The sequence below is a fragment of the Pseudomonas coronafaciens pv. oryzae str. 1_6 genome (genome assembly GCF_000156995.2).
In the GTDB taxonomy this organism is placed as follows: Bacteria; Pseudomonadota; Gammaproteobacteria; order Pseudomonadales; family Pseudomonadaceae; genus Aquipseudomonas; species Aquipseudomonas tremae.
Genome location: NZ_CP046035.1, coordinates 2,648,914 through 2,706,584, shown reverse-complemented (window position 1 = coordinate 2,706,584; position 57,671 = coordinate 2,648,914). Strand labels below are relative to the sequence as shown.

Here is a 57,671-nt window from a genome sequence, read left to right as displayed (position 1 = left end):
TATGCCTGCACCATTTGAGCGACAAGACCGCCTGCTCGTCAGGTATCTGGGCATAGCGAAAGAAATATACCCGTCTCATCATTTTGGACGAGTCTTCGGTTCAAGACTGAATAACTACACGGCACTTGCCCTGACCGGCCTGGCTGGCGCACTCATTGCCAGCAGCGCTTTCGCCTGAGCCAAAGGTAGCGGCTTTCCAAACAGGTAGCCTTGGGCAAAGTCGCATTTATTGATGGCCAGCCAGTCCGCCAACTGCTCGTGCTCTACTCCCTCGGCGGTAATTTTCATGCGCAAGCTCTTACCCAAGGCAAGGATGGCTTTGACCATTTCATTCTGGTTATCCAGAGACGTATCAAAGAAAGACCTGTCGATCTTGATTTTGTCGATGGCCAGCTTGGTCAAGTGATAAAGCCCTGAATAACCCGTCCCGAAATCGTCCAGTGCAACGCTCACTCCCATTGCGCGTAAACGTTCCAGGTTCAAGCGGGCGCTGTTCATGTTGGCCACCAGAGCGTTTTCCGTCACTTCCACTTCCAGACGACTCAACGGAAATCTGCCTTCGCTGGCCAGTTGCTCAAGCCATTCGGGAAAGTCGAGGTTTTCGATCATCAGCGAAGTGACATTGATTGACAGTGTGAAGTCGCTAGGCCAGTCAAGCGTATGATCGAAGGCCTGCACTAACAGACTCTCGGTAAGTTGCTTGATCAGCCCCAGCTGTTCCGCCACGGGTATGAAGTCCATTGGCATGATGATGCCCCGCTCGGGGTGCAGCCATCGTGCCAGCAGCTCGAACCCCGCAAGGCGTTGTTCGGGAAGACTGACGATAGGCTGATAAAACGGCTGAATATGTTTCTCTTCAATCGCATGCCTCAGTTCCTGCGCGAATAGCTCCTGCAGGCGTTGTTCGCGCTCAAAACTGACCTCGTAGAAGTGAAACGAGGCTCGGCCGCCGCTCTTGCCTCGATACATCGCGCTGTCGGCACGCTGCAGCAGGATGTCTGCATCTGAACCGTCCAGTGGCGAAACGGCAACGCCCAAAGAAGCACTGAGGGCCACACGTGACACACTTGTCCTGGACGCTGCAATTTTTGACAGAACGCTTTCAGCGAGTGTCGCCAGTTCCACCTGGCTGAAATTACCGCTTACCGCCAGACCGAACTCGTCCCCTCCCAGCCGCGCCACGGAAGCCTGTAACCCTGCAGTTGCCTCGCGCAGACTTTCTGCAACGGCACAAATAGCGGCGTCTCCCACGGCATGCCCGTGGGTATCGTTTATTAACTTGAATTTATCCAGATCGATCAGGAAGACGGCGGTCTGCATAGATGTTTCCTGTAAGCGCGCGACCAGTTGCTCATGAAACACCCGACGATTAAGCAGACCGGATAACGGGTCGTGACGGGCCAGCGAATCGCTGAGTGTCTGCGAGGCCAGCAAGTCGTTGTAGCTGCCCTGCAATCGTTGCATCAGACGTTTCAGCAGTATGAACGGAACGACCATCGACAACAGCGCAAACCCGGTCGACGTCAATACAAAGCGCCAACGTTCGGCGTTTTCGAAGTCTGAATCGTAAGGCAGGTTCATGGTGTACATGGCCAGGGCTTCAAGTTTGAACTCCCACACCACTGCCAACAGGAATAGAGAAAACAAGTAAAGCCACAACACGGTGTACAGGTATTTACGAACCGTTCGCGGATCGCGGGTAAATGACATAAGGGCTACGCTCGAGGGACTGCGGGTGCTACGGCTATAAACAAGTTATCGCTAGTCAAGCGTCAGGTTTGAAGACAAACGGTCCCACGCCGAGCGCTGACCAGGCATGGCCCCAGGGAGTACGATTAACGTGGCCCCCGGAGCCGATCAGTCAGCGTGCAATTAATTCGAGCGCTGACTGACAAAACGACTGACTGCCCGTACTACAGTATTGGCGCCCTGCTGGATCTCCTGAATGACACGGTCGGCGTCGTTGGCCAATACCAGTGCTTCGGAAGCCTGCTCAGTGCTGCGCACGATCACGCTGACCGCTTCTGAAGCCAGGCTTTGGTTGGTCTTAACCACATTTACAATTTCTTCCGCCGCCTTTGTGGTGCGCGAGGCCAACTGCCGCACTTCGTCAGCGACGACTGCGAACCCCCTACCCTGTTCGCCTGCGCGGGCGGCCTCGATGGCGGCGTTCAATGCGAGCAAGTTGGTTTGCTCGGCGATCCCGCTGATGGTTTTTATGATCGTCCCGATCACCTGACTTTGAGAGTCAAGTGCCTCGATGCCCCGCGTGGCCTCTCCCATCGAAATCGTCAGCTGGCCGAGCATTTGAAGCGTGTCGTTGATTACTTTTCGACCTTGCTGTGCGCTTGTGTCAGTGTCGATAGATGTCTGATAGGCCATCTCCGACGCTTCGGCGACGGCTTTCTCACGTTCAACCTGTTCAGTAATAACTGTCGCAAACTTGGCGATCTTATAGAGTTTGCCGTTTGCGTCGGTGATAGGGTTATAAGATGCTTCAAGCCATACATCGCGGCCAGACTTGTCGACCCGGCGAAAACGGTTGACGATGAATTCACCGCGCCGCAGTCTTTCCCAGAACTGGGTATAAGCATCAGAACTGGACTCTTCAGGCAGACAAAAAATCTTGTGATGCTTGCCTTTTATCTGATTAAGCTCGTAGCCCATCGCTTTCAGAAAGTTGTTATTGGCGCCAATGACAATTCCATCAAGGGTGAAGTCGATCACGGCGGTAGAGCGCTGCAAGGCATTGACGAGGGCCTCGTTTTCACGCGATGCCTCGATCGTCCGCGTGAGAACACTCGAGTACAACGTGATCTGTTCGATGCCGCCTGTTTCATTTTTGAAGGGTACGACCACTGTCCTCAGCCAGACCCTGGTACCTGTCTTGCTGATCAGCCTCAAGGTGCCACTGAAGTGCTTGCCTTCCCGAATCGCAGTCAAGGCGCGCTTCTGATGAACATCACCGCTTAGCTCTGGCGGGCTCAGTTCAGAAAGGTTGCGCCCGGCAATCTCGCTTTGTGAGTAGCTCATTTCCGTTTCAAACAGACCGTTGACGTTCTGCACCTTGCCCGAGGCATCCAGAACGACGGCAACAGTCTCCAGATTGAGGATTTGCCCGGCTTGTTCAAGCATGGCGAGGCGGCGCTCCAATGCCTTGTTGGTGTTTTTCAAATGCGTGTTGAACATTGCGACTATCCGGGACAGTTTGGGTTGTAATCTTGATCGGTCATGAAACCGAAACCTTTAGCGCGCTTAATAAACTAATATCGAAAAAGACAGATAGAACTTCCAAGGCTTAGTTTGGGATCCAAATTGTCTTTTATTCGTATGGCAAAGTTTTCTTTATGACGAACCGTGTATCTGCTGATGAATCAAGTTACCGGTCAGTGGTCGACCCTTTTTGCCAGTCTGAACAATAGCTGAAGAGAAGATTGACATCGTTTGCATATTGCTGAACGGTAAGATAGAGGCTTTTACGCATGCCAGAACCTCACATCCGTCCCCTTGCACTTTGCATCTTCCACCGTCGCGGAAAAATATTGGTCAACCAATTCTACGACGCCGTCGAAAAGCGAACCCTTTTCCGTCCGATTGGCGGTGGCATCGAGTTTGGTGAACGAAGCATCGATGCCATCGTCCGAGAAGTGCATGAAGAGTTGGGTCTTTCGATCAGCAACGTTCGATTGATTGGCACGTTGGAAAGCATTTTTACCTACGCGGGCATGCGAGGACATGAGATCGTCCAGGTCTATGATGCAAGGTTTGAAGATGCAGCAGTTTACGAGAAGCCCTGGCTGGAGGGCCTTGAAAGCGATGGTTCACCTTTCAAGGCGACATGGCATCCGGTTTCCAGCTTCACCGCTACATCTGCGCTGGTGCCTGAAGGCCTGTCCGAACTGCTCAGAAAATCTTGCCTGCTGGAATGAGTGTCCAGACGAAAGGCAGCGTTTCCTGGCTGGCCCCTAGCGCATATATTGGCGCTGGATAGGTGCTCTGTACGGAAGTCTGCGCACTGTTTGACGTTGGTGCTGATATTTTGGATGTGACCTAGGCGTTCCTTTAATGATCTTCTTGAGAAAAGATAGCCATTCCTGATGCAGGTGCTGACGCTTAATACTTTTGATCAGTTTGCCCTGAAGATAATCCAACGCAGCGAAGAGCATGACCGCGCTGCGCGTATGGAGCCATTGGATTTGGTCTGGATATGGCCCATGCTCATACGTAATCCCGGCTACGTCCGCTCCAGAGCTTGAACCTGGCTTTTCTCATCGCAACACAGCATTGAAGCCTTGTCAGGTGGTTCCAGGTAAGGCCTGATCTGCTTTGATATCTTTGTGAACGGTGTGTCCAGCACTCGAAGCGAGTTCAATATGGGTGGATGAAATAGCGGGCATTGAAGTATTATATGCACCGCAGACACTGCTGCGAAAATAAAGGACTATGCATATGTTTTGGTTCATCGTAATTGTTGTAGTTGTTTTAGGCATACTCGTTGCTTGGGCTAGCGAGAAAGCAAAAACTGAAGCGCTTCAAAAGTATCAAAAATCTTTGGACAATCTCAAAGCCGACCCCAGAAATGCAGGTTTGCGTCAGCAAACCTTAGCGCTTGGCCGTGCTTATTCAAACCTGATGCGCGATAAGAAAGGGCAGACTGTTTTTGACGAGGTAGCGCTCATGAACGACATCAGCGCTGCTTGCGCTGGGGCCTCAGAGTCGCCGATTATTAAGCCAGCTGTGAGCACGCCTCCTGACAACGTCGAAGCACGCCTGGAAAAGCTTCTCTCGCTTAAAAAGCGTAATTTAATTGATGAGGTTGAATACATTTCACGCCGTAAAGAAATTCTTGAGTCTATCTGAATCATTATTTTTTAGGATGAGGCAACGTACGGGATTCTGCGGCGATAGGTCCCATCGCTATCGCGAATTCAACCGCCGCAAAAACTCTTCCCGCCGTTCTCTGTCAGCGCCCTCCTTCGCCAACAACTCAGGCAACAACTCAGTCGCCTGTTGTGGGCTCAGGATAAACACCCCGTCGTCATCGCCAATCGCGATATCGCCCGGGTTCACAATCACTTCACCTATATTGATCGGCCCATTGAGTTCGCCGTTTTCCCCGAGGCTTCGAGTCGTGACGGCGCTGACGCTTCGGCTGAACACCGGCAGGCGATGTTCGCGCAGGGCGGCGACGTCAGTGACTGCACCGGACACCACCACGCCGGCCACACCTTTGATAAGGCCGGCCAAGGTGCGCAGTTCGCCCCAGCAGGCGCAATGCTCGTCGCCGACGCATTCGATCACCAGCACGTCGCCGGGAAGGCTGTTGAGCAGTGCGTCGCGAAGGATGCTGCCGTCGGGCAGTTGGACTTTTACGGTAACCACGTTGCCGACCAGTCGAGCACCGTCGAACAAGGGGCTGATCCCGCGTAGATAACCGCTGTCGGTAAGATGGCCGATGGTGGAGGCAGAGATGCCCTGAAATTGGGCTATGACCGCGTCACTGAGCTGTTGCTGACGGTGTGAAATCTGTTTGTTCATCGACATTTCTTTGGCCTCAACAACGGGCAGGTAGAGCAATATTCGACCGGGTTGCTGGCGTCGTAATAGAAGCAGCAGGTGCGCCGGAAACGGACAACCTTGCCTTCGGGTTCGAGCAATGTAGGGGGGCGTCTGAAGTGTTTCAGCGGGTTATAAGTCAGCCCGAACATTGCAGGGTCGGCCTGATTCAGCAGCCAGTCGAAATCGGCTTCGTAACGCTGGCGAATAATCGGGTCTTCAACCTTTTCCATGCGTTTGTCGTACAGCGAATAGACGCGTACGGCGGTGTTCTCCCAGAGAATGCGTCGAGAAATACCGCTGACCCGGTTGAAGGTTTCCCACAGCGGCTGGAGCATGTCGCGAAACAGCGTACTGGCGATCATTTCACGCCACGCTTCGCGCGTACCCGGTTGATAGCCAACAGGCGCAACGTCGAGCAGCGGCATCGAAGAGGTCCACAGGCCGTCATCGTGCGCGTATTCGATCAGGCTATTGTCCAGAGACAGGATCAAGCCTTTGTCGTAGATCGACATGGCGTACAGGCAGGCACCCGTGCTCAGGAAAGAAAAGCGCTTGGCCAGTAATGATGCTGTGATCGCCAGCGTCGGCGAGCCGATGATGGGGCCCAGTGTGGTCAGCAACTGCTCACAGGCCTCTTCGTCCAGCAATGCCCTTGCGGGCAGTGAGCGAGGGTCGCGTTCATCCGCCTGTTTTAGCCGCAGCCCGCCGGACAACAGCGCCCATTCTGCTTCGCTGAAGGCGTGTGCCAGAATCATTGCGGCAGTTCCCGGCCAAACGGAATGCACAACGGCGTACCGAAGAATGGGTCGGCGATGATCCGGCAGTTGAGGCCAAATACCTGCTTGACCAGCGCTTCGCTCAGGATATCGGCTGGGCGTCCTTGAGCAAATGCTGTGCGTTCGTGAACGGCTACCATGTGATCGGCATAGCGGCAGGCCAGGTTCAGATCATGCAGGACCATAACGATGGTCTTGCCTTCCTGGCGATTCAGGTCGCGCAACAGGTCCAGCACTTCGATCTGATGAGCCAGGTCCAGAAAGGTTGTCGGCTCGTCCAGCAGCACGATGTCGGTGTCCTGCGCCAGGGTCATGGCGATCCACGCACGTTGACGCTGGCCACCGGACAAAGCATCTACCGGCCGCTCGGCCAGGTCCTGCATTCCGGTCTGCGCCAAGGCCCGTTCTACCATCGCTTCATCCTGTTCGGACCATTGCTGCATCCAGTTTTGATACGGGTAACGCCCCAGCGCAACCAACTGACGTACGCTGATGCCCTCAGGGGCACTGGGCATCTGCGGCAGAATCGCCAGTTCGCGGGCAACCGTGGCAGTGGATTTCTGATGGATATCCGCGCCATTGAGCACAACGGTGCCCTGCTGTGGCTTGAGCAACCGCGCCAGCGACTTGAGCAAGGTACTTTTCCCGCAGCCATTGCTGCCGATCAGCACGGTGACCTTGTTCTCGGGCAATTGCAGATTGAGGCTGTCGATGATCACCTGGCGCTGGTAACTCAGGGTCAGGTCGTGGGTTGCGATTGACGCCATCCGTAATTCCTTAGTGCCGCTGGTTGATCAATAGGTAGAGAAAAAACGGTGTGCCCAGCACCGCGACAAAAATTCCTGCAGGCAGGTCCAGCGGCAGGAACAGAGTGCGTCCGGCCAGATCGGCGAGCATCACCAGATTGGCACCGATCAGGGCGGCCATCAGTGCCTGACCGGTAAACCCCGGTGGCATCAGACGTTTGGCAATGTGCGGCGCAATCAGCCCGACAAAGGCAATTGCCCCGCCCCAAGCGACCGCGAGACCCGCCAGCGCCACGCTTACCAGTAACAAGCCGGCACGCAGCCATTGCACGCGCACGCCAATGCCTTGGGCAAGGTCGTCATCCAGTTGCTGCATGCGCACCTGACGAGCAAGCAGCACCAGCAGCGGCAGGGTCAGCAACAGCCAGCCGGCCAGGGCACGCGGCTCCGGCCAACTGGCACCATACACGCTCCCGGTCAGCCAGACGTAGGCCGACAAGGTGGTGGTCAGCGAACTGAACACCAGAATGAAGGTGGTCACAGCCGCCAACAGCGCCGATACCCCGACCCCGATAAGCACCATGCGCAAGGGCGAAGCGCCCTGATTCCAGGCCAGCAGGTAGATGACCAGCGCCGCAAGGCCTGCGCCGGAAACAGCTGCAAGCGGCAGAAATTGCGCACCCAGGGCAGCCGAGAAAAATGACAGATACAACACCGCCGCCGCGCTGGCACCGCTGGTGATGCCCAGCAAGTCCGGTGAGGCCAGCGGGTTGCGAATAATGCTTTGCAGGATCAGCCCGGACACCGCAAGTGCGGCCCCTACCAGCGCGGCGAGCGCCAGACGCGGCATGCGCAGTTGCTCGACGATGAACACCAGGCTTGCGTCGGCATGGCCGGAAAACACACCCAGCAGAGTGGTTGGCGACAGATTGATCTTGCCCACGGCCAGCGACCCCATCGCCACCAGTAGCGTCAGCGCCACGGCAATGGTCAGGCGCCTGATTACGATCAGGTTGAACTGCCGGGAGAAGCCGCGATAACGCAGCGTCAGGTGCTTATCCATAACGTGCGCCTCGACGAACCAGTGCAATGAAAAATGGCGCGCCGAACAATGCGGTCATGACGCCCACCGGGACTTCCTGAGGCAATATAACGACCCGTGCCAGCGTATCGGCAAGCAGCAACAGCGTGGCACCCAGCAGTGCGCAGCCGGGCAGCAGCCAGCGATGATCGATGGACAGCGTCTTGCGTACCATGTGCGGCACCAGCAGCCCGATGAAACCGATGCTGCCTGCCAAGGCAACGGCACTACCGGCCAGAACGATGATCACCAGGCTCATCAGCAGGCGAATCAAACCGGTGCGCTGGCCCAGTGCGGTGGCGATGGCTTCGCCGGTGTTGAGCACATTGACCTGCCCGGCGAGTATCCATGCCCCGGCCAAAGCAAGCACGACGCAACCCAGCAGCGGTGCAGCGGTGGCCAGATCCCGTTCCGACAACGAGCCGGCCAGCCAGAACAGCACAGTGTCCAGACCGTCCTGATTGACTACCAACAGTGCCTGACTGAAAGCGGTGAACAGCGCGGTGATCGCAGCACCCGCCAGCACGATACGTAACGGGTTGAGACTGCCCTGCCCCCGGTTGCCGATCACCCAGACAAGGGTCCCTGCCACTGCCGCCCCTGTAAACGCGCACCACAGCCATTGGCTCATCGAGGTCAGAGCAAACAGTGACGAACAGGCGATGATCGAGAACGTGGCCCCTGCATTGATGCCGAACAGCCCCGGTGAGGCCAAAGGGTTACGCGTCAGCGCCTGCATCAGCGCACCGGCAACCGCCAGGCTGGAGCCCACAGCAACAGCCATAAAGGTGCGCGTCAGTCGAGTGTCTAGCAAGACGTGCTGAACAGGGCTCAACACGTCTGGATGCCACAGGCTTGCAACGATCGCTGATGGCGAAATCCATATCGCCCCGGTCGCCAGACTTAACCCCATACACGCGACCAGCATCCACAGTCCCAGGCCCAGCTTCATCACTGCCGTCATGAGGCGCTTTCCGCCATTGCCACTCGAGTTATTTCATCGAGCATGTGGTTGGCGCCGAGAATGCCTCCTGACAGGCTCCAGGCAACCGCATCAACGCGCCATACCTGTTTATCCTGCGCGGCGCGTAATTGCTGCCAGAACGGGTGCTGGACCAATTTGTCGTAATTTTGCTGCGCGGCCTTGCTGTCCGCACGCTGGAAGATAAAGAACAGGTCGGCATCGACCACAGGCAGGCTCTCTTTGCTGCTGAGTTTAAGGGAGACGCCGCTGGCCTGGCGGGCAGCGGGTGTCCAGTCAAAGCCCAGCTCGGTGAGCACCGAGCCGGCAAAACTGGCAGGCAGATAACTGCGGATATGGTCCTCGCGAATATCGAGCACCGACACAGTGATCGGCCAGCGACTGGCGAATTTTGCCTGTAGCTGGCCGCGTAACGTGGTTATACGTCGTTGCCATTCACCGAGCAGTTGCATGGCCTGCTGCTGGCGATTCATCGCCGCGCCCATCATTGCCAGCGTGCGCTTGAATTCGAACACTTCTTCCAGCATCAGGACCGGGCAGATCTGCTCCAGCAGCGGTGCGATGCGCTGATGGCGAAAGCGTGAAGCGACAATCAGGTCGGGCTTGAGCAGCACGATGTCTTCCAGGCTCGGCTGGGTTTCCAGGCCCACGTGCGGCACCGCTGCCAGCGCCGGGCGCAAGTAGCGGTACATCGGTTTTTCGCTCCAGGAGTCGACCACACCGCACGGCGTCACTCCCAGTGCCACGGCGCTGTCGGAGGCTCCCTGAAACAGAGTGACAATTCGCAAAGGCTCTGTGCGCAACGACGCTGCCCGGACAATGCCGGGCAGCGCCAGTAACCCCAGCGACAGGCGCAACACCGCGCGCCGCGAGGGGTGCAGGGTTCGGTCAGGTGTCACGGCGCAACCTGTGGAAGGGGTTGACCACCTGGCCTTTGCCGAACGGCATGCTGCCCGGTCCGCCAGCGCGCTCGATCATCGGTGTGAGCAGCAGTTTTTGTGGCCAGTTCGGTGCTTCGAACAGTTGATGCCTGATCATGGCACGTGCCTCGTCGTCGAATTCGATGGTGGTGATGAGATTATCCAGAACATCGCGCAGTACAGTCCACAACGCAGTTACCGGCAGCTCGTAAACCTGGGCAAGTGTATCCATGATTGCCCGCACGTTGACCTGAATACCCAAGGTCTGCAGCCAGAACAACAGGTCTTCGGGGCGGTCATGATAAAGGGTATTGGCATGACCTTTCTTGATTCGATATTCCGGGTCGTGCATGCCATTGCGCTCCAGCCATGGCACGAAGATACGCAATGAGTCGTGGTCACGCAGCAACAGCCCTTGTGCCTGACCTGCTTTCCAGACCATCACCGCATTCTGGCCATGCACCTCGCCGAGCATACCAAGACGGAACATGCGCAGGTTGATGTCGAAGAAGCTGTGGCTCAGCTCACGAAACAGGGTCAGCACCGACGCCTGATTGCGCGGCAGGTCGCGGTAATCCATCCATTCATCGAAGAAGTGCCGATTACTGCCGGGCAATGGCGTGCCCAGCGCGGCCATTGGCAGCAGGCGACAGTCCGGATCATCCAGCAAGGCCGGCGGGTAGCCGCGGACCATCGCCGACAGGTGCCGTGGCGCCTCGTCAAAAAGTGTGGCCTGCGGCGGCATGAACGCCCACCATTTACGTTCGTCGCACAGGTGCAGCGAGCGGCTTAGCGTTACGTCCTTGTCTACCACCTCGCGCAGCAGTTTCTCGCTCAACTCGCCATTGATCATCTTGACCGCAGGCAGGTACCGGGACGCTCCCAGGGAATAAATCGCCATCGGCAGCTTGAGGTAGTCGGCGCTGTCGAAGCACGGCGTCATCGAGCGCAGCGATGAGGAGGCATACACCGTTGCCGCGCTGAACGTCAGGCGCTGACACTCGCCTCTGGCGAATACTTCGCCCAATTGTGTCTCCAGAACATGCTCGAACTGCCAGGGATGGACCGGCAGCGCTACGTGACTGTGCGCGATACCACGTTGTTGCAGCTCCTGGTCGAGATCGGCCTGCAGGTTTTTCGGCAGCAGATAACGCGCCGGGAACGATGTGTTCACATCCCCTACTCCGCCCCCGCATTGCAGCAGGGCCTTGTCGACGGCAACCCAGTTCAGCGCGACCGGCTTGGCGAACTCTGCCTGATACTGTTGGTATTCCTGCTCGTTCAGGCCCTGTTTGGCCTTGGCCAGCGGGTGATAAGGTCGATCACGCAGCGACGCCCACTGTTCCATGGTGCGGAAAAACGTCGCACCGTCCTGGGCCATCAGGTTTTCGTGATCTACCTCATGATTCAGTGACAACGCGGTCTGCCAGACGCTGATGCGCAGAACATCTAGAAACAGCGCGATACCTTTTTCGTTTTCCTGACGCTCGCTGTCCTGCAGCTGGGTAGCCTTGCCGGCAAACACCCACTTGAGGAAGTCCTCTGGAGACAACTGCGTCCAGCGCTCATCCTGGCGGCCCAGTACCGGAGTACCGGGCACTTTTTCCCATTGTTGAGTGATGCCGGGGCGCAACGCGATACTGATGAAGCGTTGCTCCGACGCATCGCAGCACCATTCCCAGACCTGTTGAGCCGGGCTTTGCTCTGCCAGTTGCGGCGGAGCCTCTGGGTGACGCGATTGCCAGTGAGCGGTGTCCTGCAGGCTCAATGGCTCGCGGCCAAAGAAGTCTTCAGCCAGCAGGCAATCGACCAGATCCTGCATGACCATGTCAGCGGCGAGTGAAGTGACATTCATCGGGTTATTTTCCTTCTGCTGAAATTTGGGTCAGGCGGGCATGCAGCGCACGAAAAGCGATGCCGCGCTCATCCCCGAGAACAAAAGCCTTGACCCCGCGGGCTAGCCAGCGGGCGGCATCGCCGGGTTGCCGGGGAATGGTGCAATAGGCAACGCCTGCTGCCTGGGCGGCCTGCCAGGTATCGGACAAGGCTTGTTGCACATCGGGCTGATCGATCTGCCAGGGCATGCCCAGTGACTGCGACAGATCGGCCGCACCTTCGAGAATCATGTCCAGCCCCGGCACAGCGGCGATCTCGGCAGCGCGGCGCACGCCTTCAGCGCTTTCGATCATCGCCACAACCATGATTTGCTGGTTGGCGGCTTCGACGTACTGCGCCAGGCTGTGTTTGCCGAACGAGCCGGGACGCCCGGCATTCAGGCTACGGCGGCCCAGCGGGTGGTACTTGCAGGCTGTGATGGCGTCCGCCAGTTGCTCCGGGCTCTCGATCATCGGCAAAACAATGCCCTGCGCGCCGCCATCGAGCAGGCGCAGCAGGGTTTTGGGATTGAGATCGGCGACCCGTACCAGCGGCGTAAGGCCGTAGCTTTCTGCCACACGGATCATGTTTTCCACGGTTTCCGGGTTGATCAGCACGTGCTCCATGTCGATGATCACGAAGTCGAAACCGGCCTCGGCGATCAGTTCGATGGCTGCCGGCGCTGGAATCGAACTGATCAGTCCGTACACGGGTTGGCCGTTGCCGAGTTTGCTCTTGAGCGTATTGGTCCTCAGCATCATTGTGGCCTGTGCGCATGCAGCGGGTTGGGCACCGAGCGGAAACGCCGCTCGCCATCGCCCAGCAGGCGGCGCTTGGTCAGCTCTTCCACTTCATAGGTGGGCGCAAACACGTCGAACAGCGCAAAACGCTCACGGTGTTGCGGGTGCGCCTGCTGGTACTCGATGATCGCATCAGCGGTCATCTGCCAGAACACGGACTCGTCCAGCTGATATTGCTGGCGCAGGAAAATCGCCATTTCTGCCAGGCAGATGAAGAAGAAACAGTCGCAGGAAAAATCACGCACTGCATTCACGTCATCGGTGATGATGAACGAGTTGCGATTGAGCTTCGCGTGGCTTTCAGGCAACGGAACCAGTTCGGGACACAGTTCAGGGCGCCCCAGATGAGCCGGCGAATAACGTACGCCGTCATGGAAGTCCTTGAGGGCGATACGCTGCGGCCAGCCCTGCTTGACGATCAGCACGATGTTCTGGCCGTGGGACTCCATGCCGATGCCTTCGGCGTAAAGCATGTGAATGATCGGTGGCACGGTAACTTGCAACAGTTGACGGGTCCATTCCTTGAGGCCGTACTGGCTGATCCAGGCATCAATGAAAGGTGCCTGCTCGCCGACGCCATAGCGGTTTTCCACATGGCTCAGGCCATTGAACGGTACCGCCTGTTCATCGTCCTTGAGGTACTGGTGCAGGCTTTCGCGCCATATCGCGCCCAGCGTGCCGTAAGTCTGCGCCGAACGTGATTCCGGCAGGTGGCGATAGTCGTAACTGACACCCGCTACTTCGCCAAGAATCACGAAGTCCAGCGCTTTTGCAGTGTTGTCAGTGGCGATCAAGTGGTGCAGCCAGTCAGTGATGATCGGTCCGTTCAGCACTGTGTGCCGCGCCAGGATCCGTGTGCTGGAGGTGTTGGTCATGCTCATCGCCAGCTTGACGTAGGGCCGCTTTGGCTGGCTGGCGTTGGCCAGCGTGCGGATCGATTGCTGCGCTTTGTAGAGGTCGGCCGAAGTGCCCAGATAAATCAGCTCGCCGCTGGCCAGTTCCGGGAAGAAGGTCGACACCGTCGTGTTGTCCCACTGCCACGGGTGGACCGGCATCAACTGATAGTCATCGATCGATTTGCCTCGCGCAGCCAGTTCATTGGCAAACTCCTGCCATTGCTTCGCCCCCAGCTCGTCGCGAATAAACGCCTGCAAATCCATACGTCGCGAATGGCCAACCGAAGCGCTCGACTTGGCAACCGCCAACCATACCACGGCGAAAGGTGTGGCAAATTCAGGCCCGTAATTGCGGTTGTCGGCCAGGGAAAATCCGATTCGCGACTTGTAGCACGGGTGGTAGCTGTGGGCGTCCATGAAATGCTGTTCCAGCCCATCCACATCCAGCTCGTGGGCGGGTCTGTCGGGGTGATAACCCTGATTGCGCGCTTGCAAGTCCTTGAGCTGGGTCTGTTCTATTTCCTGAATGAAGCGCGCCAGATGCGGGCTGCCCTTGAACGGCGCGAGCAACTCGCTTAGGGCCAGGTGCAGGTCCGGTGTCGAGCGCTGGCCTGCACTGTCGAAGCGCTCAAGACTGGCGTGATCCAGACGGATCAGTTCGAAGCTGGTGCTGAGCAGGCCTTTGCAGCGGTATTCCACGCCATCACCAAGCGGGACGACGAAGCGATGTTGATGCTCGCCCAGCGGCTCGCAACGGTAAGGCAGCGCTGCTTCGTACAGCAGGGTTTGCAGCAGTTGCCCGATAACCCGGCGCTGTACTTTTTCGTAACGCGCGGTGTCGATATCGGCCAGCCAGGCGCCGGTGGCCTTCGTAGTCGGTGCGGTGTGACGTTGCAGCGGTAATGGGGTCGCCATGTTCATACCTCGAACGGAAAATTATCGGGGTTCAAGCGCGTCGGGCCTGGCCTCGATGCGCTCGTCGTTAAGGGGGAAACGCCAGGCACAGGGCAGTGCCAGCAGGATCAGTACGCCGGTGACAATGAACACTTCACTGATGGCCGACGGCGTGGCGCTCGGCCCTGCCGAATTGAGGCGAAATTCCAGCCAGAGAGAGGCAATGACAATTGCCAGCGATGCAACAAGGCGGCGGGAGATGTTGTTCATCGCGGCGCCCTGAGTGACCATCGGTTCTGGCAATGCATTCAGCCCCGCAGTCGTCACCGGCATGTAGGAAAGCCCGAGGCCTGCGCCACGCACCATCATCAGCATGAACACTATGCCAATCGATGCATCGGCATTGAGCATGCCCAGCGCCAGAGTCGCCAAACCGGTGAGCAGCAGACCGATCGCGACCACCGCGCGCGGGCCGTGCCGGTCCAGCGCCTTGCCGCCCCACTGCCCGAACAGGCTGGCGAACGCAGCGGTGCACAGCAGAGCCAGGCCGGTCCAGATCGGGTTGTAACCGAGTACGCTCTGGACCAGCAGTGGCAGCAGCACCAGACACTCGAACATGCCCACCGATTGCACCACAGCAACGATCACGCTCAACCGGTAGCCGCGCAGGTTGAACAGACGCAGATTGAGCAGCGGCGCTTCACGACGCAGTTCCAAGCGGACAAAAGCAATCAGGCAGCCCACGGCGACCAGCGCCATGCCCTGATTGAGTGGGTCAAGCAGCGCTTCGGCGTGGTGCATGCGGCTGATGGCGATCATCAACAGGCCAATACCCGACGCAATCAGCAGGTAACCGATCAAATCAAACGGCTTGCGTTCGGCTGGCTCCGAGTCAGGCAGCACGCCGACGCCCATCAGCAATGCAAGCAGGCCGATGGGCACATTCATCAGGAACAGCGAGCGCCAGCTAAACCATTCCAGCAACAGGCTGCCGCACAGCGGACCGAGCGCAGGCGCAAGCATCACCGCTGCGCTCCACAGCCCGGTCACTCTGCCCCGTTCGTGCTTTTCGTAGACCGAGAAAATGATCGCCAGCGACAAGGGAATCAGCAGCCCGCTGGCTACACCCTGCACCACCCGAGCAGTGATCACCAACGCGATGGAGCTCGCCAGCGCACCCAGCAAAGAGCCACCAACGAACAGCGCCACACCCCAGAGGTAAAGGCGTTTGCGCCCGATGCGCTGACTGAGAAAGCTGGTCAGCGGCATGGTCATGCCCATACTGGTCATGAACCCGGCGACGATCCAGGTGGCCAGCAACGGGCCGATCTGAAACGCCTCCATAAAGGTTGGCAGCGCCGGGTTGAGCGAGCTGTTGCTAAGGCTGACCGTCAGGGTACCGAACAGTACGTTGATCACCACCCAGCTGCGGGGGACGTTCAGACTCATTTGCTGACCCGTTGGCCGTTACGCACGAAGTGCTGTAGCGGTCGTGGATGGCAGAGAAAGTCGGCGTGCGAGATGTTGTAGCCATAGGCACCCGCCATCGGCAGGACCAGCAGGTCGCCGATATTCACGTTCTTGAGGGGCTGGCGTCTGCTGAGCACATCCTTTGGCGTACACAACTGGCCGACGACGGTGTACGCCTGTTCGGACGGCGCCGCTGTCGGTGGTACGCTCGGTAAATGAATGACTGGATGATCGTGGCCTTGCGCGACCGGCAGACGAAACTGGTGAGTACCGCCCCGGCATACCAGAAAATGCTCGCCGTGGCTGGTTTTGCTGTCCAGCACCTCAATAACGTAGTAGCCGCAGTAGGCGCTGATGAAGCGTCCCGGCTCGAAACGCAGGATCGGCGCGTCGCTGTGCTCGGCCAGACGTTTTTCCAGGTAGCGACACAGGCGCTGCCAGTCGAACTGCTGACTGTTCAGGTAATCGACGCCAATGCCGCCACCGACGTTGAAATGGGTCAACTGATCAGGGTAGCGGGCCAGAGCCTTCCAGGCCTGCCAGCGCTGCAGGTAGAAGTCCAGCAACTGCTCGTGGCGTTCGACCGACATCTGATGTGACATTGCGTGTACATGAAAGCCTTTGAGCGTCAGGTGCGAGGCACTGTCCACAAGGCTTACGGCCTGGGTCAGGTCCGCCTCGTCGATACCGAACGGGGTTGCTGTACCGGCCATCGCCAGCTTGCTCGATTGCTCTGCCGGCAGGTGTGGATTGATGCGGATGAACACCGGCTGCACGCGACCTGTCTCTTCAGCCAGATGTTGCAGACGCTGGATTTCGTTGAGGCTTTCAAGGTGAACGGCTTCAACCTTGTTGAGCAGCGCCGAACGCAGGTCCGAATCGAGTTTGCCAGGGCCGGAAAACACGTAGGGCTTGCGCGTCGGGCAAGCCATGACCCGCTCGATCTCGCCTCCTGAGGAAATCTCGAAACCGCTGACCAGCGGCGCCAGGGTTTCCAGCATCAACGCTTCGCTGTTGGCTTTGATCGCGTAATACAACTCCACGCCAGCGGGTAACGCCGCCATGACCTCGCGGACATGCTGCTGCAGCGCGTCCAGATCGTAAATGAACGTGGCCAATGGGTCGCTTTCGAGCCCTCGGACTTCGTGAATGGCGGCCAGCACGGTTTCCGGCAATTTATGCATAGCGAGCCTCCTTGTCCTTGCCCCACGGTGACGCAAGGCGCACGTAATTGGCCTCGCGATCAGCCTTGGCGGCCAGACGGACCTTGAGGTTGGTCTTGCAGGCAATCGACTGCCCCGCGATCAGTGCGTCCAGCTCTGGCGCAGGCAGCACCAACTCGTCACGGATGCTTTGTAACTGCTGTTCGACTTTGTGCCACATCAGCGGCGCCAGATGTGGTCGCTCCCAGCTCAGGGCCAGTACGGCTTCCGACAGGTTGTTGATCAGCAGGCAATACGTGATGCGGTTCCAGCCTTGTTCGCGGGTATAGAGCAACGACTGGCGAATGCGTGGGTGCAGGCCGACCTGAATCGCCTTGATGCCCAGTTCGTCGGTCAGCTTGACGCCTTCGAAGTCACGCAACAGCAACTGCTGCGGCTGGCCGTTATCGTGAATCAGTACTGCGTTCTGCAGATGCGGCTCCATTACCACGCCATGATTGAAGAACAACGCCATGACCGGGCGCAGCAACAGCGCCTGATAGGCGTCGAACCAGTTCAGCAGATGCTCGTCCTCAAGTTCGCCGCCGTTGAACGTCTGGAGAAAGTCATGCACCAGCGGGCGTGAGCGCAAATCGCGCGCAAACAGCGTGCCTGCCATGACGCTGCAATCAGCTCCGGAGCGACGGCAGAAATTCTCCCGCAGGATCGCGCCGGTCTGCTCTCGAAACCAGTGGCCGTCAGTCTCGCTAACCCCTTTTGGCGCCCAGCTCATCGAACCGGGTTCGGCGACGGTAGACAGTCCGCCCAGCGTATCCGGGCAGGTCTGCTGCAGGCGCTGAAACAAATCGTCGATGATCAGCGTGCTTTCCAGCTCGTACCAAGCGTTCTTCCTGACACAGTTGGTAATGCGCACATTCAGCGACCCCTTGATGAAGTAGTCGTGGCCCTCGATGTACCAGGTGCGCATGGATGCGGTCGGGCTGGCCAGTAAGCCGCTGGCGCCGAGATCCGAGATATCTCCCAGTTCGAGCAAACGCTGCACGCGACGGTCCTGCATGAACAGCTGCGCCTGCACCGGATGCATGCAGATCAACGCATGGCCGGGCCGGGCCCGTGACTGATCGGCAAAGCCTGCCATGACCTGCGCTTCACTCAGGCCATTGGCGGTGATCCGCAGCCCCTCCAGCGGGACTTCAAACAGGTGCAGCGCGGTCTGCGCCTGGAATTCCGGCGCGTAGGTTTCCTGTGCCAGGTGTGCAGGCCAGAGCCTGGCCTTGGGCGCCGGATGGTTAGGGTGGCCGAACCACAAGCCCTGCTCGCTGGCCAGGTAGCCGCTCAATGGCGCCGGGTGCTGCCCCGTCATGTTGTGCGCCACGATGGCAGCGGTCAGGTGCTGGCTTTGCAGGACCTGGTCCAGCAGCTCATCATTGCTGGCCCGGGTCATGTGCTCGCACGCGCTGAGCAATTGCTGGACGAATTCGGCAAAAGCCAGGCAGCGCCAGGTGGTGTTGCCGTTCCGGGCGTAGACGTCGGAAAGGTAGCGATGACTGCCCAGACGGTCGCGGCGGTCAACCAGCACGAAGAACTGCTGTTGGTTGGGCAGGCTGATGGTGAGCGGAATGCCTTTCCATTGGCCGCCGTCGACGAAACTGCCTGGGGCAATACCCTGCATGCCCTCGGGCCACGTGTAATGAAGGCAGTTCTCGGGCAGTGCAAACTCCTTGATCAGGCAGTTGAGTAATGCACGAGTGGTTGCCAGCTCGCTCACCATGTTTGATAAAACGGTGCGATCGGTATTAGTCATGTCTGCTCCACAGTTGCTTTGCGCTGACTGTTTAAGTGACCTTGTAACTGGGTTGACGCCGCAACAAGTGACGGGGTGTCGATAATCGGACACTCGGACAACTTGTCGATAGAGACTGGCAGGTCGGCATGGCGACCATTGCGAGTCAATGAAGTAAGCACGATGAGTTTCCGCGGCCTAAAGTTGTCTTTATTTGCGCAATTGAGACAGTGCAGCCTTCAGGGCTTCTTCAAAGCGCTGGATCACCAGTTGGCATTGCTCTTCGGTAATAATCAGCGGCGGCAATAACCGGATTACATTGCCATTCCGACCTCCGCGTTCAAGCAGCAACCCCTGTTTGAAACAGTGCTGCTGGATGACCACCGCCAATTCCGGGTCCATCGGGAAACTGCCGAGACGATCGGCCGGTTTCCGCTCGTCGACAATTTCGATGCCCAACATCAGCCCGCGTCCCCGCACCTGCCCCATGGCCGGGTAGCGTTGCTGCAAAATACCCAGTTGCTCCTTGAGCCATTGACCGCGCTTTGCGGCCTGAGCCGGCAGGTTTTGCCGTTGCAGCACCTCAAGTGTCGCAAGGCCGGTGGCCATCGCCATCTGATTGCCACGGAAGGTGCCTGCATGATTGCCCGGTGCCCAGGCATCGAACTCGCGTTTGAAACCGAGCACTGCCAGCGGCAAACCGCCACCGACCGCCTTGGACATGACGATGACGTCGGGTTCGATTCCCGCGTGCTCGAAGGCAAACATCTTGCCGGTGCGACCAAAGCCTGCCTGCACTTCATCGAGAATCAGCAGAATGCCGTGCTTGCGGGTCACCTCGCGAATCTGTTGCAGCCACGCGGCTGGGGCTGGATTGACACCGCCCTCGCCCTGCACGGCCTCAAGAATCACGGCTGCAGGCAGCGACACGCCGCTCTCGACGTCTTCGATGAATTGCGTGAAGTAATAACTCAGTGCCTCCGCACCTGCCTCCCCGCCAATGCCCAGCGGGCAACGGTATTCATGCGGGTACGGCAGGAACTGCACGCCAGGCATCAGGTTGGCGACCGCATTTTTCGGCGCTGTGTTACCCGTCAGCGCCAAGGCACCGTGGGTCATGCCGTGGTATGCGCCGGAAAAGCTGATGATGTTGTGCCGCCCGGTGGCGGTTTTGGCCAGTTTGATGGCCGCTTCGACAGCATCGGCACCGGACGGTCCACAGAATTGCAGGCAGTAATCGCGACCTTGCCCCGGCAACAGGCCCAGCAGGGTTTCACTGAAGGCGTCCTTGACTGCTGTGGTCAGGTCCAGTGTGTGCATCGGCATGCCCGAGGTCAGGAAGCTGTCGAGACTGGCCATTATCGCTTCATGGTTGTGACCCAGCGCCAGTGTTCCCGCGCCAGCCAGGCAGTCGAGATAGGTGGTACCTTCTACATCGGTGACCCATACGCCATGTGCCTTGGCGATCGCCAGCGGCAACTTTCGCGGGTAACTTCTTACATTGGATTCAAACTTGCTTTGCCTGTCCAGATAATTGGCATTGGTTTTCTGCGACGAAGTAGAGTGCAATAAGCCATCATTCAACATCTGTTAACCCTCGCTAAATTCTGGATGCAAATTATTATCATTTCCGAAAAAGTGCAACCCGTTGTTTCGAAAAAAGATGAAATTTAAATGAACATGGCAACGTCTTTTTAACAAATACCCGGGCACGCAAATACACCGATATTCATGTCGGTATAATTCAAAATGCCAGCATCAAAACAGCTGTTTTTTATAAGGCATTTATCTATTAAAAGAAGCCAATGGAATAACAGCAACGCTGTAAGGTTTTATTAATTGATCCTGTCACCCGGCCAGTCTAGTGTTTGTCCGGTACGGCCCTTCCCTGGGCCATTTGCTGAAATCAGAAGCCGATGGTCGCCGAGAGCAAGTAGGTTCTCGGCGTCGACAGCGTGAGGCCCGGCTCGCTGTCATCCGACGCTCCGGCCGAACTCCAGTAGTATTTGTTCATTACGTTCTCGACGTTGGCCCGCAGCGTGATGTCCTTCTGATCGACTTTGAAGGCATACCGTGCGCCTACGTCGAAACGTTCGGAAGAATCGATGCTTTTGCTGTTGGCCTGGTCCAGGTATTGCGAACTGGTGTAGATACCCCGTCCGGTCAGGGTTAGGCCCTGAACGCTCGGCACGTCCCATTCCGCACCCAGATTCACGTTGTACTCCGGGGTGGCCGGCGCACGGTTGCCATCAAACGTGCCGTTGACGGTGTTGGTCAGCTCGCTGTCGATGTACATCACGCCGCCCAGCAGGCGGAAGCCCTTGAGTGGTTCGCCGAACATGGTTAGCTCGACACCGTCGTTGCGGCGCTTGCCATTCGGGCCAAAGACCCTGGAAGCAGTGTTGGTTTCGTACGCTGGCTGCTTGATACGGAACACCGCAGCGGTGAAGGCGAACGACCCCAGGTCATACTTGGCCCCGACTTCGACCTGACGGCTGACGAATGGCGGGAATATCTGGTCTTCATTAATAGAGGTCGAAGGAGCGATCTTGCCCTGGCTCAGGCCTTCCATGTAGTTGGCGTACACCGACAGGTCGTCGGTGACCTTGTACAGAATGCCGCCGGATGGCGAGACCTTTTCCTCGTCGTAAGCAGTGTCACCTTTCACGCCGTTGGTCCAGTCGTCGACCTTGACGCGCTGCCAGCGCGCTCCGAGGGTCAGCAAGAGTCGGTCCTCAAAAAAGCCCAGCGTATCGGTCAATGCCACACCGCTGAACCGGTTTTCGGTATAGACCTTATCGTCCAGGCGTGTCGGATTGGCGGGCGTCGGGGTGTCGACCGGGTCATACAGATTGCTGGGTGAGGCTGCATAACGGGCGCCACCATTTTCGAAGTCCATATAGAAATAGCTGGCCGCCAGGTTCACTTCGTGACTTACCGGCCCGGTATTGAACCAGTTGCGCACTCCGGCGTTAGCCGTGCGTACGTTTTCGTCACGGGTGAAGTCGCGCGGCTGGACGCTGAAATCGCCCGCATCATTGGTAACCGATACTGCATGGCGAAGAAACTCGTGGTTACTTTTTCGAGCCCCTACGCCGCCATACAGCATGACCGAATCGCTGACATCATATTCGGCATTGATCGCGCCAAAAGTATCCCTGGTACGTGCCTTGCTCCATGACTGCGCGTAGTTGTCGCGTACGTCATTAGCATTGGGCACCTTGGCGTTGGCGCCGACCTGCACACGCTCCTGCGGGGCATCGGTATCGCGCTCGGTGTGACCGATGTCCGTTGACAGTCGCAACCGCTCGCCACGGAAGTCCAGACCCAGCACAGCCATGTCGCGATCGACGCTCTGGTGATCCCATTCCGTATCGCCAGACTGCTTCACGCCATTGAAACGAATCCCGAACTTGTCGTCTTCACCGAAGCGCCGGGCCACGTCCACAGCTGCACCCGCCTGCCCTTTGGAAGCATAACTGGTGGTAATTTCGGTAATGGGCTTGTCCGTCGCGCGCTTGGGAACCACGTTGATACCGCCACCAACACTGCCACGCGGAGAGATGCCATTGATCATCTGGCTAGGCCCCTTGAGGATGTCTACCCGGTCAGCCATTTCCATGTCGATGGTGTAGGTCGGCAGGATGCCGTACAGCCCGTTGTAGGAAACGTCACTGTTGAACAGGCTGAAGCCGCGAATGGTGAACTGTTCGTAACGCCCGCCTGCCGGGTTGGTGGAACGCACCGACGGGTCGCTGGCGATGAGGTCGCCCAGGGTACGGGCCTGCTGGTTTTTCACCGCCTCCCTGGTGTAGGTGGTCATGCTGAACGGCGTTTCCATGAAGTCCCTGGAACCGAGCATCCCTTGCGAGCCTTTGCGCGCAACCTGGCCGCCGGCATAGTCCTGACCGTCCGTGGAGCCGGTGTCGCCCACAATCGAAGTGGGTGCGAGCTGCAGGCCAGCCCCCTGCGGCGCCGGAATCAGTGTGTATGCCTGCTCGCCGACCGGCACCAGTTGCAGGCCGGAACCTTGCAGCAGGCGCGCAAAACCTTCTTCAACGGCGAAGTCGCCGCTCAAACCGGCACTGTTGCGGCCGTTTACCAGTGCAGGGTCTACCGACAGATTGACCCCGGCCTGACCGGCGAAACGGGTCAGCGCGGCACTCAGGCTACCTGCAGGGACTTCATAGGCGCGCTTGCCGGACGACTCCGCCCAACTTGCCGAAATGAACAATGGGCTGGAACTCAATGTCAGCAACAGGCTGAAATGCAACAGCGGACGCAAACGGTAGGGAGAAACTGCGGACATGGAAGGAAGCTCTCATATTTGTTCACTTACCTGAAATGACAGGCGAGACGAAAAAAAGGGACAGGCTTCACGCATTATTTTTTATAGGAATGTTTTTTCGAGGCACCAGCGTGACCCAATAGCGGGTCCGCATCTGGACGTCCACCGGCAAGCTGGCGGCCAGCAGTGAAAGTACCCGGTCAGTGTCGTCAACCCTGAAACTGCCGGTCACTCGCAAGGTCTCAAGCGCCGGTTCCCAGCGCAGCAAGCCGGGCCGATAACGACCAAGCTCACGCAGGAAGTCGCCCAACGACTGATTTTGAGCGCTCAGTACACCGTCGCGCCAGCCAGGCAACATGGCATCGAAAGCACTGACAGGCCCTGCTCCGTTTTGCTGCAGGTTCAGCTGTTGCCGGGCGCGCAAAGTCAGTGAAGGCCCCTGTGCGGGATGTATCTGTACAGCACCGCTGACAACTGACACCTGGCAGTCGTTCTCGTTGAGCCGTATGCAGACTTCGCTCTGACTGACAACGATACGCCCGTAAGGCCCCTCGACAGTCAATGCTGCCCTGCCCGGCACCGTGAGTGACATTTCTCCACGCACTAGCTTGATTTGCCGGCCAGTCAGATCGACATTTACTGCGCTGTCAGTGTTCAGCTGCAACATACTGCCGTCAGCCAGCGATATGCGTTTGTGCTCACCAATCGAGGTTTGCAGGTCGGCGCGCCATACATCCAGCGGCAACTGTCGCCCCAGCAACCAGACCGCCGGAACCAGCGTGACGGCGCCCAGCGCTCTTTTCAGGGCTGCTCGCCGCGCCTTGTCAGGCCGATCGAGCGTCGCCATGGCCACATGGCTGGGCAGCCCCGAAAAACGTTGCCTGAGCTGTTGCGCCTTTTGCCAGGCGCGTTCGTTGCTGGTCGAGCTGTCGCGCCAGTGCTGCAACATGGCGTGATCTGCTTCGTTGGCACCGCCGGACTCCAGCAGGGCCAGCCATTGGGCTGCCCGGCGTACGACCTCGCGTTCTTCGTTCGAAGGCGCGGAGCGAATCACCAGTCCACCAGCAGACAGTGCTCGTAGGCTTGCGCCATGTAGCGTTTGACAGTGCGTTCGGACACCTGCAGGCGCTCGGCAATTTCGCGGTACCCCAGGCCTTCGAGCTGACTCCAGAGAAATGCACGACGTACCACGGCCGGCAGGCCATCGAGCAGCTCGTCCAGCGCCTGAAGGGTTTCGAGCAGCAGCCAGCGCTGCTCGGGAGACGGCACGCTTTCTTCAGGCAATTGCGCCAGAGCCTCCAGGTACGCCTGCTCAAGACTGCGTCGGGTGTAGAAGTTGCTTAGCAGGCGTTTGCCCACGGTCAGCAAATAAGCGCGCGGCTCCTGCATGTCGGCGATCTGCTGCGAGCTGGACAGCACGCGCAGGAACGTATCCTGACTCAGGTCCGCAGCATCCCAGGCATTGCCCATGCGTTTACGCAGCCAGCTTTCGAGCCAGCCATGATGGTCGCGGTACAGAGAATGCAGGGTTTGCGGAGACAGGGTCGCTGTGTCAATCATGACAAGAGCCTTGAGCGGTGAGTGCGCCAAATGAGACTGATTCTAATTAGTGTTATATCCCGAGTCCATGCTCTTTTTTGCAGAATGCCCATTGCCGTTGCGGAAAACAGGCGTCATTGGACCGCAAGGCGTTGATTCGCGGCGTGTAAGAGCGATCTTTTGAGCCAAAGAAAGATATGCCGCAGGCCCCTGCCGAGCTGATACTGGACACCTATCGGGTAGCCAGAATACGTTTCCAGTTATTACAATAATCAGTTACAGGAGCACCGGCATGAACCAGCCTGCGCAGCTCACAACCCCTACAGCGTCTTCCGTTCCGGCGCTGGCCGAGCTGCTTGATGCTACGCTGAAGGCCTGTGCAAGGTGTTGCTCGGCGGCATTGAACTCGGTCAGCAGATGCCTGTGCTCTTCGGCGTCAAGAATCGACAGGTTGTTCAGCGTCAGTGGCCAGTTCTGCTCGAGCGTGTGTACAAGGTGTTCCAGGGTGGTTTGCATCCAGCACGCCACACTTCGAATACAGCGATGATCCGGCCTTTTACAGGCGACTGGCCCGCCTGGTGTCCTCCACCGGCTGTGCGACCTTCGCCGGTCAGATGCTCAAGAGCCTTCCGACATGCTGCTGCCGCTGCTCGGGCAACATGCGCAGAGCCTTGCGCAGCAGGCAAGCCTGCAATACACCGGGAGCGAGACCGAGGCAGGTTCTCTGGATCCGGTTTTCAGCATCAAGCTGGCGCAGGAAGCCGTGACACTTTCGGCACGGGAACAGGAGGTGTGCATAGGGTTGCTGACAGGCGGCACAGTGTCCCAGATGGCTCAGCGACTGAAGGTCAAGAACAGCTCGGTGGAGACCTACCTAAAGCGCGCCACCGCCAAACTGGGTGTCAGCGGCAGGCACGGCCTTGCCCGGTGGATAGCTGAACGTTTAAAGGTACGCCAAGGGTTCAGGGAGGCCCGCAAAGGCCTCTCTCACCGAGCTGATTAAGTTTTCAGTCCAAGCGAAACGCAATCACGCTGTCGCCCAGTGTCGTGCCCAGCGAACCGTGCCCGCCAGCGGCGATAATCACATATTGCTTGCCGTCGCTCCCTCGGTAGGCCGACGGCGTGGCTTGACCGCCGGCCGGCAATTCGTGCTCCCACAGCAATTCGCCGGTATTGACGTCGTAGGCACGAATGAAGTCATCCGCAGTTGCCCCGTGAAATATCACCCCTCCTGCCGTGAGCAATGGTCCGCCATGCGCAACCATGCCCATCTGAAAGCCGATGGGGAAACGCTCCTGCATAAAAGTAGTCTTGAGGTTTTTGGTGGTGCCCACCCGGCGTATCCACTCGGTCTTGGCAGTGCTCAGGTCCACACCGGCCATGCGTCCCCACGGTGGCGCGTTACAGGGGATGCCAAGCCCGGACGCAAGCCGGGAAATACGAACGGCGTAGTCTCCCTCGAAATTTTCGTTCCAGTACGGCTTGCCTTCTTGAGTGAACAGACGTTTTTCTCCCGCATCCCCGGGGCGCTTGATCAGGTTATAGACGTACGCCAGATGTACCGGCGCGGCCACCAGCAGCTGGCGGTCAGGGTCGACGGCAACCGCTCCCCAGTTGAACACCCCAATGTTGCCGGGGTATATCAATGAGCCCGACTCGGTGGCTGGCGTCCACGGATTGCCGTCATAGCGAAGCTTGTTATAGGTGATCCGGCAGGCCATCTGGTCAAAAGGCGTCACCCCCCACATGGACTTCTCGGTCAGTGCGGGTGGAATGAAATTGAGTCGGGAAACCGGCTGGGTCGCTGCGAAGCGCTCGCCCGCCACGCCCCCGCCAGTGCCGACCCGCACCTCATCGACAGGCACAATCGGTATACCTGTCAGTCGATTGAGCACGAAGATATTGCCGACTTTGGTGGGCAACACCACTGCCGGTTGCCTGCTGTCTTCGGGACCCAGCTCCAGGAGCGAAGGCTGCGATGGGTTATCGCGGTCCCAGAGGTCATTGTGCGAGGTCTGGAATTTCCAGCGAAATGCGCCTGTGTGCAGGTCCAGCGCAACCAGCGCGTCCCGGTATTTCTCGGTATTGCTGCCCAGGTCCCTGCGGGTGCCGGTCTCATCCGGCGAAGCATTGCCAAACGGCACGTACACCAGGCCATTCTTGACATCGGCACTCAGGGTCGCCCAAGCGACCGGCGTGTCCTGGGGATATTGGCGATCAGTTGCCAACGGTCGGGTGTCGCCCGGATTCTGCGGGTCGAAGTTCCAGACTAATTGGCCCGTCAACACGTTAAAGGCGCGAATCACTCCGGACGGATTGCCGGAATCGTAACCGTTGTCCATGACCGAGCTGCCAATCACAATCAGGTCGCCTGCAATCAATGGCGCGGAGGTCTGCATCAGTGCGTGCGGGCGAAGGGTGCCCATGCTGACGCCGAGATCGATGACTCCATCGGCGCCGAAATCGCTGCAACGTTGGCCGGTGTCCGCATCAAGAGCCACCAGCTTCGCGTCGGCGGTGGCCGTGATAATGCGCTTTCCGCACTGCGTCGGCTGATTCGAGCGGCTAGCGGAATAATAGCTGACGCCGCGGCAGGTCTGGTGTTGCTGCAGGTAAGAGCGGGTCTTCTCTGGCACATACTTCCATGCCAACGCTCCGGTCTGCGGGTTCAGCGCATGCACCTCGTTATGCGCGGTACACACGTATACCCGGTCATTGACCTTCAGCGGGGTGGCCTCAAAGGTGTACTCGCCCGCATCCTTGTCCGCATCGCGCAGGTCGCCGGTGTGATACTCCCAGGCAACAGACAGCTTGCCGACTGTCTGAGGGGTTATCTGATCAAGACCAGAGAATCGTTGTCCGGCATTGGTGCCGCCATAAGCCACCCAATCATCCCCTGCCGTTTCAGTACTGCGTGCCACTGCTGTCGTATTGATCTGGCCCTTGAACGGGTACGGATCATAGGCCATCAGTACTACAACGATTATGAACATCACGCCCAGCGTACCGCCCAGAAACGGATGAAAACGACGGTTATCGAGGGCTGTTTGGGCTTTATAGAGAGGGCGGACCACCCAAGGCATTGCCAGCCACAACCCGATCAATGCAAACAGGTCGCCGCGGGGAATCCACTGCCATTTGTCGAAGCCAACTTCGTAGACGATCCAGACCAGAACCCCCCACATGAGCGACGCATACAGGGTGAGCGCCGATTTTCTTTTGCAGAACAGCAGAACAGCTGTCGCCAGCAGCCCCAGAGCAATGATCGAGTAGGCCGGGGAGCCTCCAACGGCCACTAGCTGGGCGCCCATGTAGAGAAGAATCAAGCTCAGTATCGCCAGTGCGACACCTGTCACTTTCAGAATCATTGCCGTCGCCCTGTCTTGTTATGAAGTCCCTATTTGCAGTGCTTGCGACAGCCCGTAATTGTGAATGGTTCATCACCCTTTGCGCGTTGCGTCATCCAGCGCAAGGATGGTATGCGCATTGGTGACCGTCGTGGCCAGTGTGTTGATCACTCCCGAGCGCAGTGCCCCTAGCGTGGCGGCAGCCTTGGTATTTTCACTGGCAATGGCCACCACATCCGGAATGCGTAACAGCTCCTGAACGGTCAGCCCTATCACCCTGCCCTGTATAGCGTTGACCGCAGGCTGCCCGTGAATATCAATAAAGTCATAACCCATCATGTCTCCCACGGTGCCGGATAACCTGGCCTGGGCGATTTCCTGCGGCGAGAACCAGCCCATGCGCACCATGTTGCTGTTTTCGCTCATGTCACCGATACCGATCAGGGCCATATCGGCCCGGCGCGCACGATCGAGGGTCGAGCGCACCGTGTCGTTGCTGATCAGCACGCTGCGCAACTCCGGGTTGGCGACCAGCGCCGGGGCGTAAAGGCTTTCACTTTCGCCGCCGAAACGCAGCGCCAGGCGACGGCAGATGTGGTCCGGGTTCATGTATTCGCCTGCTTTGAGCGAACCGCCAATGGCGCAGACAAATGTGCAATTGCGCGTCACCGGCAAAAACACGTTGTCTGCCACTGCGCCCACGTTGCGGCCCATTCCTACCGCGACAATCATGCCGTCGCTCAGGGTTTTGTTGAGGTAATTGGCCACCAGGCTGGCCACCGCCGAGCGCTGGGTATCCGGATCGCTGTGATCAACCGCGATCAGCGCACGATCAAGCTCGAAGCGCTCCACCAGCGCCTGTTCAAGTTCGTTATTCATGGCCGGATGCTGCAGCACCCGCACCTCGACAATCCCTTCATCGCGTGCACGCTTGAGCAGACGGCTGACTTTCGCGCGTGACAGGTCGAAACGTTTGGCGATGGCTTCCTGAGTGACGTTCTCAAGGTAGTAAAGCATTGCGACTTCGGTCATCAGATCGATATCGCTGGCCATGCGCTGGGTACTGTCACTCATGTGGAGAGGCTTCCGTTTCGGCATCAAAGGCGCATTCTCCCTACTCCCGCCCTGTCTCGTCCACTACTGATGGCCGTCACGCTCGATGGCATTGATGCGCTCGACCTTGGCTCCGGAGCGTGCAGCCTCGAACTCCGATTCCAGAAATGATTTGACGATGCTTTTCGCCAGCTCCGCACCTATCACCCGCGCACCGACCGAGAGAATTTGCGCATCGTTGCTTTTGCGCGCGCGCTCGGCCGAATAGGTGTCATGGGCCTGAGCGGCACGAATGCCGAACACCTTGTTGGCGGATATGGCCATGCCTATTCCGGTACCGCAAACCAGTACACCGAGCCTTTGCTGGCCTGCATTGATGGCCGTTGCGACTGCCAGGGCGATGTCCGGATAAAGCACCGCCGCGGTTGAGTGGGTGCCGAAATCGGTTACCGGGTAACCCAGTGACTCGATATGGCGTTTCAACAGTTCTTTGAGTTCGTAACCCGCTTCGTCACATCCGATAGCCACCGGGAAAGGTGTGTTCATGGCGTCTGGCTCCGCTGCCGTGGTCGCTCAAGCTCGACCAAATGTTCATTCGGTGAAATTCCGATCAGTTATTTCTCGAGCATTACGGTCAGTCTGTCAAGCGAGATTTGCGTGAATACAGGGCTATAGTCGCAAAGACAAGTCAATCGCGCACTTTTCACACGCTATGAAACTTTTAAGTGAAAGAGATTGACTGATCAGAATTTCATTTGATACACATATGCTCACTGAGCAACACGTCAGTACATCTAATAAGAAATTCACAGCACGAGGACACGCCGATGGCCAAGCCATTACTGCTCCAGGCTGAACAGGTCACCAAGGCCTATGCCGGCATACCTGCCCTGCGTGACGGCCGTCTTTCGCTGCGCGCTGGCAGCGTGCATGCCCTGTGCGGCGGGAATGGCGCGGGCAAATCGACCTTCCTCAGCATCCTCATGGGCATCACTCAGCGCGACTCAGGCACCATCCTGCTCAACGGCGAACCGGTGCAGTTCAATCGCCCCGGCGAGGCTCTCGCTGCAGGCATCGCGATGATCACCCAAGAGCTTGAACCCATCCCCTTCATGACCGTCGCGGAAAACATCTGGCTGGGCCGCGAACCGCGCAGGGCGGGTTGTATCGTCGATAGCAAGGCGCTTAATCGACGCACCCGCGAGCTGCTGGAAGAACTCGAATTCGACGTCGACGCCACCAGCCCCATGTACCGCCTGAGTGTGGCGCAGATACAGCTGGTGGAAATCGCCAAGGCATTCAGCCATGACTGTCAGGTGATGATCATGGACGAGCCCACCTCGGCCATCGGCGAGCGCGAGGCGCAAACCCTGTTCAAGGCTATCCGCCGAATGACCGCACGGGGCGCGGGGATTATCTATGTATCCCACCGCCTCAGCGAACTGGCGCAAATCGCCGATGATTACAGCATCTTTCGCGACGGGGCCTTTGTCGAAAGCGGGCGCATGGCCGATATCGATCGCGCACACCTGGTGCGCGGCATTGTCGGCCAAGAGCTGCAGCGTATCGATCACAAGGCAGGGCGGGACTGCGCCGCCGAATGCTGCCTGGACGTAGACAGCCTGAGCCGGAACGGCGAATTCCAGGACATCAGCCTGCAACTGCGTCACGGCGAGATTCTGGGCATCTACGGCCTGATGGGCTCCGGACGCAGCGAATTCCTCAATTGCATCTACGGCCTGACCACGCCTGACGCAGGTCGCGTGACCCTGCAGGGCAAACCCATGCCGATCGGCCTGCCCAAAGCGACTATTCGGGCCGGCATGTCTCTGGTTACCGAGGACCGCAAAGACAGTGGCCTGGTACTCAGCGGCAGCATCCTCTCGAATATCGCGCTGTCGGCTTACCGGCAGCTGTCGAGCTGGTCGCTGATCAATGCGCGCAAGGAACAACAGCTGGCAGAAGACATGGTCAAGCGCCTGCAGATCAAGACAACCTCGCTGGACCTGCCCGTCTCATCCATGAGCGGAGGCAACCAGCAGAAAGTGGTGCTAGCCAAATGCCTCTCCACGCAGCCGGTATGCCTGCTCTGTGACGAACCGACCCGAGGCATCGACGAAGGCGCCAAACAAGAGATCTATCACCTGCTGGACCAGTTCGTGCGCGCGGGCGGGGCCGCCATTGTGGTGTCTTCAGAGGCCCCGGAGCTGTTGCGCCTGAGTGACCGTATCGCCGTATTCAAAGGTGGCAGGCTGGTGACCATCAGCAGCGATGCCGATCTTTCCCAGGAAGCCCTGCTGAGTCTCGCCTCATGAATAGCAAAACCATCATTGCGCCCGCCACTGCCGAACCGCGCAGCCTGCTGCGTCTGTCCCTGGACCGTTTCGGACTGCCACTGGTGTTCATCCTGCTCTGCCTGGTGATGACCTTTGCCAGCGAGTACTTCATGACCTGGCGAAACTGGATGGACATCCTGCGCCAGACGTCGATCAACGGCATTCTCGCGGTCGGCATGACCTACGTGATCCTGACCAAGGGCATTGACCTGTCGGTGGGCTCGATTCTGGCCTTCGCCGGGTTGTGCAGCGCACTGGTGGCCACCCAGGGCTATGGCCTGCTGGCGGCGGTCAGCGCCGGGATGTTCGCTGGTGCGATGCTGGGAGTGGTCAACGGCTTTATGGTCGCCAACCTCTCGATACCGCCATTCGTTGCCACGCTGGGCATGCTCAGCATCGCGCGCGGCATGACGTTCATTCTCAACGACGGCAGCCCGGTCACCGACCTGCCTGAAGAGTATTTGGCGCTGGGCATCGGCAAGCTTGGCCCGATCGGTGTGCCGATCATCATCTTCGCTGTGGTTGCGCTGATCTTCTGGATGGTGCTGCGCTACACCACCTACGGTCGCTATGTGTATGCCGTCGGCGGCAACGAAAAGAGCGCGCGCACCTCCGGGATCGGCGTGCGCAAGGTGATGTTTTCAGTCTACGTGGTGTCCGGGCTGCTGGCGGGGCTGGCAGGTGTGGTGTTGTCGGCACGGACCACGTCCGCCCTGCCCCAGGCCGGCATGTCCTACGAACTGGACGCCATTGCAGCGGTGGTCATCGGCGGCACCAGCTTGTCCGGGGGCACTGGCAGCATCGTCGGCACGCTGTTCGGCGCCCTGCTGATCGGCGTCATCAACAACGGCCTCAACCTGTTGGGTGTGTCTTCCTATTACCAACAGGTCGCCAAGGGCCTGATCATCGTGTTCGCAGTACTGATCGACGTGTGGCGCAAGAAAAAACGCTAGCTGCTTTTCCTCTGAATGACCGACTGACTAAAACAATAACGAGGTGCTCATCATGAAATTCGGTAAATCCCTCGCCGCTGTCGCGGCGCTCTCCCTGCTTGCCAGCAGTATCACCCTGGCCGCCGATGGCAAGACCTACAAGATCGGTGCGGCGGTTTATGGCCTCAAGGGGCAGTTCATGCAGAACTGGGTCCGCGAGCTCAAGCAGCATCCGGCGGTCAAGGACGGCACCGTGCAGATCACCGTATTCGATGGCAACTACGATGCGCTGACCCAGAACAACCAGATCGAAACCATGATCACTCAGCATTACGACGCGATCATTTTCGTACCCATCGACACCAAGGCAGGAATCGGCACCGTGGCCCGGGCGATGGAGAGCGACATCCCGGTCATCGCCTCGAATACACGTGTCGCCAGCGCCAAGGTGCCTTACGTCGGCAACGACGATGTCGAGGGCGGGCGGCTTCAGGCGCAGGCAATGGTCGACAAGCTCAAGGGCAAAGGCAACGTGGTGATCATCCAGGGGCCGATTGGGCAGTCGGCACAGATCGACCGCGAAAAGGGCGAGATGGAGGTACTCAAGCAACACCCTGACATCAAGATCATCGAGATGAAAACCGCAAACTGGTCGCGCGCCGAAGCCTTGGCACTGACTGAAGACTGGCTCAACGCTCACCCGAACGGCGGCATCTCGGGGATTATTTCGCAGAACGACGACATGGCGCTCGGCGCCCTGCAGGCGGTCAAGTCCCGCAACCTGAAGCCTGAAGACGTGCCCATCACCTCCATCGACGGCATGCCTGATGCGATTCAGGCGGCTAAAAAGAACGAAATCACCACATTCCTGCAGGACGCCCAAGCCCAGTCCCAGGGCGCGCTTGACGTCGCCCTTCGTGCATTGGCCGGCAAGGACTACAGGCCGAAGTCGGTGATCTGGGATCGCTACGCCAAGGACGTGAAATGGGGTGACGGAACCGACAAGAACTACATCCTGCCCTGGGTGCCGGTCACCGATGCCAACGCCGATGCGCTATACAAACAGGTCAGTGGTGGCAAGTAACTCAAGCGTCCTGGCGCAGATCTGTGACGCAGAGCGTCACGAAAGGCATTCCCACGCGCCAGCGTGAGAGCGCAGTTCTGGATGCTCTGCGTCCGATCTTGAGTGTGCGGTAAAGCATGGATTTGTGACGCAGAGCGTCCCGAATCATCAATCAACCAGCGCTAAAGGAGTAATTTTCATGTCCGAGTTCTGGAACAAGGCGTTCGATCTCAAGGGGCGCTGTGCTGTCATCACCGGCGGAGCCGCCGGCATCGGTCTGGCCTGCGCGCGCCTGTTGGTCGAGCATGGCGCTCGTGTGGCGCTGCTGGACCGTGACCCTGCGGTGGCTGAAGTGGCTGCCAACCTCGGCAGCGGCCACATCGGTATCGCAGTCGATCTGCGCCAGCTCGATCAGGTCAACAGCACTATCGACACTGTATTCGAGCATTTCAAACGTCTCGATTATCTGGTCAACAGCGCTGGCGTCGCGCTGCTCGACAAGGCTGTCGATGTTACCGAAGACGCCTGGGACACCACCCTCGACATCAACCTCAAGGCCAGCTTCTTCGTTGCTCAGGCGTGCGCCCGACACATGCTGGTCCAAGGCAACGGACGTATTGTCAACCTCGCCTCCCAGGCCGCCGTTATTGGTCTTGACCGACATGTCGCTTACTGCGCAAGCAAGGCTGCGGTGGTCGGCATGACCAAGGTGCTGGCGATGGAGTGGGCACCGCACATCAACGTCAACGCGATCTCCCCCACCATCGTCGAAACCGCGCTGGGCAAGAAAGCCTGGGCCGGTGAAGTCGGCGAGCGCGCCAAAACACAGATCCCGGCGGGACGCTTCGCTCAACCAGAAGAAATAGCCGGGCTGGCACTGTACCTGCTCAGCGACGCGGCCAGCATGATCACCGGTGAAAACGTAGTGATCGACGGCGGCTACAGCATCCAGTAACTCACTTTTCTGTTGCGAGGTTTCTCGTCATGTCCACTGTTACCGAACGCACTGCCGAACAGCTTTCCCCCGTCATACCGACCACCATGCAGGCGGTGGTCTGCTATGGACCGGAAGATTACCGACTGGAAACCGTCGACGTGCCGACGCCTGGCCCTGATGAAATCCTCACCAAGGTCGAGCTATGCGGGATTTGCATGGGCGACATCAAGACCTATCGCGGTGCGCCATCGTTCTGGGGCGATGCCGAGCAGCCGCGCTACGTCAAACCACCGATGATTCCGGGCCATGAGTTCGTCTGCCGAGTGGTTGCACTCGGACCGGGAGCGGAAAAGCGTGGTGTGCAGGTCGGTGACCGGGTTATTTCCGAACAGATTGTGCCGTGCTGGGGCTGCCGCTTCTGCAACCACGGTCAGTACTGGATGTGTCAGAAGCACGACCTCTACGGCTTCCAGAACAACGTACAGGGCGCAATGGCGCAGTACATGATTTTCACCAAAGAGGGCATCGTCCACAAAGTCCCGGACTCTATTGCCCCGGACGAAGCCATTCTGATCGAACCCCTCGCCTGCTCCCTGCACGCAGCCGAACGGGCCGACGTCGATTTCGATGACATCGTGGTCGTAGCCGGGGCTGGTACGCTGGGGCTCGGGATCATCGGGGCGGTTCGCATGCGCAATCCGAAAAAACTCATCGTGCTCGACATGAAACCGGAACGCGCCGCCCTGGCGTTACGCATGGGTGCTGACGAAGTGTGGAACCCGGCCGAAGTCGACGTGCTGGCGAAAATCCGCGAAATCACCGACGGCTACGGCTGCGATATCTATATAGAAGCCACGGGGCACCACAAGGCCGTCAATCAGGGCCTGGCGATGCTGCGCAAACTGGGACGTTTCGTCGAGTTCAGTGTGTTCAACGACGAAGCCACGGTGGACTGGTCGATCATCGGCGACCGAAAGGAGCTGGACGTGCTGGGCTCGCATCTGGGGCCTTACATGTACCCGCGGGCCATCGATTTTATCGGCAACCGCAAGATCGACATGCGCGACGTGGTCACGCACAAGTTCGCCCTGGCGGACTTCAAGGAAGCCTTTGCTGTCATGGAGCGCGGCGACAAGTCATTAAAAGTGGTACTGGAGCCCTGATCCGCATGCGTCTCATAAAAACAACACAGGAAAACGCGTTATGAATCGAGTGATCAATGATCCGGACCAAGTGGTCGAGGACATGCTGCGCGGTATTCTGGTGGCACATCCTGAACTGTCCCAATGCGACAACAACCCGCGTGTCATCGGTAAAGCCGTGCCCTCCCCGCAGGGCCACGTCGGTATTGTGACCGGAGGCGGTTCTGGCCACGAACCGGCTTTTCTGGGCTACGTCGGCCCCGGTCTGGTTGATGCCGTCGCGGTCGGCGAGATTTTCTCCTCACCCACCGCAAAAAGCTTCTTCGACGCTTTTCGGGCTGCAGATCACGGCGCGGGTATAGCCTGCCTGTATGGCAACTATGCTGGCGACAACATGAACGTCAAGCTGGCGATGAAAATGGCCGCCAGCAAAGACCTGCAAGTTCGTACCGTGGTTGCCAACGACGACGTGGCGTCGGCGCCGAAAGCCGAGATTGCCAAGCGCCGCGGCGTGGCCGGGGAAATCTTCATGTGGAAGGTCGGCGGAGCTGCCGCCGCAAAAGGCTACGACCTGAGTGGTGTTATCCGCGTCGCCCAGAAGGCCGTCGACCAGTGTCGTTCAATCGGCATCGGCCTGACGCCCTGCACCATCGCAGCTGTCGGCAAGCCGAACTTCCAGATTCCGGACGGCAAGATGGAACTGGGCATCGGGCACCACGGCGAGCCGGGCATAGAAGTCATTTCCATCGAGTCGGCCGCTGCGATGGCCGAGCGCATGCTGGCGCCCATCCTCGCCGACCGCGACTTCAGCGCCGATGAGGCTGTTGTGGTGCTGGTCTCCGGGCTGGGCGCAACGCCGGTCATGGAGCTGTACATCTTTTATGCCGAAGTGGAAAGCCAGTTGAAAGCCAAGGGCCTGAAGATTCATCGCTGCTACGTCGGCAACTACTTCACCTCGCTGGAGATGATGGGCGTGACCCTCACCCTGCTGGGCCTGGACGATGAACTGAAAACCCTGATCGATCATCCCTGCCGCTCCATCGGCATGACCCAGGCGGAGTAGACCATGAGCCAGCATTTCTCCACACACGAAGGTACGGCGATTGTTGCAGACCTGGTGAGCGTGATCGTCGCCAACCGCGAATACCTGAGCGAAGTCGACGGTGCTATCGGCGATGGTGATCACGGGATCAACATGGCCAAAGGCTTTGCCCATTGCGGCCGAACCCTCGAAGGACGTCAACTGACCTTCGCCGAAGCGCTGGACGAACTGACCCTCAGCCTGATGGAAGGCATCGGCGGCTCGATGGGGCCGCTGTATGGCAGCCTGTTTATCGGCATGGCCGATCAGGTGCGCAACTGCGAGCAAATCGATGCAGCCACCTTTGCCCGACTGCTGCGCGGCGGGCTCACTTCATTGCAGGACATTACCGAAGCCGGAGTCGGCGACAAATGCCTGATGGACAGCTTGATTCCGGCAGTAGAAGCCTTCGAACAGGCTCACGCCTCGCACGCCTCATTCAACGAAGCCCTGGACGACATGAAACGCGCTGCAACGCAGGGGCGCGACTCGACAAAGGACCTGGTGGCAAAAATCGGGCGAGCGAGCCGGCTCGGCGAACGTTCTGTCGGTGTGCTGGATGCCGGGGCGGTGTCTTGCTGCCTGATACTGACGCAACTGGCAGACTCCGTGCAGCCAAGGCTGAAAGACAGTTGAAATACTTGGCCTTCAAAGCTCGAATCGAATCCGTCACTCGCGCCGCTGCGCTTCCGGCAACGCCTCGCCGCGTCTGACTGCGGCGAGCAGTTGCTCGACGCCAACGGGAATGGCATCGGCGGGCACGTTGCAGGCTTTGAAGTTAGCCACATTGTCGAGACCTTCTCGATGCGACCGAATGATATTCACATCCTGCTGAATCACGATGTGCGTATACAGGTGGATAACCGGACGCAGCATTCGCAGCACCCACCTTGGCAGCGGAAAACGATAGGCGATGTACGTGTATACACGCGATTGGCGTTCACTGATCGGGGTGATCTGGCTAACGATCAAGAAGCCTGAACGCGCCCCCCACAGGTAGTCACAAAAAGTCACATTGGGGGCTACAAAACGATCCGTGTGTACCAGCGGCTCGGCATCCGTATTGGTCAGCCACTGCATCATCCCGATCTTATCGCCTTCGTCGTGATAGGCCACTTCGATACTCTGCGCCTTGCAGGCAAGCGCCGCCTCCATTGCACGGCCGCTGCTTGAGCTGTCCTCTTCACGTTCATTCATGAGCTGACTTCATGACACTGTTCATCAGTCAGGCGAAGGCAAAAGGCCCTTCGAAATTGCCGATCGGCACCCAGTGGGTAATCAGTCCCGTATCACTTTTCCAGTGATGCAGCAACAGTGCAGGCGGCTCTATGTATGAGGCGTCGCAAGCGTCCGGGTGAAGTTGCAAGGCGATGGCCGTGGTCGTGCTGGGCGCGGTACACATCAGCGTTCCGCCAAAACGAAGCTGCATGAAGCGGTGAATATGCCCGCAGACAATTCGCTCGACCGCAGGGTATCGCGCCACGATCTCGGCCAGCCTTTCGCCGCGCTCACAGCGGTAGGCATCAATGCAGGTGATACCGCTTGAGAACGGTGGCTGATGCATCATGATCAATGGCGGTTTGTCGGACTCCAGCGAAACACGCTGGCGGAGGTTGCCTTGAGTTGCAGGCTCATCCGGCAACCATCACCCGATTTCTACCCTGCTGTTTACCGCTGTAAAGCGAAGTGTCTGCACGATTGAGCGCGACCTCGAAGGTTTCTCCCATCGCTATTGCGGCTACCGCCAGAGTGGCGGTTACTGCAATAGCACGATCTTCTACATGACCGGCTTCTTCGCAGATGCGCTGCCAGATACGCTCCGCCACCCTTAGCGCATCAGCGGGCGAGGTGTCGGGCATGAGCACCAGAAATTCCTCGCCTCCCCAGCGGGCGGCCATATCGCTGTTGCGCACGCTCGAACTGATGATGTCCGCAACCCGCCGCAAAACCACGTCGCCGGTCTCGTGACCGTGATGATCATTGATCTGTTTGAAGTGATCAATGTCCAGCAGGATCAACGAAGCCGAAAGCCCTCTGCGTCTTGCCTCAAGCTCGCGCACGCGGTGCAGCACTCTCCTGCGGGTAAACAGGTTGGTAAGGCTGTCACGATTGGCGATATGAAACAGGCTCAGTTGCATGGAAGAGGTGAAACGCACTGACAATGCGGTGGCATAAATCGACAGTATGGTCGCGACCAGCACATTGACGATACCGAACGCATCGAGCATGTTCGGCGTCAGGCCAGTCCCCTGCCCCATGTAGCGGCGAAAGGTAAAGCACCCCACCAGCGACAGCAGGATCGCCAGGCTATAGGCAATGCGCCTGACGGCGGCCAGTTGAAAGGTGAAGGCAATCACCGGGATCACGCAAAACATATAGAAGCTGAAATTGCTTTCCCATCCCAGCTCCCACGTCGCGAGCAGCGCATGACCAATTATCTCCAGGCACATCAATTGCCCGGCCTGACGATAGCGCTGCCTTTTGATCAGGTAAAGGCAATTGACGTAGATCAGTGTGCTGACGATGTTCGCCACCCACAGAACCTTCATGCCCAGCCCCAGAAACACCACGAGCAGAACGCAGTGAATGCCCAGGGCGAAGTATAAGATCGGCGTGATGTGTTTCCAGAACTGGATCGCTGTGTCCTTGAACAGCTGGGTGCGGTCTTCCGCCGGGAGGGTCATCATCACGTTATCTCGAAATGCAGGTGGAATATGACCATGAGCGTAAGGTTGAGATCATGATGTATTGTCGGCCTGAACCGCCGCCGCATGATACAGCGGCTCGATAATATGTTGGGCTGCACAGTAGAAACGCCTCGGGCAGAAACGCCTCGGCATGCCTAAAGTGAGTCGAATGGACACCAATCAGCGCAAGTAGTGCAGTCGAATGACTGGCTTTTCCGGTTTGTGGGCAAATTTGCAGTGGCGATTCCGGTTTTCCGGAAATACTATCGGGGCTGGGGATTGTGTTGATCGTGCAATGCTCCTCAGCCCGTGAGCGCGCGGGTCGTCCGGAATGATTCAGAAGGATACGTACCGATGGAACGTCTCACTGCGAAAGATTTTGCACCTGAACTGCTCGAGCTTTACGACTATTACGCGCACGGCAAGATCAACAGGCGCGAGTTTCTTGACCGGGCGGCGCTGTTCTCGCTGGGCGGTCTGACCGCAGGCGCGTTGCTTGCCTCACTCAGCCCTGACTATGCGCTGGCCACACAGATCGAATTTACCGACCCGGACATCATTGCCGAATATGTCTCCTACCCTTCCCCCAAGGGTCATGGACAAGTTCGGGGCTACTTGGTGCGTCCTGCAAAAGCTACCGGCAAAGTACCTGGCGTGGTGGTGGCGCATGAGAATCGCGGTTTGAACCCCTATATAGAAGACGTCGCACGTCGCGTGGCCAAAGCCGGGTTCATCGCCCTGGCACCGGACGGTCTTTCATCGGTTGGTGGCTACCCGGGCAACGATGACAAGGGCCGAGAATTGCAGCAGAAAGTCGATCCCGAAAAGCTCATGAACGACTTTTTTGCCGCCATAGAATGGCTGATGACGCACGACGCGACCACCGGCAAAGTCGGCATCACCGGGTTTTGTTACGGCGGTGGCGTCACCAATGCAGCAGCGGTCGCTTACCCGGAGCTTGGGGCTGCGGTCTCGTTCTACGGACGCCAGCCAAACGCTGAAGACGTGGTGAAGATCAAGGCACCGGTCATGATTCACTATGGCGAGCTGGACACCCGCATCAACGAAGGCTGGCCGCCGTACGAGAAGGCATTGAAGGCGGCAGGCACGACCTACGAAGCGTACATCTATCCAGGCGCCAACCACGGCTTCCACAATGACTCCACCCCCCGCTATGACGAGGCAGCCGCCAAGTTGGCATGGGAGCGGACACTGAGTTGGTTCAACAAGTACCTGGTGTGAGGGCTCATCCTGAACAGGCGGCGCAGCACTGATATGTAACGCAGAGCGTCACGCAAGGCATTCCCACGCTGGAGCGTGCGGAACGATAACCTCAGGTGCGACGCTCTGCGTCAGGGTTACAGTGCCCTCATCCGCTCCAGCATCACTTGCAACGGATGCTGCACCACTTTGCCATCCTGACGTTTGACCTGGCTGCGGCATGAATAGCCGTCGGCGACCAGTCGGCCGTCACCGCCGTGACGCGCCACCAATGGCTGCCAGGACTGGCGGTAGATAGTCTCGCTGGTCCTGGCGTTTCTGGTTTCATGCCCATAGGTGCCCGACATACCACAGCAGCCGCTGGCCAAAACCTCCAGCTTCAGGCCGGCGCGGGCAAAGACTTTCTGCCAGAGGCCGACGCTGCCTGGTTCATTGGTTTTTTCGGTGCAGTGCGGCAGGAAGTAATAAGTCTCGTCCGAGATAGCATCGGCTTGCTCTTCAAGCTCGGTTGCGAGCCATTCCTGCGGCAGCATGACGCTTGGCACGTTCTCGCTGCCCAGAGTCTTGCTGTATTCCTGGCGATAGACCAGGGTCATGGCCGGGTCCAGGCCAATCAGCGGGATGCCGTAGTTCGCCAGCTTGCCCAGCGACTGGCTGTTGAAGCTCGCCGCCTTCTCGAATGCCCCCAGAAAACCCTGCACCTGCAGAGGTTTGCCATTTGGCGCAAACGGGGCAAGATAAACCTGATAACCCAGCCGCGAAATCAGCTCGAGCCAGTCAGCGGTCAGCGGCGTTTCGAAATAACGGGTAAACGCATCCTGCACCAGCACCACCGTACGTTTGCGCTCTTGATCGGTCAGCGCGGCCAGCCGCTGGGGCGTGGCTATGCCGACGTTCCAGCGCGCGCAGGCGGCGCGGAAGTCCATCAGGCTCAGCAATGGACTGTCGACCATACCGGCAACGTGCTCAAGCAGGTAGCGCACGGGCCTTGCACGCATGATGGCGTTGTACAACTTCGGAAAGCGCGCCAGATGCGGGATGCTGAATTCCAGCGAGCCAATCAGGTAATCCTTGATCGGGCGCAGATAGCGGCTGTGGTAAAGCTCCAGAAAGCGCGAACGGAATTCCGGCACATTGACCTTGACCGGGCATTGCCCCGCGCAGGACTTGCAGGCCAGGCAACCGGCCATTGCGTCATAGACTTCGTGGGAAAAATCCTTCTGCCCCGCGACTCTGGCTACGCTATTGACGGTCCGCTCGGCCAGACTTTTCAGCACATTGGCAGTACGCGCCCTGGCGCTGGCGGTCAAGACGTCTACATCCTGCTCGCCTTGCAGACGCAACCACTCCCTGACGAGTGAAGCACGGCCCTTGGGTGAGTGAACGCGGTCACGAGTGGCCTTCCACGACGGGCACATGGCGTCGTCGGTGTCATAGTTGTAACAGGCGCCATTGCCATTGCAATGCAGCGCGCTGTCGTAGCTCTTCCAGACCCGCTCGTCGATCCTGCGATCCAGGTCACCGCGCAACGTCACTTCGTCCACCAGCGTCAACCGTGCATCAGGAACCGTTGCAGGCGTGGCGATTTTTCCGGGATTAAGCTGGTTATGGGGGTCGCAAGCCGCCTTGAGCGCCTGCAGCGAGGGGTATAGCTCGCCGAAATATTCCGGCACGTATTGTGAGCGCAGGCCCTTGCCGTGCTCGCCCCACAACAGGCCGCCGTAGCGCTTGGTCAAGGCGGCAACAGCGTCGGAGATCGGCCGAATCAACGCAGCCTGCGCCGGGTCTTTCATGTCCAGAATCGGCCGCACGTGCAGTACTCCCGCATCCACATGGCCAAACATGCCGTATTGCAGGTCATGACTGTCCAGCAATGCGCGAAACTCCTGAATGTAGTCGGCCAGATTTTCCGGTGGCACGGCGGTGTCTTCCACAAACGGCTGCGGCCGTGCTTCACCTTTGACGTTGCCGAGCAACCCCACGGAGCGCTTGCGCATGGCATAGACCCGATTCACCGCAGCACTGCCGATGGCCAGCGTATGGCCCAGGCGCACTACCGAAGTATCTGCCTGCAAGTGTTCGACGAAGGCATGGACACGCTGTTCCACTTCGCTCGATTCGTCGCCACTGAACTCGATCAGGTTGATGCCCAGTGTGGGCGTTGCAGGGTCCTGAGGAAAATACTCAGCCACGCCGTGCCAGACGATGTCCTGCATCGCCAGCATCAGCACCTTGGAGTCCACCGTTTCAATGGACAGCGGCTTGTGCGCCATCAAGGCTTTGGCGTCGCGCAAAGCGTCCATGAAGCCTGCGTAACGCACGTTGACCAGAATCGAGTGCCTGGGGATCGGCAGCACGTTGAGCCGAGCCTCGACAATGAACCCCAACGAACCTTCGGACCCACACAACACGCTGTTCAGGTTGAAGCGCCCGTCGCCTTCGCGCAGGTGCGCCAGGTCGTAACCGGTCAGGCAACGGTTAAGCGGTGGGAACACATCTTTGATCAACTGCGCCTGGGTATCGGCGATCTGCTGCGCGCAACGATACACATCACCGGCCCGGTCCGTGCGCGCCTGCTCACTGGCCAATTGTTCGGCGTCGATTGCCTGGCTGTGAACGTACGATCCGCCGAGCAACACGGTGGTCAACTCCAGCACATGGTCACGGGTTTTGCCGTAGGTGCAACTGCCCTGCCCGCTGGCATCGGTATTGATCATGCCGCCCAGCGTGGCCCGGTTGGAAGTCGACAGTTCAGGGGCGAAAAACAACCCGTGCGGTTTGAGCGCCGCATTCAACTGATCCTTGACTACGCCGGTCTGCACCCGCACCCAGCGCTCCTCGACGTTTATTTCGAGGATGTTGTTCATGTGCCGCGACAGATCGACCACCACGCCGTCGGTAAGCGACTGGCCATTGGTGCCGGTGCCACCGCCACGCGGGGTCAGCACCACCTGTTTGTGCTCGGGCCGCGCTGCCAGCCGGGCGACGATCGCCACGTCATGACTGTCCATCGGGAACACTGCCGCCTGCGGCAGGCGCTGATAGATGGAGTTATCGGTAGCCAGCACCGTGCGCGATCCATGATCCCTGGCGATTTCGCCGCGAAAGCCCCCCTCGGTCAGGGCATCGAGAAAACGGTCGTAGGCACCGCCCTGTGCGGAGGTCGGTTTCAACAGCGCAATCATGGTGGTCTTCCTGCTGGCTAGGCGTTTTATATGCAAAGCACGTATGCTTCCAAACGCTCGAATACGTGGCGTCATCAACGGTTACCGGGATTCTCCCGCCTGTCATCCTCCAGCGCAAACGTAAAACCTGCCGCTTTTTCATGAGTGTTATGAATGAACACCCGAAGACTGACACCCTCCATGTCACTCCTGCTCGCTTTCGAGGCCGCCGCCAGACATGGCAGCTTTACCAAGGCCGCAGACGAACTTTCACTGACCCAAAGCGCAGTCAGCCGCCAGGTACAGGCGCTGGAAGCGCAACTGGATGTCGAGCTGTTCAAGCGTGACGGCAGGCGTATCGAGCTGACCACCGCAGGCGCTTTGTATCAGCACGAATTAGCCGCGGCGTTGGGCCGCATCCGCAGCGCGACCTTACAGACCATCGCCCACAAATCCGAGGGCGGTACGCTGCACCTGGCCGTGCTGCCGACATTCGGCTCCAAATGGCTGCTGCCACGGATGAATGATTTCTATACTCGCCACCCGGGTTACGTGGTGCATATCCACTCGCGGATCGTCAACGCCGACCTGACACCGGTGGCCAGTGAAATGAACGCGATCATCTGCGCGGGCCATGGCAACTGGCCGGGTTACATTGCCCATATGCTGGTCAGCGAAAAGCTGGTGGTCATCGCCAGCCCGAAGGCACTGCCCGGCTACCGGTCCATGAGTACGGCCGAGGTAGCCCTGCAGTCGTTGCTGAGCGTCGTTTCCCGGCCCAATGCCTGGTCGGACTGGTTCGACAGCAACCAACTGGCTCACCACGTCATGCGTCCCGGCCCGAGCTTCGAGCTGACCTCGCACCTGATTCAAGCCGTGACAGCGGGGATCGGCATCGCGCTGGTGCCACGCATTCTGGTGCAGGACGAGATCAGCAGCGGTGAGCTGGTCACGCTGTTCGAGCCGCTGGACAGTGGGCGCAATTATTACCTTGCGTACGCCACGCGCTTTCAGAACCTGCCGTCGCTGTGCGTGTTCAGAGACTGGCTGCTGTCGACGCCCTTTCCAGACACGTTGTTTCAGGATGGTCGGGCGCGCAAGAACACTCTTTCTTGAGCGGTCTTCAGTGAGCGTTGCGGTCCCAGATCCAGTTCCATACGCCGGGTAAGCGCACAGGCTGATCGGCGTTCTTTACGGTGCGAGCCAAGGCAGCGCGCTGCAATTGGGTGCTGTCATCGTAAAACGGCTTGGCGGCCAGTCGCACGCCAGTCTGTGCGGCGCTGTCGACCAGTATCTGCAAATATTCTCGCGCATGCCTCGCGGTATAGCGGTTCAGGTCATGAAAGGTCACCACCACGGGAATTACGCCGTCTACCGCGGGCAATTCTCCGGCAGCAATACGCTCGCGAACCTGGGAAAGCTGGCTGACCAGGTTCGAACGACGCCGCAGGCTGAAGTTGTAACCCCAGATTTTGCCGTCGTTGGCGCTCAGGTCGGTCAGCAACACATGCAGGTCATGCCGCTGATAAGCGCTGAAAGTGCGCTTGTCGTAGTTCCAGAACGGCGGCCGCAGCAAGACAGTCGGTGCGCCGGTGATAGAGGCCATGATGGCGCAGCCCTTGGTCAGGGATTGCTCCAGTTCGTCATCGCTCAACGAACGATGATTGGTGTGGTGCGGCGTGGCGGTATGGAAACCCAGCAGATGCCCTTGCTCATGCTCGCGCTGCATGATCGCCCGGCCCTGATCGCTGTTGCCCGCACCGGTGGCGCCGGTCTGCACGAAAAATATGGCCTTGATGCCCGGTTGCACAGGGTTGTCGGCCAGGCTGTCGAGCACGGTGATACTCGGGTTGTAAAATGTCGAAGCACTCGGGCCGTCGTCGAAGGTCAGCAAAAACCGCACAGGAGGCTGCTGACGCAACTTCTCGGCAGTGCCTGCCGTCAGCGGGACCGGCGCACTGATGCAGGCAGACAGACTCACAGCGATGCCGAAGATCCACAGGGTTCTGAAAAGCGGTTTCATCGGGGGGCTGGGTCCTTTGAGTGGGCTGCTGAAGCCTTGTGTAACGCAGGCGAATGATCATCCACAGGCGGCGCAAATACAATCACTGCAGCCCTGAGTTTGTCGGCCCCGAAACAACTCATACGGTTGAAGTCGGCATGACTGACCGGCATATGCTGGCAGTCGATTGCCTGACGATGCAGGCTGTGATCGATATCGGGGTCATGCAGGTAGACAAAGTCGCTGTCGCAATCGGTGACCATTACCCAATGCGGGGCCTTGGAGCGCGTCAGGCGATAGCTGCTGATCAGCACCAACGGCTTGCCGCCGCCTGCAAGCACCCCCGGCAAATTCAGCGAGCGGTTGGGCAACGACTGCACACCTGCCGCGTCAAGCTCGCGACAAAACTGTTCGTGAACCAAGCGGATCACCTGCTTCTTGTTATCACTGCGCACCCCGGCCAGAAACAACGGGCCCGACATAGACACCAGCAGCTTCACTGCAAAGCCGCGCCGCCATGCAGCCAGCGCAAGCCCCTGTGGGCTGCAGCCGCCATGCCCAGAGGTCATGAACACCGTGGTAGCCTCGCGCCAGATCTGCAACTCTTCAGCGCGCCCCATCAAGCGCGCTGGCTGCAAGGCTTTCATGGCCATCAACAGACAGGCCGGGCCACAGGTGAAATCCAGCGTTTGCTGATAGTAAGGCACCGAGCGACTGTCGTGCCTGACGTGTTCGACGATGCGCTTCTCGTAACGCAACGCCGGAGCATGATCCTGATAGTAGTCGTCCACCTGAGCGAAGCGCCGGTACCCGCTGCGCTCGTACAGTGCGATGGCTGCGGCGTTGTCAGGTCGCACTTCGAGGCGCAAATAGGCGCAATCGCGCTCGACGGCCTGTTGCTCGGCGCGCTGCAATAACTGCTTGCCCAGACCCTGCCCTCTCGCAGAGTCGGCAATCGCCAGTGAATAAAGACGCCCCAGCGAAGTGCCGCGATGGAACAGCACCAGCGCGTAACCGGCAAGTTGCCCGGCGTGCTCTGCGACGATCAGGCACGCGTTGGCGCGGCGGATCATCCACTGAAAGCTGCGCGCCGTCAGTCGATCGCCTTCAAAGCAGCTGTCCTCCAGAACCAGCAGCGCGTCGACATCACCTGCCACTGCACCACGAAATATAAAGTCCATCTGCACCGCCGTAAAAGTTGTGTAACGAAACGGGACATTTCAAAAAGCACATGCTTAATAGAAAGGACTTGTTTCCCATCGGATCGATTACACATGTCAGCGGCACAGGTGAAGATGAACGAAGTATCGACCCAACTTGCACATTCAGCAACATCCAACCGTGCATTTCCAATAACTTCCTTTGCAGCGCAGAGGCCACTGTTGATTATTGTCGAACGGCTTGAAGACTGGGCATCCTACTTCCCCAGCGAGGATTTGATCAGCGCGCAGGACTACTTTGAAAAACCGCTCGAGGCCGCCGCAGGCAAGCGCGTACAGGTCATCAACCTGTGCCGGAGCTACAAGTACCTCGGCCACGGTTATTACTGTTCGCTGCTGGCCGAAGCTCGGCAACACCATGTTATTCCGTCGGTTAAAACCATCAGTGAACTGACCCGCAAATCCGTCTACGGTCTGGCACTCGATGACCTGGACAAGTGCCTGGAAACAGCACTTCTGGATCACCCCTATAACGACACGGACGGGTTTACCCTGACACTGTATTTCGGTCAGACCACACTTGAACCATTGAAAGACCTGGCCCGCCAAGTGTTTGAAGCCTTTCCCTGTCCAATCCTGATGGTCGAGTTTCGCAAACGCGACACGTGGCACATTGCAGGCATCAAAGCCGGCGCCCTGCCGCGTTTGCGTGATGATCAGCAGGATGAGTTTGCCGCTGCACTGGACGGCTTCAGCCGCAAGATCTGGCGACAACCCAGCTCGCGACGTCTGGCGCGCTATGACCTGGCCATTCTCCACGACCCGCATGAGCAGTTGCCTCCCTCTAACGCGCTGGCGCTGGCCAACTTCATTCGCGTCGGTCAGCGCCTGGGCATTGACGTCGAGCTGATCGAAAAGAAGGACTACGCCCGCCTGGCCGAGTACGACGCCCTGCTGATCCGTGAAACCACCAGCGTCGACAACCACACCTACCGGTTTGCCAAAAAGGCCGAAAGCGAGGGCCTGGTGGTCATGGATGATTCCACGTCAATTCTGCGCTGCACCAACAAGGTGTACCTGACAGACCTGCTCAAAAGCCATGACCTGGGGATGCCAAGAACCGAAATTCTCTACAAGGACCGCCCCGAAGAGCTGCAACATGTCGCGACACGGCTGGGTTTTCCGCTGGTGCTGAAGATCCCTGACGGCTGTTTCTCCAGAGGCGTCATCAAGGTCAGTACGCCCGAAGAAATGCACACCGCGACGGCCCAGCTGTTCGAACACTCGGTGTTGCTGCTGGCTCAGGAGTTTTTCTACACCGAATACGACTGGCGCATCGGCATTCTCAATCGCAAGCCGATTTTTGCCTGCCAGTACTTCATGTCCAAGGGGCACTGGCAGATCTATAACCACAAGGCAGTGGGCGCCGAGGTCAATGGTGAGTGCCGCACGCTGGCTGTACACGAAGCGCCAAGGGCTGTGGTCGAACTGGCGCTCAAGACCGCCAACCTGATTGGCGACGGGCTTTACGGTGTTGATTTGAAGCAATCCGGTGAGCAGGTAGTGGTTATCGAAGTCAACGACAATCCGAATCTGGATGCCGGTATCGAAGACGCTTACCTGCAAGACGATCTGTACAGCCTGGTGCTGGAAGAATTCATTCGTCGCCTTGAACTCAAACGCCTCGGTCAGACATGGTGAGACGATGATTCAAGGTCTGGAACTCAATGACGGTCGGTTGCAAGCGTGCAATCCGCAAAAGGCTCAGGTGCTGTGGTTCAGCAAACCCGATGCCGGGGAACGCAGGCTGTTGCTGGAGCAATTCCACCTTGATGAGCATGCGGTGGCTTCGGCGCTCGATCCGGATGAAATATCACGCATCGAGTTCCACCCCGATGCGCTGTTTCTGATCTGGAAACGCCCCGAGAACTATTCGGGCAAGGACAGCTTCTCGTTCGATGTGTCTTCATTCGGCGTACTGCTCAGTCAGGATCAGCTTGTGCTGATCTGCGATGACGATCAGCCATTTGACGCGCTGGGGTTTCATCGTCCGTTGCGCCAGCCGCTGGATATCCTTCTGGAAATGCTGTTCAACAACATCCATCACTACCTCGGGCATCTGAAGGTCATCAAGATGGTCGCCCGGGAATTGCAGCAGAAATTCAACTCATCGCTGGAAAACCGCCACCTGGTGCAGATGTTCAACCTCAGCGAGAGCCTGGTCTATTACATCAACGCCATCCACAGCAACGGCGCGGTGCTCACTCGCTTGCGCAATCATGCGCAGGGCAAGCAATACGCGACTGCAAGCCTGGCGCTGATCGACGACATGATCATCGAGAACGACCAGTGCTACAAACAGGCCGAGATCTATTCCACTGTGTTCGCCGGGTTGATGGACGCTCGGGGCAATCTGGTCAACAACAGCACCAACAACCTGTTACGCAAACTGACATTGATCAACGTGGTGTTCCTGCCGCTGAACCTGATTGCCGGAATCGGCGGCATGTCCGAATTCAGCATGATGACCGCCCCGCTGCACTGGTGGGTGTCTTACCCGGCCTTGTTGCTGGCAATGCTCGGGCTTGGGGCATTGATGGTTCTTGGACTGCGCAAAATGGCCCGCTCGACCTGACCCGTCATTGCTCCCACTCAGCCTTGGCCGCCTGCAGACCATGCAGGCCTTTATAGGCGGCACGCTCGGGAGACTGCCAGCCCTTCAGCAGCGAAGCGTCGAGGTCATAGATCTCGACGCCTAAGGGCCGACATACGCCTAGCGGGTCCTGCGCTTCCGGCCCCCACATTGGCAGTGACAGGTCGCCACCCGGACAGGTCGACAAGGCGCACAGCAGGTCGATTTCTGCGAAGAATTCCAGATAGTCGCCCTTCTGCGCCGGGCAGGCTTTCATGAAATACATGTCGTCATGGTTCAGGCCGGTGCACTGAAAAATGTTCAGCACGTCATGTACGTCAAACTCGGTCAAGCCGTGCGGCAGCACTGCGCGGGTCAGATTCGAATGGCAGTGATGATGGAAGTCTTCACCGGTCAGCATTTTGTTGACGTACGGGTCGCAGCGCGTGCCGAGCAAGTCGTGCAGACGGCCGCCATGTTCGTCGATGCCATAGCTGGCCAGACTGTCATCGGTAATGGTCACCAGCGGTCTTAAAAACGGCAGGTTCGACCATAGCCGGTCATGAGTGCTGACATGCGCGCCTTGCAACTGACGCGTGCGCGCCGCCCACAGGCGTTCACGTGGATCATTGGCATTCCACACGTTGAAATCCCCCACTTGCGGGCCGACCGGTGTGGTTATGCGAAACACCTGGCCAGCCCTGACCTTCCAGGCACGTCCGGTGCGAATCGGCACGTCGAACTGCTCGACCAGCGTACGCTGCTGCGCATCGGCGCGGATACGCTCGTAAAAGGCCGTGTCCACTTGCAGCGCGGCGCCTTTGCTGACCTGGTAAGCGGCTGGGTAGTCTTTGTACATGGCGGTCTTCTCGCTGGCAGGATGTAACAATTGGCGCTGCAAGTTGCGGGCCTGATCTGATCACTGAAAATCCCGACTGCGCACATCCAGCCCGGTCAGCAACGGCGTCAGGTCATAGAGCCTCTGGGCGATCAGGTGGCGCACGCCATTGTTTGACTCCAGCCGCCCGAACACCTGCAGCAACTGCGAGCCGACCAGCACCTTGCGTTGACGCTCGGCAAGGTCGCGCCAGACCACGACGTTGACCATGCCGAACTCGTCCTCCAGCGTCACGAAGGTCACGCCGCTGGCGGTGCCCGGTCGTTGGCGACCGATGACCAGACCTGCCAGGCTCAGGGTTCGATCGTTCTCGAGGGTCAGCAGATCCTGCGAGCTGCGAAAGCGCTTGGCGGTCAGTTGCCGCCGCAGCAAGGCCAATGGGTGCGGGCCCAAGGTAGTGCCCAGCGAGGCATAGTCGGCCACCAGGTCTTCGGCCACGGTCGGCAACGGCAGCGTCACATGGGTTTCTTCGCCGGGCAGGTCACTGAACAGCGGGCGCTGAGCCTCGACCCCCGCCACTTCCCAGCGCGCCCGGTGCCGATGGCCGATCAGGCCGCGCAAGGCTCCGGAATCCGCCAGAGCTTCGGCAGCGCGCGAGTCCAGGCCGGCGCGCTGAGCCAGGTCGGTGGCATCGGTAAACGGCCGTTTCGAGCGCGCCGCTTCGATACGCAGGGCATCGTCTTCGCGAAAACTGCGCAGCATGCGCAACCCCAGGCGAATGGCCAGATTGCGCGTCCTGTCTGGATGCTCGACCGGCTCCAGCGAGCAATCCCAGTGGCTGTAACGCACGTCCACCGGACGAATTTCGATGTGATGGCGACGTGCGTCCTGCAACAGTTGGTCCGGGCTGTAGAAACCCATCGGCCAGCTATTGATCAGTGCGCAGGCAAAAGCTGCCGGTTCATGGCATTTGAGCCAACAACTGGCGTAGGTCAGCAAGGCAAAACTGGCGGCATGGGATTCGGGAAAGCCGTAGCTGCCAAAACCTTTGATCTGCTCGAAGATACGGTCGGCAAAATCTGCCTCGTAACCATTCTTCAGCATGCCGGTGCGTAAGCGCTCACGGTGCGGATCCAGCCCGCCGTGGCGTTTCCAGGCGGCCATCGCGCGACGCAACTGGTCGGCCTCACCGGGTGTGTAATCAGCCGCAATGATCGCCACTTCCATGACCTGCTCCTGAAACAGCGGCACGCCCAGGGTACGTTTAAAAACCGACTCAAGCATTGGTGGATAAGTAACGGCTTCTTCACCATTACGCCGACGCAGGTACGGATGAACCATATCGCCTTGAATCGGCCCCGGCCGGACGATGGCGACTTCGATGACCAGATCGTAAAACTTTTCCGGCCTGAGACGCGGCAGCATGGCCATTTGCGCGCGGGACTCGATCTGGAACACGCCGATGGTGTCGGCGCGGCTGATCATTTCGTAGGTTTTTCGATCATCACCGGGCAGATCTGCCAGCGTCCATCGTTTGCCACGATGCAGATGCACCAGATCGAACGTCCTGCGCAGTGCGCTGAGCATGCCCAGTGCAAGGATGTCGACTTTCAGCAGGCCGACAAGGTCCAGATCGTCCTTGTCCCACTGGATAATAGTGCGGTCGGCCATCGCCGCGTTTTCCACCGGCACCAGCGTGTCCAGCGGATGCTCGGAGATCACGAACCCACCCGGATGCTGCGACAGGTGCCGAGGAAAGCCGATCAGTTCGCCGGTCAGGGTCAGCACACGCTTGAGGACGGGGGTTTCGGCATTGAAACCATATTCGCGCAGGCGCTCGGGCGACGGCAGCGAGTCGCTCCAGCGACTGAAAGCTTCAGCCAGCGTGTTGATCTGGTCGGGTGGCAGCCCTAGCACTTTGGCCACGTCACGCACCGCACCTGAACCGTGGTAGGTGCTGGCCACAGCGGTCAGCGCCGCCCTGCCGCGGCCATAACGTCGGAAAACGTACTGAATGACTTCTTCGCGGCGGTCATGCTCGAAATCCACGTCGATGTCTGGTGGCTCGTCGCGCTCTCTGGAAATGAAGCGCTCGAACAGCAGGTTGCTCTTTTCCGGGTTCAGTTCGGTAATGCCCAATGCGTAGCACACCGCAGAGTTGGCCGCCGAGCCACGGCCCTGGCAAAGAATGTGCTGGCTGCGAGCAAACTCGACAATGTCGTGAACTGTCAGAAAGTAGCTGTCGAATTTCTTTTCCTTGATCAGGGCGAGTTCTTTTTCGACCTGTGCGCGTGCCACCGTACTCAGCCCGTTCGGCCAGCGCCTGCGAATACCGCGTTCGGTCAGCTCACGCAGCCACGATGAGGAAGTTTGTCCTTTGGGAACCAGCTCGTGAGGGTATTCATACTTTAATTGGTCCAGGTCGAACGTGCAGCGCCGGGCGATGCGTGCCGATTCGGCCAGCAGCCAGTCGGGGTAATGTTCTGCAAGCGTGTCGAGTGACCGTAAATGACGCTCGCCGTTGGCAAACAACAGGTGCCCGGCTTCCGCTACCGTGGTGTGATGGCGGATGGCAGTCATGGTGTCCTGCAAGGCACGTCGCCCGCGCGCATGCATGTGTACGTCACCGCTGGCCACTGCCGGAATGCCCAACGCCTGCGCCAGTGCCAGCAGGTCAGCAAGGCGCTGATCGTCATCTGGACCGCGGTGCAACTCTACGCCCAGCCAGAGGCGCTCGGCAAAGAGCTCGCGCAACCAGTTGCCCTGCGACAGGCATGCTTGAGCATCATCGCCGATGTCTGGCAGCCAGATGGCCAGCAGACCGTCCAGCGACACCTCGACATCCTCGCGCAGCAGTCGGTACTCGCCCTTCCTGGCCCGCCGCCGCGCCACTGTGATCAATTTGCACAGTGCTTCATATCCCGCCTTGTTCTCCACCAGGAGGACAACTTTCGGGCCGTTCTCGATGTGCATTTCGCTACCGACTATCAGCGGCACACCAGTGTCCTTCGAAGCCTGCCAGGCACGGACAATGCCCGCCAATGTGCATTCATCGGTGATTGCCAGCGCCGTATAGCCGTGGCGCAAGGCACGCTCGAACAATTCTCGGGCGCTTGAAGCGCCGCGCTGAAAACTGAAGTTGGACAGGCAATGCAGCTCGGCGTAATCGGTACTCATGCAAACCAGCCATGCAGCAGCAGTTCGCCCTGCTCGCCAACGCAGCGATACGCCCAGGCGCGCTGGCCATTGGCGGTTTCGACCAGATAATAATCACGGCGCACATCACCACCGTCCCACCAGCCGGACTCGATTCGCTCGGGACCTGCAACGATGCGCGTTGCATGGACGGGCAAAGGCAATGGCTCGCGCAGCAGCCAGCCAGGGCGTGTAACGCCGCGTGCCGGAAAAACCGGCTTGCTGGTGCTTTGCGGTTGCCAGGCACATTCCGGACGATGATCCGCCTGCGCACGCAGGCCACAGACCGACTCGTCACCCAGACGCGCGCGCAAGCGCTCGCGCAGTTGCTCCCACGGCAGGGTCTGTTGCACGCGCTCATCGAACAGCTCGCGGTGCGTCGGCACAAAGTCCGGCAGGTCACGGGCCTGCAAGCGTACGGCACGCACCGGCGAGGCCACCAGGACTTGTTCCAGCCTGCCACGAGCCAGTTCGAAGAGCATCGAGGGGTCGCGTTCGGCACTCAACAGCCCGACCGGAACCACGCTCTCGGGGCCATCGACGTGTTCCAGATGCAAGGCAAAGCGCTGCACGCCACTGTCACGTCCGGCCAAGAACAGGGCCAGATCGGCAATCAGACGCTTGAGGGGAAATAACAGGGCCTGATGCGATTCGACATCAAAATTCAGCTCGATGCGCACATCGAAGAAATCCGGTGGCGTGTAGCACTCGAGCGCCACCGGCCGCTCCCCTAACAGTGTGTCAAGGTGCTGCAGGACACTGGCCGGAAAACGTCGTGCCAAAGTATCGCGTGGCAAGGCCAGAACCTGCCGTACGCTGCGCAGGCCCATGCGCGTCATGGCAGTGGCCGCCTCGCGACTCAGCCCGATGCGATCCAGTGGCATCTGTTCCAGGGTGCGACGCAGTTCATGCGGGCAATCAATGCTCAGGCCATCATGCATGTTGGCCAGCATCCGCGCTGCTATCGGGTTGGGAGCAACCACGATGCGGTGGCGGAAACCCTGTTTTGTCAGTTCTTCACGCAGGCGAGCCTCGAACACAGGCCACGGCCCGAACAGCTTGAGGCTGGACTCGATCTCCATCAACAGCACCCGAGGGTATTTGAGGCTGACACTGGAGCTGAAACCGTAGGCCCAGGCAGCCAGCAGTTGCTGCAACTGCTCGGTGTCGGCGGGGTCGTGTACGACCGTCGCAAAGCCCGGCACGAGTGCCTGCGCCGCTGTCAATGACTGCCCTGCCCTCAGCCCCAATGCCCGCGCAGCCGGATTGACAGTTTGCAGAACGCGCCGATGCGCACTGCCGCTGATCAGCGCCAATGGCTCATCAGGATCGCTGCGACGACGCATGACGCCGTCGAGCGCCAATTGTGGCAGCAAGACACAGGCCCACAGCATAAGAACCTCAAGCGTCGGTCGGGAATGGAATCGGAAAAGGCGGTGCCAGCCCGCCGCGGCACTTGAGCACGCGCATTTGTGCCGGACAGGTATCGACAGCGATCCGCAGTGCGGCCGGCGATGGGTTGGCAGCAGCCTGTTGGGGGCGACAGGCAAATGCCAGGGTCTGCCCGGTTTCGGCGGCCACCTGCAAGCGCCGCAATGCACGGTCATCGACCATGCCGGGCCAGCAAATAACCGCGCCACAACTGCCCGAACGCAAGCACTGCTCGGCCGCCCACAGGGCATCACGCGTACCGGCCTCGATCACCACCAGATGACGCAGGTCGACCCCGGCAGCGAGCCAGGCCTGTGGATAGGGAATATAAGGCGGAGCGACCAGCACGATGCGCTCACCACTGCCCGACAAACGCGCCAGGCTCGGCCACAACAGGCGCAATTCACCGCTGCCATTGGACGCAATGAGGATTTCGGTCAGCGCCGAAGCAGGCCAGCCACCGGTGGGCAAAGCGCTGTCCAGCGCCGCATGCCCGCTGGGATGCGGGCTGACCTGCGACGTGCCCTGCTGACGACCCTTCCAGACCCTGCGCTCGTCCAGCAAGGTGTCCAGACTGACCAACGCGCCCATCATTCGCGCCGGACCAGCCCGCAGAACACGCCTTCGATGGCGAAGTCCTGATCGGGCGTGACGATGATCGGTTGGTAAGCCGGGTTGCGCGGCAGCAGGTGCAACTGATCGCCGCGGTGCTGCAGACGCTTGATGGTGACCTCGCCGTCCAGACGGGCAACGACGATCTGCCCATCACTGGCCTGCGGGTTGCGGTGTACACCGACCAGATCGCCATCAAGAATACCGTCCTCTATCATCGAGTCGCCCTGCACGCGCAACAGGTAGTCGGGCACGCGGGTGAACGTGCTGCGATCCAGATGCAGCGTGGTGTGTATATCCAGATCCGGCCCGATGGGAGCACCTGCAGCCACACGGCCCAGCACCGGAATTTCCAGCAGCTCGGGACGTGGCTCACTGTTCAGCAGACGAATACCGCGGGCCTGATGCGGCACGACCTCGATCAGACCGGCCTCGGTCAGGGCCACAATGTGTTTGCGCGCCACGCTGCGTGAAGCAAAACCGAAAGCTTCGGAAATTTCCGCCAGGCTCGGCGATTGCCCTTGCTGCGCGATGCGGTCGCGGATGAAGGTAAGGATGGCGCTACGACGTGGAGATAATGTGCTCATGGAGTACATTTGTACTCCTTTCGGTATTTTGTGGCTAGCGCGTTTGGTCGGATTGAGGAAGGCTATTATTCGGATTTTCCCAACAGTGAAATCACAAACACCCGGTTTATAGCGCCAGTCAAAGAGCAGACACTCTACGGCTCTTCAAACATCAGGAGTACTCATTGTGATCACGCGCCAACTGGGTAAAAACGGTCCGCAGGTTTCCGCTACAGGCTTGGGTTGCATGGGCATGTCGGATTTCTATACCACCGGCATTGATGAGCAGGAGTCCATCGCAACGCTGCACCGTGCGCTGGAGCTGGGTGTCACTTTTCTTGATACGGCTGACATGTACGGCCCGTATACCAATGAGGCCCTGCTGGGGCGGGCCCTGCAAGGCAAGCGTGAGGGGGTCCATCTGGCCAGCAAGTTCGGCATCGTGCGCGGTGACGACCCGCATGCGCGAGGGGTAAATGGCAGCCCTGAGTACATCCGCCAGGCCATCGAAGGCAGCCTCAAGCGGCTGAATACCGATTACCTCGACCTTTATTATCAGCACCGCGTAGACCCGAATGTGCCGATCGAAGAAACCATTGGCGCGATGGCCGAGCTCGTCAAGGCAGGCAAGGTTCGTCATATCGGCATCTGTGAAGCCAGTGCCGCGACCATCGAAAGAGCGCACAAGGTGCATCCGTTGGCAGCGGTACAAAGCGAGTACTCGCTTTGGTCACGAGACCCGGAACACAATGATGTGCTTGCCACCTGCCGTCGTCTGGGCATTGCCTTTGTTGCCTACAGCCCGCTGGGCCGTGGCTTTCTGACCGGCGCGCTACAGACCCCTGACGACTTCGCCGCCGATGATTACCGACGCTTCAGCCCACGCTTTCAGGGCGAGAACTTCAATCGTAATCTGGCATTGGTGGAACAGGTCAAGACGCTGGCCGCAGCCAAGGGCAGCAGTGCCTCTCAACTGGCGCTGGCCTGGGTTCTGGCGCAAGGCAACGACATCATTCCGATTCCAGGCACCAAACAACGCAAGTATCTGGAGAGCAATGTGGCCGCAACCACGCTGACCCTGAGTGAAGATGAACTGGCCCGACTGGACGCAATCTTTCCGTCCCGCGGGGCAGCTTCAGGTGAGCGTTACAGCCCGGAATCGATGAAGTCTCTCAACGGCTGACAGATCCGACACCCGATCAAGCGACGGGTATCAGGTTGTCGTAGGGCAAGCCTCGGTGCCGTTGTTAAGGCCTTGCTTGTGAGTCTTGTAATCCAGCGTGGCTTTGCCATCGACCCACTTCAAGGTGACCACCACCACTGAGTCGAAATCGTCGCCGGTCCAGTCATCCACCAGGTTGACGGCCTTGCCAGACGCCTCTTCAGCGACCTTGTTGATCAGCTCCGGCAGGTAGCCGTGTGACCAGGCGGTATAGATGATCGAGTTATGGTACTTGTCCTGCATAAACTCGCTGGCAAGTTCACTGGTGTCATTGGCGC

At 58.9% G+C, this 57,671-nt stretch carries 46 protein-coding genes and 4 pseudogenes (1 of these 50 running past the window's edge); 15 read left to right on the top strand and 35 right to left on the bottom strand.

Annotation, left to right across the window (positions count from 1 at the left end; all coding sequences use genetic code 11):
• Positions 1-114 precede the first annotated feature (114 nt).
• Together POR16_RS12250 and POR16_RS12245 are read right to left on the bottom strand one after the other, a co-directional pair.
• A complete protein-coding gene (locus POR16_RS12250; protein WP_042931970.1) occupies positions 115-1,590 on the bottom strand; it encodes a putative bifunctional diguanylate cyclase/phosphodiesterase in 1,476 nt (491 codons plus the stop codon).
• Between the two features lie 282 nt (positions 1,591-1,872).
• A complete protein-coding gene (locus POR16_RS12245) occupies positions 1,873-3,189 on the bottom strand; it encodes a methyl-accepting chemotaxis protein (RefSeq protein ID WP_024671548.1) in 1,317 nt (438 codons plus the stop codon).
• A gap of 293 nt (positions 3,190-3,482) precedes the next feature.
• On the opposite strand from POR16_RS12245, the gene POR16_RS12240 reads away from it, so the two are divergent.
• Positions 3,483-3,929: an NUDIX hydrolase gene (locus POR16_RS12240; RefSeq protein WP_005886928.1), complete on the top strand. Its 447-nt coding sequence runs from the start codon at positions 3,483-3,485 to the stop codon at positions 3,927-3,929.
• A gap of 120 nt (positions 3,930-4,049) precedes the next feature.
• On the opposite strand, the pseudogene POR16_RS12235 reads toward POR16_RS12240, so the two are convergent.
• Positions 4,050-4,312, bottom strand: a pseudogene (locus POR16_RS12235) (IS630 family transposase); the annotation flags it as partial.
• Between the two features lie 137 nt (positions 4,313-4,449).
• Here POR16_RS12235 and POR16_RS12230 point away from each other — a divergent pair.
• The gene (locus POR16_RS12230; RefSeq protein WP_005886932.1) at positions 4,450-4,860 is read left to right on the top strand and encodes a hypothetical protein; all 411 of its coding nucleotides are present in this window, start codon (positions 4,450-4,452) and stop codon (positions 4,858-4,860) included.
• A gap of 57 nt (positions 4,861-4,917) precedes the next feature.
• Here POR16_RS12230 and POR16_RS12225 read toward each other — a convergent pair whose 3' ends face one another.
• The 17 genes from POR16_RS12225 to POR16_RS12145 form a co-directional block, all read right to left on the bottom strand.
• The gene (locus POR16_RS12225; protein ID WP_053480056.1) at positions 4,918-5,544 is read right to left on the bottom strand and encodes an RraA family protein; all 627 of its coding nucleotides are present in this window, start codon (positions 5,542-5,544) and stop codon (positions 4,918-4,920) included.
• Complete coding sequence (locus POR16_RS12220) at positions 5,535-6,314, bottom strand: IucA/IucC family C-terminal-domain containing protein (RefSeq protein ID WP_054998307.1); 780 nt, start codon at positions 6,312-6,314, stop codon at positions 5,535-5,537. Before POR16_RS12220 ends, POR16_RS12225 begins: the two co-directional genes overlap by 10 nt.
• Complete coding sequence (locus tag POR16_RS12215; protein ID WP_053480054.1) at positions 6,311-7,102, bottom strand: ABC transporter ATP-binding protein; 792 nt, start codon at positions 7,100-7,102, stop codon at positions 6,311-6,313. Before POR16_RS12215 ends, POR16_RS12220 begins: the two co-directional genes overlap by 4 nt.
• Positions 7,103-7,112: 10 nt before the next feature.
• On the bottom strand, positions 7,113-8,144 hold the full coding sequence (locus POR16_RS12210; RefSeq protein WP_053480053.1) for a FecCD family ABC transporter permease: 1,032 nt from the start codon (positions 8,142-8,144) through the stop codon (positions 7,113-7,115).
• On the bottom strand, positions 8,137-9,126 hold the full coding sequence (locus POR16_RS12205; RefSeq protein WP_005886940.1) for a FecCD family ABC transporter permease: 990 nt from the start codon (positions 9,124-9,126) through the stop codon (positions 8,137-8,139). Before POR16_RS12205 ends, POR16_RS12210 begins: the two co-directional genes overlap by 8 nt.
• Positions 9,123-10,043, bottom strand: coding sequence for an ABC transporter substrate-binding protein (locus POR16_RS12200; protein ID WP_005886942.1), 921 nt, complete (start codon positions 10,041-10,043; stop codon positions 9,123-9,125). The genes POR16_RS12205 and POR16_RS12200 overlap by 4 nt, the downstream gene beginning before the upstream one ends.
• Positions 10,033-11,919, bottom strand: coding sequence for an IucA/IucC family protein (locus POR16_RS12195; RefSeq protein ID WP_005886943.1), 1,887 nt, complete (start codon positions 11,917-11,919; stop codon positions 10,033-10,035). Before POR16_RS12195 ends, POR16_RS12200 begins: the two co-directional genes overlap by 11 nt.
• Before the next feature lie 4 nt (positions 11,920-11,923).
• On the bottom strand, positions 11,924-12,697 hold the full coding sequence (locus POR16_RS12190; protein WP_005886945.1) for an HpcH/HpaI aldolase family protein: 774 nt from the start codon (positions 12,695-12,697) through the stop codon (positions 11,924-11,926).
• Positions 12,697-14,550 (bottom strand): IucA/IucC family protein, encoded by a 1,854-nt coding sequence (locus POR16_RS12185; protein ID WP_005886947.1) that lies wholly within the window; start codon positions 14,548-14,550, stop codon positions 12,697-12,699. The genes POR16_RS12190 and POR16_RS12185 overlap by 1 nt, the downstream gene beginning before the upstream one ends.
• A 21-nt stretch (positions 14,551-14,571) precedes the next feature.
• A complete protein-coding gene (locus POR16_RS12180; RefSeq protein ID WP_005886949.1) occupies positions 14,572-15,978 on the bottom strand; it encodes a DHA2 family efflux MFS transporter permease subunit in 1,407 nt (468 codons plus the stop codon).
• Positions 15,975-17,183: a type III PLP-dependent enzyme gene (locus POR16_RS12175; RefSeq protein WP_005886951.1), complete on the bottom strand. Its 1,209-nt coding sequence runs from the start codon at positions 17,181-17,183 to the stop codon at positions 15,975-15,977. Before POR16_RS12175 ends, POR16_RS12180 begins: the two co-directional genes overlap by 4 nt.
• Entirely contained in the window at positions 17,176-18,966 is a 1,791-nt protein-coding gene (locus POR16_RS12170) for an IucA/IucC family protein (protein WP_005886952.1), read from the bottom strand. Before POR16_RS12170 ends, POR16_RS12175 begins: the two co-directional genes overlap by 8 nt.
• Positions 18,967-19,155: 189 nt before the next feature.
• Positions 19,156-20,532: a diaminobutyrate--2-oxoglutarate transaminase gene (locus tag POR16_RS12165; protein ID WP_024671537.1), complete on the bottom strand. Its 1,377-nt coding sequence runs from the start codon at positions 20,530-20,532 to the stop codon at positions 19,156-19,158.
• Between the two features lie 319 nt (positions 20,533-20,851).
• Positions 20,852-23,254 (bottom strand): TonB-dependent receptor, encoded by a 2,403-nt coding sequence (locus POR16_RS12160; protein WP_005886958.1) that lies wholly within the window; start codon positions 23,252-23,254, stop codon positions 20,852-20,854.
• Between the two features lie 67 nt (positions 23,255-23,321).
• On the bottom strand, positions 23,322-24,287 hold the full coding sequence (locus POR16_RS12155) for a FecR domain-containing protein (protein ID WP_005886960.1): 966 nt from the start codon (positions 24,285-24,287) through the stop codon (positions 23,322-23,324).
• Positions 24,284-24,793: a sigma-70 family RNA polymerase sigma factor gene (locus POR16_RS12150; RefSeq protein ID WP_005886962.1), complete on the bottom strand. Its 510-nt coding sequence runs from the start codon at positions 24,791-24,793 to the stop codon at positions 24,284-24,286. The genes POR16_RS12155 and POR16_RS12150 overlap by 4 nt, the downstream gene beginning before the upstream one ends.
• Positions 24,794-25,048: 255 nt before the next feature.
• The gene (locus tag POR16_RS12145) at positions 25,049-25,288 is read right to left on the bottom strand and encodes a hypothetical protein (RefSeq protein ID WP_005886964.1); all 240 of its coding nucleotides are present in this window, start codon (positions 25,286-25,288) and stop codon (positions 25,049-25,051) included.
• 112 nt (positions 25,289-25,400) lie between these two features.
• Between POR16_RS12145 and POR16_RS12140 the strand changes: the two are divergent.
• Positions 25,401-25,709 (top strand): annotated as a pseudogene (locus tag POR16_RS12140) (helix-turn-helix transcriptional regulator); the annotation flags it as partial.
• A gap of 70 nt (positions 25,710-25,779) precedes the next feature.
• Here POR16_RS12140 and POR16_RS12135 read toward each other — a convergent pair.
• From POR16_RS12135 to rpiB, 3 genes are all read right to left on the bottom strand, one after another.
• Positions 25,780-28,140, bottom strand: a complete 2,361-nt coding sequence (locus tag POR16_RS12135; protein WP_122381301.1) for a membrane-bound PQQ-dependent dehydrogenase, glucose/quinate/shikimate family — start codon at positions 28,138-28,140, stop codon at positions 25,780-25,782.
• Between the two features lie 72 nt (positions 28,141-28,212).
• Complete coding sequence (locus tag POR16_RS12130; protein WP_005886971.1) at positions 28,213-29,193, bottom strand: sugar-binding transcriptional regulator; 981 nt, start codon at positions 29,191-29,193, stop codon at positions 28,213-28,215.
• Between the two features lie 63 nt (positions 29,194-29,256).
• Complete coding sequence (gene rpiB / locus POR16_RS12125) at positions 29,257-29,718, bottom strand: ribose 5-phosphate isomerase B (RefSeq protein ID WP_005886973.1); 462 nt, start codon at positions 29,716-29,718, stop codon at positions 29,257-29,259.
• 281 nt (positions 29,719-29,999) lie between these two features.
• Between rpiB and POR16_RS12120 the strand changes: the two genes are divergently transcribed.
• From POR16_RS12120 to dhaL, 7 genes are all read left to right on the top strand, one after another.
• Positions 30,000-31,487, top strand: a complete 1,488-nt coding sequence (locus POR16_RS12120) for a sugar ABC transporter ATP-binding protein (protein WP_122381302.1) — start codon at positions 30,000-30,002, stop codon at positions 31,485-31,487.
• Entirely contained in the window at positions 31,484-32,461 is a 978-nt protein-coding gene (locus tag POR16_RS12115; protein ID WP_005886979.1) for an ABC transporter permease, read from the top strand. Before POR16_RS12120 ends, POR16_RS12115 begins: the two co-directional genes overlap by 4 nt.
• Positions 32,462-32,513: 52 nt before the next feature.
• Positions 32,514-33,524, top strand: coding sequence for a substrate-binding domain-containing protein (locus tag POR16_RS12110; RefSeq protein WP_005886980.1), 1,011 nt, complete (start codon positions 32,514-32,516; stop codon positions 33,522-33,524).
• A gap of 178 nt (positions 33,525-33,702) precedes the next feature.
• Entirely contained in the window at positions 33,703-34,458 is a 756-nt protein-coding gene (locus POR16_RS12100) for an SDR family oxidoreductase (RefSeq protein WP_005886983.1), read from the top strand.
• 29 nt (positions 34,459-34,487) lie between these two features.
• On the top strand, positions 34,488-35,603 hold the full coding sequence (locus POR16_RS12095; RefSeq protein WP_024671530.1) for an MDR/zinc-dependent alcohol dehydrogenase-like family protein: 1,116 nt from the start codon (positions 34,488-34,490) through the stop codon (positions 35,601-35,603).
• A gap of 40 nt (positions 35,604-35,643) precedes the next feature.
• A complete protein-coding gene (locus POR16_RS12090) occupies positions 35,644-36,645 on the top strand; it encodes a dihydroxyacetone kinase subunit DhaK (RefSeq protein ID WP_005890848.1) in 1,002 nt (333 codons plus the stop codon).
• A 3-nt stretch (positions 36,646-36,648) separates the two neighbouring features.
• Positions 36,649-37,299, top strand: a complete 651-nt coding sequence (gene dhaL, locus POR16_RS12085; RefSeq protein WP_005890849.1) for a dihydroxyacetone kinase subunit DhaL — start codon at positions 36,649-36,651, stop codon at positions 37,297-37,299.
• Between the two features lie 33 nt (positions 37,300-37,332).
• Here the strand turns inward: dhaL and POR16_RS12080 are convergent.
• The 3 genes and pseudogenes from POR16_RS12080 to POR16_RS12070 form a co-directional block, all read right to left on the bottom strand.
• A pseudogene (locus POR16_RS12080) lies at positions 37,333-37,836 on the bottom strand (aromatic ring-hydroxylating dioxygenase subunit alpha); the annotation flags it as partial.
• A 52-nt stretch (positions 37,837-37,888) separates the two neighbouring features.
• A pseudogene (locus POR16_RS12075) lies at positions 37,889-38,296 on the bottom strand (metallophosphoesterase family protein); the annotation flags it as partial.
• The gene (locus tag POR16_RS12070) at positions 38,295-39,350 is read right to left on the bottom strand and encodes a GGDEF domain-containing protein (protein WP_024671528.1); all 1,056 of its coding nucleotides are present in this window, start codon (positions 39,348-39,350) and stop codon (positions 38,295-38,297) included. The pseudogene POR16_RS12075 and the gene POR16_RS12070, both read right to left, overlap by 2 nt.
• A gap of 354 nt (positions 39,351-39,704) precedes the next feature.
• On the opposite strand from POR16_RS12070, the gene yghX reads away from it, so the two are divergent.
• Positions 39,705-40,592: a YghX family hydrolase gene (gene yghX, locus POR16_RS12065; RefSeq protein WP_024690573.1), complete on the top strand. Its 888-nt coding sequence runs from the start codon at positions 39,705-39,707 to the stop codon at positions 40,590-40,592.
• Positions 40,593-40,708: 116 nt separating this feature from the next.
• Here the strand turns inward: yghX and ydiJ are convergent, their stop codons facing one another.
• Complete coding sequence (gene ydiJ, locus POR16_RS12055; protein WP_122381303.1) at positions 40,709-43,756, bottom strand: D-2-hydroxyglutarate dehydrogenase YdiJ; 3,048 nt, start codon at positions 43,754-43,756, stop codon at positions 40,709-40,711.
• A gap of 153 nt (positions 43,757-43,909) precedes the next feature.
• Here ydiJ and POR16_RS12050 point away from each other — a divergent pair, with 153 nt between their 5' ends.
• Positions 43,910-44,851: a LysR substrate-binding domain-containing protein gene (locus POR16_RS12050; RefSeq protein WP_051126723.1), complete on the top strand. Its 942-nt coding sequence runs from the start codon at positions 43,910-43,912 to the stop codon at positions 44,849-44,851.
• 7 nt (positions 44,852-44,858) lie between these two features.
• Here POR16_RS12050 and POR16_RS12045 read toward each other — a convergent pair whose 3' ends face one another.
• Both POR16_RS12045 and POR16_RS12040 read right to left on the bottom strand, forming a co-directional pair.
• Positions 44,859-45,758, bottom strand: coding sequence for a polysaccharide deacetylase family protein (locus POR16_RS12045; RefSeq protein ID WP_024671524.1), 900 nt, complete (start codon positions 45,756-45,758; stop codon positions 44,859-44,861).
• Positions 45,755-46,918, bottom strand: coding sequence for a GNAT family N-acetyltransferase/peptidase C39 family protein (locus POR16_RS12040; RefSeq protein ID WP_005890866.1), 1,164 nt, complete (start codon positions 46,916-46,918; stop codon positions 45,755-45,757). Before POR16_RS12040 ends, POR16_RS12045 begins: the two co-directional genes overlap by 4 nt.
• Before the next feature lie 93 nt (positions 46,919-47,011).
• On the opposite strand from POR16_RS12040, the gene POR16_RS12035 reads away from it, so the two are divergent.
• Both POR16_RS12035 and POR16_RS12030 read left to right on the top strand, forming a co-directional pair.
• Entirely contained in the window at positions 47,012-48,598 is a 1,587-nt protein-coding gene (locus POR16_RS12035; protein ID WP_024671523.1) for a RimK family protein, read from the top strand.
• Between the two features lie 4 nt (positions 48,599-48,602).
• Positions 48,603-49,532 (top strand): magnesium transporter CorA family protein, encoded by a 930-nt coding sequence (locus POR16_RS12030; RefSeq protein WP_005890870.1) that lies wholly within the window; start codon positions 48,603-48,605, stop codon positions 49,530-49,532.
• A 4-nt stretch (positions 49,533-49,536) separates the two neighbouring features.
• Here the strand turns inward: POR16_RS12030 and POR16_RS12025 are convergent, their stop codons facing one another.
• From POR16_RS12025 to lexA, 5 genes are read right to left on the bottom strand one after another with little or no spacing between them, the layout of a single operon-like run.
• Positions 49,537-50,388 carry an urea carboxylase-associated family protein gene (locus POR16_RS12025; protein WP_005890871.1) on the bottom strand — a complete coding sequence of 284 codons (852 nt, stop codon included), beginning with the start codon at positions 50,386-50,388 and terminating at the stop codon, positions 49,537-49,539.
• A gap of 60 nt (positions 50,389-50,448) precedes the next feature.
• Positions 50,449-53,544: an error-prone DNA polymerase gene (locus POR16_RS12020; RefSeq protein ID WP_122381304.1), complete on the bottom strand. Its 3,096-nt coding sequence runs from the start codon at positions 53,542-53,544 to the stop codon at positions 50,449-50,451.
• Positions 53,541-54,956, bottom strand: a complete 1,416-nt coding sequence (locus tag POR16_RS12015; protein WP_005890877.1) for a Y-family DNA polymerase — start codon at positions 54,954-54,956, stop codon at positions 53,541-53,543. Before POR16_RS12015 ends, POR16_RS12020 begins: the two co-directional genes overlap by 4 nt.
• Positions 54,957-54,963: 7 nt before the next feature.
• Positions 54,964-55,584, bottom strand: coding sequence for a translesion DNA synthesis-associated protein ImuA (imuA, locus tag POR16_RS12010; RefSeq protein WP_042932329.1), 621 nt, complete (start codon positions 55,582-55,584; stop codon positions 54,964-54,966).
• Positions 55,584-56,201 carry a transcriptional repressor LexA gene (gene lexA, locus POR16_RS12005; protein WP_024671519.1) on the bottom strand — a complete coding sequence of 206 codons (618 nt, stop codon included), beginning with the start codon at positions 56,199-56,201 and terminating at the stop codon, positions 55,584-55,586. The genes imuA and lexA overlap by 1 nt, the downstream gene beginning before the upstream one ends.
• 157 nt (positions 56,202-56,358) lie before the next feature.
• On the opposite strand from lexA, the gene POR16_RS12000 reads away from it, so the two are divergent.
• Positions 56,359-57,354 (top strand): aldo/keto reductase, encoded by a 996-nt coding sequence (locus POR16_RS12000; RefSeq protein ID WP_005890883.1) that lies wholly within the window; start codon positions 56,359-56,361, stop codon positions 57,352-57,354.
• Between the two features lie 30 nt (positions 57,355-57,384).
• On the opposite strand, the gene POR16_RS11995 is transcribed toward POR16_RS12000, so the two are convergent.
• A protein-coding gene (locus POR16_RS11995; RefSeq protein ID WP_042932330.1) for a hypothetical protein crosses the window boundary here: on the bottom strand, positions 57,385-57,671 show its 3' portion. 400 nt of this gene lie beyond the right edge of the window; the window shows 287 of its 687 coding nt (coding positions 401-687); its start codon lies off the right edge, out of view; it ends in the stop codon at positions 57,385-57,387.

Excerpts from the sequence above, each read along its gene's own strand:
- POR16_RS12250 (WP_042931970.1), bottom strand. The coding sequence starts at position 1,590 with ATGTACACCATGAACCTGCCTTACGATTCAGACTTCGAAAACGCCGAA.
- POR16_RS12245 (WP_024671548.1), bottom strand. The coding sequence starts at position 3,189 with ATGTTCAACACGCATTTGAAAAACACCAACAAGGCATTGGAGCGCCGC.
- POR16_RS12240 (WP_005886928.1), top strand. The coding sequence starts at position 3,483 with ATGCCAGAACCTCACATCCGTCCCCTTGCACTTTGCATCTTCCACCGT.
- POR16_RS12230 (WP_005886932.1), top strand. The coding sequence starts at position 4,450 with ATGTTTTGGTTCATCGTAATTGTTGTAGTTGTTTTAGGCATACTCGTT.
- POR16_RS12225 (WP_053480056.1), bottom strand. The coding sequence starts at position 5,544 with ATGTCGATGAACAAACAGATTTCACACCGTCAGCAACAGCTCAGTGAC.
- POR16_RS12220 (WP_054998307.1), bottom strand. The coding sequence starts at position 6,314 with ATGATTCTGGCACACGCCTTCAGCGAAGCAGAATGGGCGCTGTTGTCC.
- POR16_RS12215 (WP_053480054.1), bottom strand. The coding sequence starts at position 7,102 with ATGGCGTCAATCGCAACCCACGACCTGACCCTGAGTTACCAGCGCCAG.
- POR16_RS12210 (WP_053480053.1), bottom strand. The coding sequence starts at position 8,144 with ATGGATAAGCACCTGACGCTGCGTTATCGCGGCTTCTCCCGGCAGTTC.
- POR16_RS12205 (WP_005886940.1), bottom strand. The coding sequence starts at position 9,126 with ATGACGGCAGTGATGAAGCTGGGCCTGGGACTGTGGATGCTGGTCGCG.
- POR16_RS12195 (WP_005886943.1), bottom strand. The coding sequence starts at position 11,919 with ATGAATGTCACTTCACTCGCCGCTGACATGGTCATGCAGGATCTGGTC.
- POR16_RS12190 (WP_005886945.1), bottom strand. The coding sequence starts at position 12,697 with ATGCTGAGGACCAATACGCTCAAGAGCAAACTCGGCAACGGCCAACCC.
- POR16_RS12185 (WP_005886947.1), bottom strand. The coding sequence starts at position 14,550 with ATGGCGACCCCATTACCGCTGCAACGTCACACCGCACCGACTACGAAG.
- POR16_RS12180 (WP_005886949.1), bottom strand. The coding sequence starts at position 15,978 with ATGAGTCTGAACGTCCCCCGCAGCTGGGTGGTGATCAACGTACTGTTC.
- POR16_RS12175 (WP_005886951.1), bottom strand. The coding sequence starts at position 17,183 with ATGCATAAATTGCCGGAAACCGTGCTGGCCGCCATTCACGAAGTCCGA.
- POR16_RS12170 (WP_005886952.1), bottom strand. The coding sequence starts at position 18,966 with ATGACTAATACCGATCGCACCGTTTTATCAAACATGGTGAGCGAGCTG.
- POR16_RS12165 (WP_024671537.1), bottom strand. The coding sequence starts at position 20,532 with ATGTTGAATGATGGCTTATTGCACTCTACTTCGTCGCAGAAAACCAAT.
- POR16_RS12160 (WP_005886958.1), bottom strand. The coding sequence starts at position 23,254 with ATGTCCGCAGTTTCTCCCTACCGTTTGCGTCCGCTGTTGCATTTCAGC.
- POR16_RS12150 (WP_005886962.1), bottom strand. The coding sequence starts at position 24,793 with ATGATTGACACAGCGACCCTGTCTCCGCAAACCCTGCATTCTCTGTAC.
- POR16_RS12145 (WP_005886964.1), bottom strand. The coding sequence starts at position 25,288 with ATGCAAACCACCCTGGAACACCTTGTACACACGCTCGAGCAGAACTGG.
- POR16_RS12135 (WP_122381301.1), bottom strand. The coding sequence starts at position 28,140 with ATGATTCTGAAAGTGACAGGTGTCGCACTGGCGATACTGAGCTTGATT.
- POR16_RS12130 (WP_005886971.1), bottom strand. The coding sequence starts at position 29,193 with ATGAGTGACAGTACCCAGCGCATGGCCAGCGATATCGATCTGATGACC.
- rpiB (WP_005886973.1), bottom strand. The coding sequence starts at position 29,718 with ATGAACACACCTTTCCCGGTGGCTATCGGATGTGACGAAGCGGGTTAC.
- POR16_RS12120 (WP_122381302.1), top strand. The coding sequence starts at position 30,000 with ATGGCCAAGCCATTACTGCTCCAGGCTGAACAGGTCACCAAGGCCTAT.
- POR16_RS12115 (WP_005886979.1), top strand. The coding sequence starts at position 31,484 with ATGAATAGCAAAACCATCATTGCGCCCGCCACTGCCGAACCGCGCAGC.
- POR16_RS12110 (WP_005886980.1), top strand. The coding sequence starts at position 32,514 with ATGAAATTCGGTAAATCCCTCGCCGCTGTCGCGGCGCTCTCCCTGCTT.
- POR16_RS12100 (WP_005886983.1), top strand. The coding sequence starts at position 33,703 with ATGTCCGAGTTCTGGAACAAGGCGTTCGATCTCAAGGGGCGCTGTGCT.
- POR16_RS12095 (WP_024671530.1), top strand. The coding sequence starts at position 34,488 with ATGTCCACTGTTACCGAACGCACTGCCGAACAGCTTTCCCCCGTCATA.
- POR16_RS12090 (WP_005890848.1), top strand. The coding sequence starts at position 35,644 with ATGAATCGAGTGATCAATGATCCGGACCAAGTGGTCGAGGACATGCTG.
- dhaL (WP_005890849.1), top strand. The coding sequence starts at position 36,649 with ATGAGCCAGCATTTCTCCACACACGAAGGTACGGCGATTGTTGCAGAC.
- POR16_RS12070 (WP_024671528.1), bottom strand. The coding sequence starts at position 39,350 with ATGATGACCCTCCCGGCGGAAGACCGCACCCAGCTGTTCAAGGACACA.
- yghX (WP_024690573.1), top strand. The coding sequence starts at position 39,705 with ATGGAACGTCTCACTGCGAAAGATTTTGCACCTGAACTGCTCGAGCTT.
- ydiJ (WP_122381303.1), bottom strand. The coding sequence starts at position 43,756 with ATGATTGCGCTGTTGAAACCGACCTCCGCACAGGGCGGTGCCTACGAC.
- POR16_RS12050 (WP_051126723.1), top strand. The coding sequence starts at position 43,910 with ATGAACACCCGAAGACTGACACCCTCCATGTCACTCCTGCTCGCTTTC.
- POR16_RS12045 (WP_024671524.1), bottom strand. The coding sequence starts at position 45,758 with ATGAAACCGCTTTTCAGAACCCTGTGGATCTTCGGCATCGCTGTGAGT.
- POR16_RS12040 (WP_005890866.1), bottom strand. The coding sequence starts at position 46,918 with ATGGACTTTATATTTCGTGGTGCAGTGGCAGGTGATGTCGACGCGCTG.
- POR16_RS12035 (WP_024671523.1), top strand. The coding sequence starts at position 47,012 with ATGTCAGCGGCACAGGTGAAGATGAACGAAGTATCGACCCAACTTGCA.
- POR16_RS12030 (WP_005890870.1), top strand. The coding sequence starts at position 48,603 with ATGATTCAAGGTCTGGAACTCAATGACGGTCGGTTGCAAGCGTGCAAT.
- POR16_RS12025 (WP_005890871.1), bottom strand. The coding sequence starts at position 50,388 with ATGTACAAAGACTACCCAGCCGCTTACCAGGTCAGCAAAGGCGCCGCG.
- POR16_RS12020 (WP_122381304.1), bottom strand. The coding sequence starts at position 53,544 with ATGAGTACCGATTACGCCGAGCTGCATTGCCTGTCCAACTTCAGTTTT.
- POR16_RS12015 (WP_005890877.1), bottom strand. The coding sequence starts at position 54,956 with ATGCTGTGGGCCTGTGTCTTGCTGCCACAATTGGCGCTCGACGGCGTC.
- imuA (WP_042932329.1), bottom strand. The coding sequence starts at position 55,584 with ATGGGCGCGTTGGTCAGTCTGGACACCTTGCTGGACGAGCGCAGGGTC.
- lexA (WP_024671519.1), bottom strand. The coding sequence starts at position 56,201 with ATGTACTCCATGAGCACATTATCTCCACGTCGTAGCGCCATCCTTACC.